We start from the raw sequence: 57671 nt of genomic DNA, 5'->3' as shown, positions 1-57671 counted from the left end.
CCCGCCGAATTTATTGTTAGCGATATCTCAAAAACTCCTGGGACCAGAAATCCAGCGGCACCATTTACCACGTCAACCCTGCAACAGGAAGCCAACGCTAAACTTGGCTTCAGCTCCAAAGCAACTATGGCCTCGGCGCAAAAATTATACCAAGACGGAAAAATCACCTATATGCGTACAGACTCTGTAAATTTGAGCGGTCAAGCCATCGCGGCGGCTACTGATTTTATCAAGCGTCTTTACGGTCCAGATTATTCAACGGTTCGCAAGTTTAAGACCAAATCCGCGTCCGCCCAAGAGGCTCACGAAGCCATTCGCCCGACGGACATCACTCTGGAAACCGCGTCTAATAATAGCTATGACCAGAAATTATACGACCTGATTCGACGTCGCACTTTAGCGTCGCAAATGTCGCCAGCGAAGCTAGAAAAGACAACTATCACAATTGACATCAAGGGTGAAAAATTACCAAAAAGCAAAAAGCCAGCTCAGTTTGAGGCGAAGGGCGAAGTTATTACGTTTGACGGATTTTTACGCGTTTACGGCGGCAATAAAGATGAGCTTCTACCGAAGTTACAGTCTGGCGATGAAGTCAATTCTCACGACATTACGGCTCGTCAAACATTTACACGACCGCCAGCTCGCTACACTGAAGGTTCGCTAGTCAAGAAACTGGAGGAGCTTGGAATCGGACGCCCATCCACATACGCCACAATTATCGACACCGTGCAGACTCGCGGCTACGTTGAAAAGGGCGACAGCGAAGGTCAACCGCGTGATGTGATTGTCCTGAACTATAACGGCGAGGAAGTTGGCCGAAGTATTGTCCAGGAAAAAACTGGCTCGACACGCGGCAAGCTTATTCCAACGCCAAGCGGCGAACTGATTGCCGATTTCCTGACGGATCATTTTACGCAAATTGTTGATTACGATTTTACCGCCAACGTTGAGACGGAATTTGACAAAATTGCCGGTGCTAATCTGGAAAAAAGCACAATGTTGCACGGATTTTACACACCTTTCCATAAATTAATCGAGCAATCTGGCGGGATCGACCGAAGTAAGGTCGGCGCTAATCGCGAAGTAGGAATTGACCCGAAGACGAATAAACCGATTATCGCAAGATTCGGTCGTTTCGGCCCAATGCTGCAACTTGGCGAAACTGACGGCGACGAAAAGCCACGTTTTGCACCGCTGCCAAAGGACGCGAAGATTGAAACGGTAACCTTAGAGCAAGCACTGGAAATGTTCAAGTTGCCACGCATCGTCGGACAAACAGAGGAAGGGCAAGATATTAAGGCGAATATTGGACGATTCGGTCCGTATATTCAAGTCGGCAAATTGTTCGTTTCCATTAAGCCAGAAGATCCTCACAGCATTACTTTAGAAAAGGCACGCGAACTTTACGCCGCCAAATTAGAAGCCGAAGCTGCTAAGAATATTGCCGAATTTCCAGATGGAATTAAGGTTCTTAATGGTCGATTCGGTCCGTATATCACCAACGGCGCTAAAAATGTCAAAATCCCTAAAGACACGGATCCGAAAACTATTACTCACGAAAAAGCTCTGGAGCTATTAAACGCCACAACAGCGAAGCCAACTCGCAAACGCGTAGTTAAAAAAGCCGCCAAAACATCCGCTAAAAAGAAATAGCGTTTTTATACTATCCAATAATTCCGAATAATAAAAACTCTTCATATAATCTATTGCAAAAAACGTAAAATAAATGCTATAATTTATATCAGCAATTATGGCATTTACCTATTGACTTTTGTCAAATGCAATTGTATAATTAAAAACATATTTTCAATCAATATAACCTGTGGTGAGGCAGAGAGGATGTTTCTAGCAACATGAGCGAGACAGCAAAAACCGAGCAAAGCGCCAAATTAAATTCTGTCGTCGATACTATTATTTCTAAGATTCCGCAAGAGCGCGAGAAGGAGATTATTTCTCGACGATTTGGTTTGTATGACCGAAAAGAAACGTTAGAGTTAATTGGCGATATGTTCGGCATTACTCGCGAGCGCGTTCGTCAGCTAGAAAAAGCAATCTTAACACGTCTACGTGCAGCTGTCGCCGAGGGAGAACTTCCTTCGGTTATTGCTATGGAAAAAGAAATTACTTCGAGTTTGTCTGAGATGGGACGAGTTGCGCGTATGCAGGATTTGGCGTCGCATTTCCTCGGTAAAGAAGCTACTGCAATTGACCGCGCTCGTGTGGCGTTTATTTCTGAGCTAGCAGAAAACATCACGATTGTTACAGAGAATGACGATTATTACCAAGCAGCAGCTATCGACACTCTCGGCAACGAAAAGCAAATTAGAGCAAGGGTCGAGGAAGTTGTAAAGACCATCAAAAAACACGGCGAACCTATTACCGCGGAAGAATTGCACAAAAAATTGAACTATGAACATCCTTCAAACATTGCAGCCTTGGCTACCGTTAGTAAAAAATTGGCCAGCTTAAACGATCAGTGGGGACTAGCCAAATGGCCAGCCGTTAACCCAAAGAACATTCGCGATAAAATCTACGTTGTTTTGGACACAAATGGCTCACCGATGCATTTTTCCGACATTGCTAAGGGAATTCGGGACAGCGAATTTAACCGCCGAAGCGTCACGACGCAGGCAATTCACAATGAACTTATTAAAGACAAGCGCTTTGTTCTAATCGGTCGCGGTATTTACGCGCTTGCCAGCTGGGGCTACAGCCGCGGAACTGTAGCAGATATCATTACCGATATTTTGAAAAATTCCGAAACTCCGCTTCACCGTGATGAAATCGTTCGTCAAGTCCTCGACAAACGACAAGTCAAGGAAACCACCATTCTATTAAACCTTCAATCAAAGCCGCAATTCAAACGCGTCGCTAAAGCCACATACGTTTTTGAAGAAGCCGCTTAAGCTAAGTTGCAAACTTCTTTCAGAGGTGAGATAATTTACACATAATGCAGATTATTTCTTGGATCATCAGCACATTATTACAATGGTATATTTGGATGCCAATCGTGGCAGTCCTGATGTTTTTGACGTGGCGGAATTATCGGAAGATCGAAGATTTCACCCCAGTTGAGAGCGTACTTTTAGTCCTGGAAATCCCACGCACAAATGACAAGCAAGAGCTTGCCGCCGAACAGTTATTCGCTTCACTGCACGGAATTCTTCGCGACAATAAAGAATTGCGATTATCTGGCGGGCACCAAGAGCACATCAGCTTTGAAATCGCCTCAGTCAATGGGCAAATTCGCTTTTACGTTTGGGTACCAAAAACCCTGCAGAGCTTTGTCGAAGGACAGATTTATTCTCAATACCCAACCGTTCAAATTCACCAAGCCGACGAAGATTATACCGAGCATGAGCGCGACCACGAAGTTGCTTACTCGACAGAATTAACATTAACCACAGACGAATTTCTCCCGATTCGCACCTTCCAAAACTTCGAGGTCGACCCGCTGGCGGGCATTACGGGTACGCTGGCAAAACTGGAAACCACCGGTGAAGAATTGTGGATTCAGGTGCTAGTCAGACCAATCCCAGATGACTGGCAAAACGCTGCAGATCGATATATAAATAGTATAAAAAACGGACGAATGTTCTCCTTGCCAGGATTCGGCGGCAGTATGCAGTGGCTAATCGGTGTACTTGGCGCATTATGGCAGCCACCAGAGCAGGGAGCAAATCAATCGACAGCCGTTGAGCTGTCAGACCGCGATAAAACTCGCATTTCTGAAGCAGAGAAAAAGGCAACCAAGCTCGGCTATGAAGTGAAGATTCGCTTAGTTTATATGGGCGAAAGTCAGACAAACGCCAAACTTCGCATGCAGGCGCTTGTCGGTACATTTAAGCAGTTCAATTCAACCAATCTCAACGGATTTCACGCCGTCAAGGGTGCGTTTGGCAAAGAATTTATTGATAAATATCGCAAGCGTTCGTTCATCGGCGACGGGTTCATCTTAAATATAGAAGAGCTGGCGTCAGTTTTTCATTTGCCACACACCAACGTTGAAACGCCAAATATAGTTTGGGCGAGCTCCAAAACCGCAGAACCGCCGTCCAAATTGCCAGTCTTAACCGGCGAAGATGTCAACGATGACCAAATTTCTGCCTTTGGCGTCACCAACTTCCGCGGCATCAGCCACCAATTTGGCATGTTGCGCTATGACCGCTCACGCCACGTTTACATAATAGGACAAACGGGCGCCGGAAAAAGCGGACTATTAGAACTCTTCGCCTTAAGCGACATTTTCCATAATCAAGGATATGCCATCATCGACCCGCACGGCGACTTCGCAATAAACAACATGAAATTTATCCCTGGCAGCCGATTGAACGACGTGATCTATTTTAATCCAGCCGACACCGCGTATCCTCTGGGATTCAACCCACTGGAAGTCACGAACCCGAACCAAAAAACCAACATCTCATCAGAAATCATTGGCGTTTTGAAGCGTATTTTCGGCGATTCGTGGGGCCCGCGACTTGAGTATATTTTGCGATATACAATTCTAGCTTTGCTGGACCGACCGGAAGCGACGATGCTTGACATTACTCGCATGCTAACAGATAAGGAATTCCGAAAAGAAACGCTGACTTATTGCCAAGACACCGTGGTTTTGCAATTCTGGAATGTTGAATTTGCCAGCTGGAATGACAAGTTTGTCGCCGAGGCAATTGCGCCAGTCTTAAATAAAGTCGGGGCTTTCACCGCCAATCCAATCATCCGCAACATCATCGGGCAGCCAAAATCCACGTTCAATATTCGCCAGATTATGGACGAAGGAAAGATTCTAATTGTCAATCTGTCCAAAGGTCTTATCGGTGAAGATAATGCCGCCATCCTCGGTTCGTTTTTGGTCACAAAAATCCAGCTTGCCGCCATGTCTCGAAGCGACATTCCTGACGTCCGCGACCGCCGCCCATTCTATCTTTATGTCGACGAGTTCCAGAACTTCGCCACCGATTCGTTTGCAACCATTTTATCCGAGGCTCGAAAATATGGCCTTAACTTGACCGTTGCCAATCAGTACATTTCCCAGATGAGCGACACGGTTCGCGATGCGGTTTTTGGAAACGTCGGCACTATGATTTCTTTCCGAGTTTCTGCTGACGATGCACCCATCCTTGCTAAGCAATTCGAGCCAAACTTCGAAGCGATCGACCTGCTTCAAATGCACAATCGTAATTTCGTTGTTAATATGGTTATTGGTGGTGAAAAAACTCCGGCGTTTTCTGCCCGCACATTGGAACTTCCGCCAAGCCAAGCAGACAACACGCCGCACATTATTGAACATTCGCGTCGCATGTATTCGCGAAATAGGGAAGATGTCGAGAAAGAAATTGATGCTGCAATAAAGCCTGTTCGCAACCAAAAAAAGCAACCAGCCAAACCTCAACCACAACCTGTAAACAACGCTCCAGCGGTCAATAGCCAACCGGAAAAGCAGCAACCCGCAGCAAACGATGGCGAAGTTGTTTTGCAAATTCGCGGCAATGATAATACACCTACAGAAACTGCAATCAACACAGTTACACCGCTAGCTTCAGCAACGCCAAAAAGACGACGTCGCCGACGAAAAAAGAGCACTGCCGCCGCCTAAAAACTATTCGTATCGCCACTGACGCATATCGGAATTGTAAACGTCGGTGATTCGCGGAGAAACCAACGTAGAAGTCGGTCCAGACGGCACCGATACGGCGTTTTGTTTAGTCAGGAAGGTGAGCAATTTCTGGTTTTGATATCGTAGGTTTTTCGGCAATGGCTGGCTAGCCACGACCTCGGCTTGCGGCGCAGACAACACAAAACCCCACTCGCCAAATGACGGCACATTGACAGAAAACGCCGTCACATATCGCTCTGGATGAGATGATTTGACGGTGTTTGCCACCATATAAAAAGCATGTGGAGAGAAAAATGAAGACGTCGCTTGCGTCACCATAACGCCACGCTCCGTTAAAATATTACCAATTTGACGATATAATTGCTCGGAATACAACTTGGCTAATTTTTCATTCGACGGATCCACCAAATCAATCAACACAACATCATATTTATCTGAGGTAGAGAAGGCGAATTGGAAAGCGTCTTGATTGACAATGGAAACGCGCGGATCATGCAACGAGCGCTGATTTATATCGGTGAGAAGATGATTAGTTTTCGCCAGATTGGTCATCACCTCATCGATATCAACCAACGTAATATGCTCAACGCTGGGATATTTCAAAACGTCCCGAGCCAGCAAACCATCGCCGCCGCCCATAATCAGCACGCGCTTCGGATTAGCAACCGAAGATAAGGCAGAAGCAGATAGCGTTTCGTGATAACGCGCCTCGTCAAGACTAGAGAACTGCAAATTACGATTCAAAAACAGCCTGGTGTCATTTTTATATCTCGTCAGCACAATTTTCTGATAAGGCGTCTGCTGCTGCCACATCACCGGATCCTTATATGTTCGCTTGTCAATTCCATGTTCAATTTCTGTCGCAAAAATGAAAAACCCCAAAAGCAACATTGTTGCAATAACGCTAATTGTCATAATAATTTTCGAAGCCTTCATTTGCTTAAGAATCAGAACCGCAACGCCAATATTCAGTGCCGCCACCAGATACGCGCTACGCATTAAACCAAGATACGGAAGCATAACGAGCGGGAATAATAGCGACGCAATTAATGCCCCAAAATAATCAAGCGCTAAAATCTTACTAAACAATTTCACCGAAGACTTGCGCCCGAACTCCTGAAACATCTTCATTAAAAGCGGAATTTCCAGCCCGATACAAATACCAATTGCCAGACTTATGATAGCAAAAATTAGCCAATGCGAACGCGTAAAAACGAATCCCAAATACATCAGCATCACCGAATTTCCACCAATTAGCCCCAGAATAATTTCGTTCGTTGCGAAGCTGGTCGCTGGATGAAGCTTGATGTAATTGACCAGCAATGAGCCAATTCCCATACCGAACAACGTCACGCCAGTTGCCAGACTAAAACTCAAAATCGAATCGCCCACCAGATATGACGCAGCTGCGCCTAAAATCAGCTCGTAAATAATTCCGCCAATTGCTACTAAAATTGCCGCCGCAAATAAAGCAACTTGCTCCCGTTTTTTCGTACTTGATCGTGACATTATAACTCCTTTTATTTGCCAAGCCCGCCGCTACTGCCGCCGTAAACACTGCGCGATCCGCCGTGACCTCCGCCTTTGCTACTGTCGGAATTGTTGTCAAAGATGAACGCAAACAAAATAATGGCGATAAATATGGTAATGACTATAATCGTCGTCCAGTCAATCGGCTTAATGGTCCTGCCGAACATTTCCTTCTGTTCTTTGTCGCTCAATTGAACCTTGCGATAGGCATCATATTCGCGATTGTTATACTTCTCAATCGTGATCAACTGACGGTTTTTTGGCGCGCCAGTATCCCTCAAAGTAGCGTACGCCATCAGTTCTTTCGGGAAAACTTGATACGTGTTTTTGCCCTTGATGTTCATAATTTCACCAATTCCAACCTCGTCAACCACCACAACGTGATCCTTGCCATCCTGCTCGGAAACGGTGAATGATTGACCCTTTTTCAATTGCGTTGGATCAATTGTCTGAGTGAAACGAATTGGCTCATACAGAGAAACGGTTTGATCGCTGTGATCATATTCCACCCAGCTATCATAATCAGCCAGCCCAGTAATCTCCCACTCTTCCCAGTAGTAAAATCGCTTATCTTTCTTATCCCATTCGCGAAAAAGCAAACAGCCAACAACTCGTAAATTAGTTTTCTTTCCAGTCAATATTTGGTTGATTTTAAGTCGCGCCTTGGTTCGTTTCATATTACAATGCCATTTCTTCCATACTTATGTTTTTCGCATCCAACATACGTGCGACCAACTCTTTTATTTGTTGCAATTTATCATCATCCAGCATTTTACAAGTTGTCATCGCTATATACGCCACGCCGCTTTCTGGCCACGTATGAATCGCGATGTGCGACTCCGACAAAAGCAGGGCGGCGCTGATTCCTTGCGGAGAAAATTGATGCATCACCGATTCCAGATGATGTAAGCCAGCCAATTCCGTAACATTTCTTAACATTTTCTGCAGCTCATCCGCGTCATTAAGCAAAGCAGAATCAACTTCGCTCACTTTTATGGTTATAGATTGGACCGCGGCATGCATATTATAGTAATTATATCACCTCTGGAGCGTCGGGAGTAAAGGTGAAACGTGGCTCTTAGGGAATATCGGTATTTAGATTGTTGGGGCATTATAACCAAATAATACAGAAAAAATCCCCGAATCCCATTACCGGGATTTAAGTGGGGATTCTTCTGGAAGCATCCCCTCAGAGGATGAACCTCTTAAAGGGAGGGGATATTAATAACTCCACTATAGCAAACAATCCTCAAGATATCAATGATTAATAGCCTGTAAATTTCTTAGAAGACAGACAACAGGGCGAGATACTCTTTATGAAGGTAATGTGCGAAGCCAAGAAAAAAAGCCGCCCAGGTGACCTTAATGGTGCGCCCCGTGGACAAGCCGAACGGGGACTGGACGACTTTTCTAATGGAAGTATAGTATAAGAAGCCCAGAATGTCAATGATAAGAAGGAGAAATAAAAAATCTCTCCCAACAACGAGAAGAGATTTCGAGAGCTTCGGATGGGGGCGCAAATGTTGTTCCATCATCCACCAATAGCGATAGCTATGTCGGCGGCGCGCCAGTTTCCGCCGGTCGAAGCCCTGATGGTGCCAATATAGCACAAGAAGTCCAGAATACCAATGATGAGAATGATCACACCACAACAAGAAAATCCCCCATGGAGCCAGCAGGGACGAGCCCATCAACTGAGTTACACCATCTAGGGGATTCTGCTCGTAATATAGCACAAGAATCCCAGAATGTCGACGGCGGTGGTAACCGTGCTAGTGCCGCTCAGTTGGCAGAATATGACCAAAATAATACTTGCGCGATAGCATTGATTGGAGTACACTGTAGTTACAGTCCCTTAAGTAAGGATTGTATCAATATCTAAGTTGTTTTAGGTTTCTATAATAATTTAGTAGAAATACTAAAGCAAAGCTCTAATCCGTTCACTCGTTGAGCGGATTATCTTTTTTATGAGTAAAGTATTTACGCTTTCAAATATTCTATTTTGGTTGTATAATTGCATTAAATTATCTCACAAAAAGGACCATCATGACTCAAAAATATTCATATTCACCAAAAAAATATTCACTAGGTCTAGACATTGGGACATCTTCAATCGGCTGGGCAGTATTAGACTTAGATAAAGAGCGCATCCATGATTTAGGGGTGCGCATTTTTGAAAAACCAGAAGATCCACAAAACGGAGATTCGCTTGCCAAACCTCGCCGCGACGCACGGTCAGCTCGCCGTCGCTTAAAACGGCGACGTCAACGTTTGAATAATTTGAAGCAATTCTTTATTGACCAAAATATTCTCACCAGAGATCGAATCGAAGAAGTCTTAAGTGACAAATCCGAATTTAACAAATTAGACGTATATGCTCTGCGTTCAAAAGCGCTCACCGAGGAATTATCCCCAGAAGAGCTGCTCAAGGTCATGTACCAAATCGCCAAACGACGTGGATTTAAGTCGAATCGTAAAGTTGAGGAAGAGTCGGAAAAAGAAGGCGGTCGCATATCAAAAGCCTTGAAAACTAATGAAAAGTTCCTCGCCGAGAATGAATATAAAACCGTCGGCGAAGCTCTGAGTCGCGATGAAAACTTTGCGTCACATAAACGCAATAAGCGTGACGATTACACTAATAGTTTTTCTCGTGGTGATTTTTTGCACGAATTAGAAAAGATCATTGAGGTCCAGAAAAGATATGCCTTAAAAAACGTTTCCGATACAGCGATCAATGAAATGCTTTACGGCTTGGACGATGACAAAAATGTCGTAAATATATCAGCAATTATGTACCAGCGCCCATTTATGACTGAAGAGCTGATTAAAAAAATGGTCGGGAACTGTACTTTTGAAGAAAATGAAAAACGAGCACCAAGAGCTAGCTACAGCTTCGAAATTTTTCGCTTGGCAAGCGACTTATCACATCTGGTATTCATACCTCGCGACGCCAGCAAGCGCCAGGCAAAGCGAGAAAATCTAGAGATAAGATTATCTTCAGAGCAGATAAATAAAGTTATCGAAGCCGCCAGAAACCAAAAAAGCCTAACGTATAAAAAAGTGCGTAGCATTGCGGGAATTAGTGAAGATTACGTTCCAAAATATACGCACGGAAAGAAAAAGGACGGCGATGAATTCGGAGAGGGAAATACATTCGGCGGTTTAAAAGCCTACTATGATATTAAAACAGCACTAAAAAATCTACCAGAAGATTGGGCGAAAATTGACAACGAATCAACGATCAATCAAATCGCTTATATTCTCACTACACAAAAATCTGACGAAGGAATTAAAGCCGAATTAAATGCATTGCCAATTTCTGATGACGCCAGAAACGCAATTATCAAAATTAAAGCTACTAATTTTGGGTCATTCTGCCATCTGTCGATAAAAGCTTTGCAAAAAATCACACCGCATATTCTTAATGGTATGACTTACGATAAAGCCTGTGAGGCCGCTGGTTATGACTTCAAGAAACAATCAGCTAGTCTAGAGCAAATCACCAATCCCGTCGTAAAACGTGCCATATCGCAAACACTGAAGGTCGTTCGCGCCATTGAACGCAAATACGGTAAACCTTACTTTATTAAAGTTGAAACTGCTCGTGACTTGGCAAAAAATTTCAAAGAACGCAACGCAATTAAAAAAGAAAATGAAGAGAATCAAGGATATAACGAAGACATTAAATCTATAATCGCTGATGGATATGAAGCATCGCCAAAAACCAAGGGCGGCAAGCAACTTCTCAGCCACCTAAAAGAACTTAGCGTACCACTGAATAAAAACGCCGATTTTAACGGTCAGCAAATTATTAAGGTTAAGCTCTATCGTGAGCAAAACGGTATTTGTCCATATTCTGGAAAACCAATCGATTTCGACACGATGTTACAAGACGACAATGCATATCAGATAGACCACATCGTACCATTTTCACGCTCTAATAATGACGGGATAACTAATAAAGTGCTAGTACTAACAGAAGAAAACCAGAAAAAGAGCAATAAAACTCCATTTGAATATTTTGGCGCAGATGAAAACCGCTGGAAGGAGTTTGTCGCCAGAGTAGAGTCGATATATAAGACACGCGATATTAAAACGGACGATAAGGCCACAAATGCCATCAATTACAAATATAACGGCTACGCAATGAAGAAGAAGCAAAATCTGCTTCTGCAGGATTATAAGAACGACAGCTGGAATGTGCGTGCCTTAAACGATACTAGATACATCACACGATTTATTCAGAATTATTTACGCCAAAATGTTGACTTTGCAGAAGGTGAAGAAAAACAGCGCGTAATTGCACCAAGCGGAACAACGACAGCATATCTACGCAAGCGTTGGGGTCTGGCTAAAGATCGTAGCGAGGACGTTCTACATCACGCCAAAGATGCAGCAGTTGTAGCGGCAATTGACCAAAAGATTATAATGCAAGCTAACTTGCACGCCAAGCGCCACGAAATCAAAGAACTGCTTGCAGCTGCCAAAACGATGGAAGAAAAAACTGATAAACTCACTGGAGAAATCATCGATGAAGATGAGTTTAATAAAGCTCAGCGTCGTAAAAATGCAATGCTTGTGCTATCTTCGAAACATTTTCCTCAGCCGTGGGATGACTTCGGCAAAGAAGTTATGAAGCGAACCCTTAATGTCGATATCAAGACTCTGCAAAATGAGTTGCGAGGTCTTGATAACTACGACGAAGAGTTTCGATTGAGCGTAAAACCAATTTTTGTCTCACGTATGCCACGCCGTAAAGCGACTGGTTCGGCACATAAAGAAACAATTCGCTCACCAAAAGTTAAAGACGGCGATCAACGAACCGTAAGAGTGCCGCTCAAAAAAGTTAAACGCAAGGATGTCGAAAATTCCACGCTTAAAGAATCAGATAAATGGCTATATAAAAAATTACTTGAAAGACTGGACGCTTGCGATGACAATCCCGAAAAAGCGTTCGCTGAACCCATATATAAAAACGACAAGAAGACTGATAAAAACGGCAATAAGCTGTCTCCAGTCTCAACTATCAAAGTATATTCGACACAACCAAGCGGATTTTATATCAACGACGATAAGGCATTTGTTAACAACGGATCTATGGTGCGACTTGATGTATATCAAAAGCCGAACAAGAAAGGCAAGATTGAACACTTCTTCGCGCCAGTTTACGCCCACCAAGTTGGAAAAAATAAGCCCGCACCAACAAAAATACTGCCAGTGCCAAAAGGATTTACTGATGTAGATGAGACATTCACTAAAGTTTGCTCGTTATATCCGAATGATTATGTAAGGTGTTATTTCGGTAATAATATCGAGGAGGGTTACTACACAGCCTATGACATTGATAGTGGGCGAATAACCGTCATAAACGCCAGTTCTCCAAGCAAAGAAGGAACAAACCGCCGTCGCATCTCACCACGCTCCGCAAATCTCATCGAGCGCTACGACATCTCTATACTAGGCGATAACTACAGGTGGCTATAAATGGCTTGGCGCGTCGTAGCTATCGAAAATCCTGCGCGGCTTAGCGTGCGTGATAATCAACTAGTAATTGCACAGGAAATGGAATCGACTCTTCCAATTGAAGATATTGACGCCTTAATTTTAGACAATTACGGATCAACTATCACGACAAATTTGCTGACAGCATTAGCTACAAAAGGAACAACCACTGTAATATGCGACGAAAAGCATTTACCTGCCAGCGTACTTCTACCATATTCACAACATTCGCGCCAAGCCAAAGTTTCGCGTCAACAATTGTCCATGAGCCAACCATTAAAAAAGCAACTATGGCAACAAATTATTATCAGTAAAATCACAAATCAAGCAGACGTCTTGCGATCTCGCGGGCTAGACGATTCCACTTTGCGGTCTTTAGCTAACGATGTTAAATCGGGCGACACCAGCAATCGCGAGTCAATTGCCGCCAGAATCTATTTCGACCAAATACTGGGCGACGCCACACGCCGCAAGCCAATCTGGCACAATGCCGCATTAAACTATGGCTACGCTATGGTGCGAAGTCACATTGCCAGACATATTGCTGCTCGCGGACTAGTTGCCTCACAGGGGCTATTTCACCACAATGAGCTTAACAGCTTTAACCTGGCTGACGATCTAATTGAGCCGTACCGTGCCGCTGTCGATTTATATATCTTAGAAAAAGTTGCGCCACTTCATGTCGGCGACCGCGATGCCAGCCTCACTAAGCATGATCGCCAACTTATTATTGACATATTAAATTATTATGTTATAATGAACGGTAAGAAGTTTACCGTGAGACATTCGGTTGAGCGAACAGTTGAGAGCTTTATTGAATGTATAGAGACAAAGGAGGCAGATAAGCTTCTTCTACCAAAAATCGTCCTCCAGTAAAAGGGATGTCATACAAACTTATGAGGGTCGCAGTATTCTTTGATTTGCCGACCAATACCAAAACAGAGCGCAAGGCCACCGCACAGTTCCGTAAATTCTTATTGGATGATGGCTTTGACATGCTTCAATACAGCATATATACACGGCTATGTCCAAATCGTGACGTTGCAGAAAAACATATGATGCGAATTAAGAGGCACGCCCCGGACAGCGGCTCGGTGCGATTGCTTTATTTAACAGAGCATCAATTTACACACATGCACGTTATTGTTGGCGAAAAAACCACCCAAGAAAAGTCCGTTCCAGCTGGGCAATTAGCATTTTTCTAACCAAAAATCCCCCTCGTAACAGAGGGGGATTTAAGGAAGTATTATATCAATATCTAAATTGTTAGGGAACTATAACCGAGTAAAGACGAACGCGTGTGTAAGTTTTATTATATCAATATCTAAATTGTTAGGGAACTATAACGTAGCAATGACTATTTTATATACGAAAAAAATTATATCAATATCTAAATTGTTAGGGAACTATAACCAGGCTGACGGCGTTTACCTCGCCTCACAGATTATATCAATATCTAAATTGTTAGGGAACTATAACTAAGGCGTTTGCTGTTGTAAAGGCGGCGTAATTATATCAATATCTAAATTGTTAGGGAACTATAACCCTTATCAATGATAGTGGCGTGATGGGTAAATTATATCAATATCTAAATTGTTAGGGAACTATAACGCTTTTCAAATATGCAATATCTTGATGACGATTATATCAATATCTAAATTGTTAGGGAACTATAACCGAACCTGGTGACGGGATCTTAATAGCACCATTATATCAATATCTAAATTGTTAGGGAACTATAACCTCTCGTGCCTTTTTGAGATACACATCCAAATTATATCAATATCTAAATTGTTAGGGAACTATAACTTCATAGTGCTATTTGTGTTAGCTATCATAATTATATCAATATCTAAATTGTTAGGGAACTATAACTTCATAGTGCTATTTGTGTTAGCTATCATAATTATATCAATATCTAAATTGTTAGGGAACTATAACCTTTCGTCGCACAGTATAGACTTTACGACTATTATATCAATATCTAAATTGTTAGGGAACTATAACTTACTCAGAAAGAATATGTATTCGATTCTGATTATATCAATATCTAAATTGTTAGGGAACTATAACCTAGTGGATCGATTATCTTGATTGACCAACATTATATCAATATCTAAATTGTTAGGGAACTATAACAAGGAGGCATATGATTATAGAGATTTCTGAATTATATCAATATCTAAATTGTTAGGGAACTATAACAAGGAGGCATATGATTATAGAGATTTCTGAATTATATCAATATCTAAATTGTTAGGGAACTATAACTATATTTTCCGCTACGAGCGGTAACGTACCATTATATCAATATCTAAATTGTTAGGGAACTATAACTAAACACGTAGCCTAACAGAGAGGGGCGTAATTATATCAATATCTAAATTGTTAGGGAACTATAACCCTTTATCGCAACAACGTAACGAACGCGACATTATATCAATATCTAAATTGTTAGGGAACTATAACAGAGCCTCCTTAGCAACTGATGACTCTATAATTATATCAATATCTAAATTGTTAGGGAACTATAACCGCACTGCTTATATAAAGGCTGATGGTGAAATTATATCAATATCTAAATTGTTAGGGAACTATAACATCCATTTTCACTGCATGATTAGCGGATTTATTATATCAATATCTAAATTGTTAGGGAACTATAACGCTGGTGTTCTTCCCCCGTCCGGCGTAATATTATATCAATATCTAAATTGTTAGGGAACTATAACCAAAGACACCCGGGTCTGGTCTCGGAAAGCGGTACGCCTTATTTTATTGTATATTTAAGCATATTGCGGAATCTAAAAAATAGTGATAAACTGCAAACGCATGGTTTAAACATCCATGTGGCCTTTCCGCCCTCTGAAAATGGGGGCGGGTTTTATTTATGTACGGCGACGCCATATGGTAAATTATCATTTTCAGGATAAATTTTACATAAAATGCATGCAAAATGATTACATTATGAGTGCAACTTTGCTATAATAGAAGCACTCAGGCGAGGCACATTAACAATTAGAGGATACGCCATATTATAATGAATCGCAAACCCAAAGAGATAATAAAAATATAAACTTAACGCCTCGCTTGGCGCTAAGGTATCCTCATAAAAAAGGAGGCGAATATGCCAATAGTAAATCAAATTGTAAAAAAGAATGGAAAGATTATCAAGTCTAAGGTTGAGATATCTACGCCAGTTTATAATGTACGAATTAAGCAGGAAGTGTATGAACGCTTAGTTGTGCTAGCCGCAGAGAACGGTCGCAGCATAACTGGTGAGATAAACTACCGCCTTGAGCAATCGCTTAAAAAGTAGTATTATGGCTGGGCGATTGTTGTAATTTGCAGTCGTTGTTGTATAGGCACCTCAAAAATGAGGTGCCTTTTTTGATAAGGCACATTTTACCAACAATCAAAATAAGGCAGGGGTATGCCCCTACTGCGATTTAAGGCGGGCGAATGGAACAGTGAAATAATTAAGCACAGAATCACCCAAGCTCTTTCACAAAATTAGCAATTAAAAAACAATAGAACAAAATACGAACTAATTATTAGTCATTTTTAAGCATATATAAAGACGAATCCGGCTGAGTATTTATATTGATAAATTTTGCGTGATACAAACATAAATTATAAATCCGAGCCAATGCAGATAAACCAACATACAACATAAAACACACTAAGCCAGCAAATAGGGCGATTTATAAAACGATAAACGACAAGTAGGTTGATTTGGTGAAAATGAGATAAATTTATCGCGAAGAAAGACGATGGAATAGTCGTGTTTTAGATATAGTTTTAATGTCGCACAATGTACCTTTTACGTAATAATAAATGTCATACAAAGGTGAATATACATATGTCTCTATATATCCGATAACACCTTATAAAACGAACTTTTTCCAGTAATTTGACTAGGGGATTCTCTATTGTATACAACTTCATAAAACATGCTGTCTTTTATAAAAATATACACCAACAAAATACGAACTTAAAAAAAATATTTTTAATTCCAGCACTACACATACTGGAGTGCTACATTGATATTTTTACATCAATATAAACTCTGAGTATGCGCGCCGTAAGCTCGTTAAGTTTTCCACAACGTATTTTATATTATTTGACATTTTTATATTTTTATTGCCCTACTCCCCTAGCTTATCATTTTGTAATTATTTGACTTTTGCATATTTTTATATTGTTGTATATATTCTCTACGTCATACAGAAATAGAACAAAAAGAGAACTTACTCTATCCAGAAGAGAAGTTGATCGCCCTACTTATAGAACGACCTCTGATCTACCCTGACGTCTATATACCCTGGCTTCGCGCCGTTATTATCCAAATAATTCAAAGTAGCTATCACCTGTTTAACCTGAGCTTGAGCAGACCTATCCACCGTCATACGGATCTGAGTTTCCCTGCCCTCGACCTTAAACCAAACTTGGCGTACAGTATTAGCTGGCAGAATAACCTCTGAAACATTCATTTTATGTTGCGAAAATTCAGACACAGCTTGACCAAGAAAGCTCAAGAATTGACGATTGATAACTTCTTGACCACCTCTAGTCGGCAGGCCACTCTCATCACGAACAGCAACCGTAGGCGCGGCAAAATAATTCTGCTCAAAAGTAACACCGCTATCATCAACAAAATAAATCTTATCCCCGGAAGACCACTGAGCCACAGGCTGCCTAAACGTCAACTTAACGGCTGATCGCGCTAGAAAATCTCCCTCCACGCGAATATTTTTTACCTCAGGAGCTTTCTGTAAAAAGAATTGCTTTAGGTCATTATTATTGAGGAAGAACCGAAACCTCTCCGCTGGATGAGCGCTGTAATATTCATTAAGAACGCCCACGTATTTATTAGCGCTACTGGAACTCTTTGCGTCGGGAGTTTGGATTGAAATATTGATTGTCAATTGAAACAAAAGAAATATCACAATAAGCAGACTTACCGCAGTCGCAAACATTTTCCGCATTACACGGCGACGTTTTTTCACCAATTCATGAGTCTCGAGTCTTTCAGAAGTCTCCAAAGGAGAGGATGTTTGGCGACTATTAAGCGTCCTGTTCCGACGATATGATTGGGCGGGCAAATTCTCGTAATTCTCAGTTCGACGACGCGCCGCGATTTCTCGACGACTTAGATTCTCGTCCGATTTTTTCTTAGAGAAGGGGAATTTCACTTTCGCCTACCCTGCCTTCGCACTGTAGTAAGAATAATCTTCGCCATATCTTTAGCCGCGTTTGGCTTGGCAAATTTACCGAAGTTATCACCCAGACCTTTAAGAATTTTCTGAGATTTTAATACGCCAATTATTTTTCGTGCCAAGATTTGGTTGTCCTTATCCAACTCGTCTTCGGAGACGATCAACGCCGCCAACGCATCTTGATAAACCTTAGCATTCTTCAATTGATGCCCGCCTGTCAAATGGCCGTTAGGGATGATGATTGTCGGTTTATGTAGCGCCGCCAATTCCAAAAGAGTGGTTGCCCCTGCCCTGGTCACGACTATATCCGCCGCCGCCAAAACTTCCGCCATTCCGTTGTGAACAAACGCCTGCAATCGCCAGCCCTCCCGCTCGTCGGTTTGCTTGAGAATTTCTTCATATTGCTGATTTCCTGATATCAAAAATACCGAAGCCTCAGAAAGCAGGTTTTCCCTAATTGCTACAATCGCGGAATTAATTCGCCCGGCTCCGAGTCCACCGCCAGTAATAACAACTAGCGGTTTATTGACGTTAAAGCCTAATTTTTCCTTCAGTTCTTTCCTCTCAGCCTCAGAATATGGATGGAATTCTGGCGCAACTGGAATGCCAACATATGAAGCTTTTTCCGGTGGATAATTGTAATATTCAAGCGGCGCGCCCGTGCCGATAGCTTTCGCGAAGGGACTCAACAAGCGATTCGTCAAACCTGGATGCGCGTCAGAATCATGCAAAACCAACGGAATTCTTAATAGCCGAGCCGCATAGCCAACTGGCAAACAAACATATCCGCCCTTGATGAAAATAACATCTGGACGCCACTTCATAAGCTTAAATAAACTCTGGAAAAATCCAACCACCACCTTAAAACCGTCGCGCAAATTTGGAAATAAAATCGACGGATGTAGATGAAATGAGATACTTTTTCCGTGATATCGGCGTAATTTTCCAGCAATAATCAAATCGACCGGAATATTCTCGTCGAACTTAGCAAAAATCCCGCGTGCGCTGGCGCCAAATTTTTTATCGCACCAAAAACGAAGCTCGTGATCACCAGTTTTCTGTAATTCTCTAAATACGGCTACCACTGGCGTAACGTGTCCGCCTGAGCCGCCGCCGACCGCTAAGATCTTGGCCACTTTCACCCTCCTCTAATGCTTTATGTGACGTATATTTGGAAATTTGGAAAACTAAACCCAGCGCTGCCGCGATAAACAACATGCTTGTGCCACCATAACTTAATAACGGCAATGGAATTCCAGTAAGCGGCGCCAGCCCTGTCATTGCGGCGATATTCAGTATCACGTGAGAAGCAATCCAGCCAAAAATTCCCGCCACAATTAACCGCAACGTCACGTTTGGAAGTCTCGCGGCTACGTGCAAAATTGACAATAATAATGCTGTAAATAGCGCCAATATAGCCATTAAGCCAACAAAACCAAACGTTTCTCCCATGACGGCAAAAATTGAGTCGTTAGTCGCTTCTGGAAGATATCCTGTCGCCTGAACGCTTTTACCAATTCCAAGCCCCAGAAGCCCGCCAGAACCAATCGCAATCCTGGCCTGCTGAATGTGATAATTCTTGTTCTCCTGACTGCTCGTCCCTTTGTGGTTATCGCCTTGCACGAAAGTCATCACGCGCTCAATTCGGTGCGGCGATGTAAAAATCATCACCAAACCACAAAGTGCAACGATTGCCAGAATCTTCTTGAAAATCTTCCAATCAATTCCAGCCACTAAAATCATTGATAAGATAATCGCTATCAACGAAATTCCTGTTCCCAAGTCTTTTTGCAAAAACACAATCATCAGCAGCGACAAGCCGGAAATAATGCCCAGCGGAATAATAGTTTCTTGGATGTCGTTTAATTTTCCCTGTTGCGACCGACGCCCTAAAAATCCCGCCAAAAACAATAGCACACCATATTTGAGCAATTCTGACGGCTGGAAACTTCCTAATACGCCCAATTGAAACCATCGATACGCACCGTTAGTTTCTTGCGCAAACGACAAATGAAGTACCGCGCCCGAGAGAAATAGTAAAATACATAGCGCAAATCCAGCGTAAAGAATGTATTTTGATCTCTCGCCAATAAACCATTTGTACGGCGTAAAATAAAACGCAGAAAAAGCCACGACAGCAATAAACACACTCGTCAGCTGCTTACCAAAGAAATACGTATCGCTATAATTCGTGCCGTAAGCATAATTCATCACATTAGCGCGTTGCGGCCCCAGCGCATACATAACAATCAGCCCAAGTAGCAGCAAAAGTCCCATATAAAGCACAATCTGATACATCGGTCGATGACTTCGAACCGGCTGAGCGATAGATTGACGATTTTTGGCGACCGAATTACGCAATATGACCTCCAGCGAGCGCCAGCATCACGCCAATAAATGCCATCACGCAGCCAATGACCCAGAAGCGCATCGTCACTTTAGTTTCTGGCCAACCAATCGCCTCCAAGTGATGATGAATCGGCGCGGATAAGAAAATCTTTCTCTTAAACAGCTTCTTACTGACGATTTGAGTCAAGCTTGATCCCGCCTCAATTACAAATAGTAAGCCAATCACAGGAAGTAGGAGCAAAGAGTCGGTCAGCATTGCCACAACGCCCAAACACGCGCCATAAGCGAAACTCCCAACATCGCCCATGAAGAATCGAGCTGGATAAATATTGAACCACAAATAGCTCAAAAGCACACCAACAACCGTAAAGCAGAATCCCGCCAATATAACATGTTGTTGCAATAAGGCAATCACACCAAATGCTCCAAAGCTAATACCAAGCAGCCCACCCGCCAGTCCATCCATCCCGTCAGAAATATTAACAGCGTTGCCGGTAGCCACCACCGCAAATGCGAACAAAGGAACTATCAACCAACCAATATTCACCTCGCCCACAAACGGCACGTGAAAACTCGTCACGCCCAGTTTGGCAAAGAAAAACCAACCAAGCACCACGCCAATCAACGTAATCAGCGCAAACTTCACTGGACTACGAAGCCCAGCCGCGCCGCCGCCCAAACCGCGTAGATTGATGATATCGTCAATTAGCCCAACAATTCCGCCACCAACCAACGCCGCCAAAGGAAGCCAGGTCTGCGCTCGGTCTAAATTAAAGAAAATCGTCACCACAAAGATTGAAATTACGCCAATCACTCCAGCCATCGTCGGGATGTTTCGACGCAATTTTGCCGCTTGGAATTTGGCAAAAATCTTTAGCTTTTTCCCGTCAGTGCTTTCCGACCTTTGGCGCTTCCAGAAGCGATATCGATAAGCGAAAAACGTATAAATTGGCGTTAAAAACATCGCTAGTAAAAACGCGCCGACGCTCAGTAAAAACACGTGCGTCAATTCATTGGTCATTGTTTGTAAAGCTATTCCCATATTTATTCCTTTGGTGCTATTTTCATATAATCAATCATCCAGTTGGATATATCTGTAAAAATTGGTCCGGCATGGAGATTTCCCTGTAAGTTAATCCCTCTTCCCGGAGCCGCTACACGTACCATTATGACATATTCGGCACCATTTTTTCCACCGCCATAACCAATATATGTAGCAATCGTTTCCTTTTGAGTGTAAGCACCATTGACCACTGTTTCAGAAGTACCAGTTTTTCCGCCGATTTCATAACCAGACTTGTCGCTCTTTGACAAGAATAAAGATCGGCGCGCTGTCGTTAACATTGTTCGCATCTGCGATGACGTGCCGCCACTTACGGTTTGGCGAATAACTTTATTTTCCGACGATTTCAGATTGCCAGATTCGTCAATTGTGCCAACGAGAATAGTTGGCTTGTAATATTGACCGCCGTTAACTAGCGACGAAAATCCAGCCGCGACTTGAACCATAGTCAAGTTCATACTCTGCCCGTAAGTCATAGCTGAATAGCGAACCTCATTTCCTTCAGCACTATCCGGCGGGTAAATATAACCCGAAGCCTCGCCCAGCTCAATTCCAGTTTTAGCCCCAAAGCCAAATTTATCGTGATAATATTCATACAAAGTCTGGCGAGCCGGCAAATTAATCTGCGAACCATTTCCTAATTTTCGAATTGCGGTAATCGTACCAACGTTGAGCGAATTGTTAAACGCACCTTGAATCGTCATTGTGCCACTCAAACCTCTCAGGACGTTACACATCGTGCGGTCAGCGACTTTAATACAATCGGTATTATTATACGTGCTGGACGGAGTAATAACACCCTTGTCAATTGCCGTAGCGAAGCTAAAAGACTTGATAATCGAACCCGGCTCAAACGGCACCATCGACGCGCTATCCACAAACACCGACCCATTTTTCTGCTTGGCAAAATCCGCCGGATTATAAGTCGGATAATTCGCCATTGCCAAAACTTGACCGTTTTTCGGATTCATAACAATCACGCTTCCCTCGGTGGCGCCAGCTGCTTCGACTCCCTTTTTCAACGCCAATTCAGTCTGGCTTTGAATGTTCCTGTCCACCGTCAGCGCTAAATTATCGCCAGGCTTCGCCTCGATTCGCATATTATTTTTTCCAACCGTCAAAGGTATATTCCTCACGTCAGTTACAGATTGCAATAGCCCGTCCCGACCTTTAAGCTGCTTATTCAGAGAGCCTTCGACGCCATATTGACCTTCGCCAGCCGCGTTCACAAATCCAAGCACGTGCGCGCCCAGTTCGCCCTCAGGATAATTTCGAATAGAACTTTGCTGATACAACACGCCCGCAAAGTTTTTCTTTTTCAATTTTTCCGCTTGAGTCCTGGTAATATTTTTCGCCAAAACTTCATAGCGCGACTTTTTATTATTGAGCCGTTCAGATACATTTTCTGTCATTTCGCCGCCAGCAATTTCCCTCAAACTATCAACAAGCTGGCTCCGCTCTTTATCGTCAATCGACTGCGGGTCCGCAATCACCGTATAGACCGCCTGATTAAGCACCACTGGAACTGGCGTTTTTCCGTCCATCATGTAAATTTTCCCGCGCTCCGCAGGAATGATAAATTGACGCTGCTGACTTGCCCGTGCTAATTCCGTATATTTGCCATATTGCAAAATCTGCAATTGAAATAATCGCAACACAAAAGCTGCCATCACTACTAGTAAAGCGATGGCCAACCAACCAGTTCTTGAACGAATAAGCCGCTGCATATTGCTTATCTTATTATATCACTATTGAGCGTAATGCGTTTCAGCTGTCGTCATAGCTGAAGCGACATTGCTATTCTTCACCTTCTCTAACGCCGTCAAGCGTGCATTCTGCACTTCCAATTCTGACTTTTTTGCGCTTAGTTCGGTGATTTTTGTATCCAGACTCTGAGCTTCATAGCCGTAAGCTGTAAGTCTGGTTGCCTGAGTAAGATAAATCAAGCCCAGTACTGTAATCATCAATGCAACTAGCACTGTATGAGCAACAGGACCAAGTTTGACCTGAGACTGAAAACGTGTAGAATTCTGATTTCGGCGTAATTGACCGTGTGAACGTCGTGAAGTAAATGTGGTGGTGTTTGTCATTTGTCTCTATCTTTTATGTTTATATTTGTATTTAACATAACAAACCAGCCCGCCCGTTAAAGACAGGCTGGTTTTTCTAAGGTATATTCCGGAATACGCTTTAGTTTAGCCGCGGCGTACTGAAACAGCCTCTGCCTTGTCTGTATTCTGGAATTCTACTTTGATGTGGATTGGCATAATAGCCCCCCTTCTTTTTGTTTTATTTTTTCACGGCGTATCGAAACTTCGCACTTCGACTACGCGGATTGTGAACATCTTCAGTTCCAGACACCGGTTTTTTCTCTGGAACAATCAGCTCAGCCTCATAGCCAGCCATTGCTTGCTCCGAAAAGTAACGCTTGATCAATCTGTCTTCCAAGCTATGAAAACTAATTATTCCCACTCGCCCGCCCTTATTAAGTAAGCGTGGCAAAAGCGGTAATAGTTCTTCAATCAGCTTAAGTTCGCGATTGACTTCAATGCGTAGCGCCTGAAAGGTACGAGTCGCAGGATGATGCTTCATGCTACCGCGACCAACGGTTTGCTTGATCAGATCAGCCAGCTCAGTCGTTCCCTGAATTGGTCGAGCTTTTACAATTGCCTGCGCAATTCGCCTGGCCCGCCCGGGATTTTCTTCGCCGTAATGAATAATCAGCTGCGTCAAATCGTCAACCGAATACGAATTGATAATATCCGCTGCTGTGATTTCCGTCCGATTGTCCATCCGCATATCTAGCGGACCATCAAATCTGAACGAAAAACCTCTCTCTGCTCTGTCAAGCTGCGGTGACGACACCCCCAAATCAGCCAAAATCACGTCAAACTTACGCCCCTGCTTGACCAAATCTTGCGCCGCGCTCACAAAATCTTTGTGAATTAAAGTTACGCCTTTTTCAGCCAAATCACCCAATGTTTTAATCGCGTTTTCGTCGCGATCTACTAACACTGAGTTCAAGTAATTATCCGTCCTATTTAAGAATGCCCTGGCATGACCGCCATAGCCAGCCGTCAAGTCGAGATACGACTCGCCTTCGACTGGCTGCAGCTTGCTAAGGGTTATCTCCAAAAGTACGGGAACATGAATCGGTTCGCTCGCTTGGAGTTCTTCCGACTGTGGTGGATGTTCTTTAATACTCATCATTATTCCATTATACAGAAATAATGCTCGAGATCACCTAACTGGATATTTAATTCTGGCTTTTTTGTATTTGTGTTTTGTTTGTTTTTGTTGTCTTAGAGTGGAAATTTGTTGATTGTCAGTAACAACCATGTTTTCCAAAGAGACTTATGTGTGAGGTGGAGTTTTTTTGGGAGGTGTTTGAGGAAGGTGCGTTGCCTTTTTTAATGTGGAGCAAATTGCCACATGCCATTTTCAAATACCCAGATAGTTGATCTCGAGAGGTTTCTAATTGTTAAAGTGCTTAGCTAATCTACTATTCCGCATTCTCAGCCGCTATTAGCCGAAAATATTCCCCCGCTCGCACAGCAACGACTTCTCTGTCAATTCCAGCGTAGTCGAGCAAATGCTGCTCAATCGTCACTCGTCCTTGTTTTTGGTCGAGCGCCGATGCGGTTTTACCTCGTCGGAATTTAACGTTCAGGTCGGCAACTCGCTCATCCAGAATACTTCCCGTTAGAGCGCTTTCCACTTCCCGATCCCAGATTTGCTGTGGATATAAGTGGAGATATTTACCAAACCCGCGAGTTAGCACGACGCCTGATGCAAATTCTGCCCTGAGCTCAGCCGGAATTGTCAAGCGTCGCTTGTCGTCCAACTTACGCTCAAAGTAATCTGTCTGCACGTCGTCCTTCCTTCGTGGTAGATTAGTTGTTTTTTGTAGTGGATGTTTGTTTTTTGTTGGTGATTTTCCATCAACTTTCGTTCCACTGACTCCACTATACTACCCACACCTACCCACTTGCAAGCCCTTTTTATGACTTTTTACCCATTTTTATGTCAAATAAAAACTTTTCCACATTTTTGTGGAAAAGTCTAGTGTTGGGTTGATGTAAGTCTACGCTATTTAATAGTTTTGAGCAATGGATTAGCACTTAAAGTTATTTTAGACCAGCCTACAGTTGAAAGGCAAACTAGTATACGCTTTTAACAATAAAAAGAACACCGGCGAACCGCTCAAGTAAGGCGATTTAGCTCCGGTGGTTCTTAGCGTCAGTATAGTAAATAATCCTCAATAAATCAATAGCGATAAACTCCAGCACTCTATTCAATAAACTACTAATGAGATCTAAAGACCACACCTCTATATCTCTCAACAGACTCCCTACTTGTCTGTCTCAAAACCTCGTCAATTGCCAGCGCGTCAGGAGAAACTTCCAGCGCCCTACGGTTAATTCCGTATAGATATAAATTGTCCAGATCTCGCACGCGACTCAAAGCTACATAACCCATACCTTCAACAAACGCCTTTCTCAGGTCAATCTTAGCCGCATCAAGCGTCATTCCCTGACTTTTGTGAACCGTTATCGCCCACGCCAAACGCAGCGGAACCTGAGAAATACTCGCTCGTTTACGCTCTCCGTCCCGCAATTCCCAAACATCCGGTACCATCGTCACTCGACGACCATCTCGAAACTCAACAACAGGATATTCCGTCAACGGCTCGAAATCCACGACCGTTCCAATACTACCATTGGCATATAATTTTTGCGGCGAATTTTTAACCGCCATCACCAACGCACCCAGCTTAATTACCAGATTTTCTGGAGCCAAAACTGACCTTTGCAGATTCTCTACATAAATTTTCGAGCCTGTCGTCGTCTGCTGATACGAACGCTCTTCTCCTGGCAATTCCGCCAATTTTTGAATATTGATATCATCAACGTCGACGTTTACGGTATGCAACTCCGTAATATCTTCATCTGGCGGCTCAATTTCCGTGCGTGCTAGCAACGCTTCGACGTGGCGTCGCCTAACATCGCCAGTCCTTAAGGCTGTTAAAATCTCCAAAAGCTGTTCATCATTCTGACGATATTGTCGCTCCAAATATAAAACCGCCGGCTGAAGTTCTTGCCAAGCATCAGAATAAACCACAAATCCGCCGCCCTGCTCGTTCGGACGATTCACTGGCGGCAATTGGAAAAAATCGCCACTCATCACCAACTGAATACCGCCAAACGGCTGATCATTTTCCCTGACGGTTCTTAAAACCTTATCAATCATATCCAGCCGAAAATCGTGAAGCATTGAAATCTCGTCAATGATCAACACGTCGGTTTTAGAAATCACATCACGCCGCGTTTTTGACAATCGTTCAAAAAAATTGTTCGGCAAACGATCATTCACACCAATGCCACTCCAGCTGTGAATCGTATTGCCACCAAGATGTGTCGCCGCCAGACCAGTTGTCGCTGTTACCGACACCTTTTTACCCCGTTTTCGCGCCTGCGCAATAAAAGTATTCAACAGGTAAGTTTTGCCCGTTCCAGCCGCACCAGTCAGCAACGCCGACCGACCGCTCAGCAGAATAGCCAACGCTAATTCTTGATCCATTTTAGCCTCGTGGCGGTTCGCCCTCTGGCTCACCGAGCAGCTTCTTCGACTTAATTTCGTAACGCTTGCCCGTGATTTTACTCTCGATATAATCCTCGTTAATGAGATTTACGAACATATCCAAATCATTGCCGTCCATGATAATAATCGCGCCATTATCATCGCTCATCAATTCCAATTGCATCTCATCAGCATAATCCAAAACATCTTCCTGCTTAACCGCGCCGATTTCCAATTTCTGCAATTTATTAATCGTCTTTTTGCGCTCCTTCACCAACGCGTTAAGATCCATTCCCTCCGGAAAACTTAGCTTATATTCCTTCTCAATTTCCGCTACTTTTTTATCAGCAATCACCTGCTTTTTATACTCATAGCCAAACATTCGCTCAAATTTTCCAGGATTAAACGCAAAAATATCTTTACCAACAATCAAAACTTGATTATCATCTGGAACCTTAAAACCAACTTCCGCATTAAATGAACCAAATTTGCCATCAGAAAATTCCCAAGCCAACGCACTCTTTAGCGTCTGACCTTGCTGAATCAACTTAACCGTGTAGAATGTCGTGTCAGGGTTGTTCGGATCGGTAAATCGCGCCACAATTCCCTTCATACGCTTGAATTCGTGCTCAGTCTCCGAAAACTCCACGATGTCATGACGCTCATGTTCAATCAAATGAATCAGCGTTTCAGCTCGCCCAACCTTTTCCAAGTCAGTCCGCAACAGAACATTATCTTCCGATTCGCTCAATTCATAATCGCGAACGCTCAATCCAGTACCCGCACCCAAATTGACCTGATTGATATAATCAAACAAGAACAGCGGTCTGAGTTGCTGCTCAACATCTCCTTTTATCGGCATAAAATACGGCGTGTAATTTTTGCTAAATAAGAACAGCTCTATCTGTAAATCATTCTTCTTTGCGTCGTTTTGATTTGCCCACAAAAAAATATCAGTCGTTTCCCTCACTTCTTCCATTTTTCTAGTATAGCAATTTTTATCAGATGTCGCTAGCTGTTATTTTGTCAATCTTTCACCTTCACGCGCTCGATTAGCCCATTCGTCCGCCAGCTCATTCCCTTCATCGCCTTCATGACCACGCACCCAACGCAAATCCGCCTGAGAATTCGAATATAGTTCGTACAGTTCACGCACGATGTCCAGATTTTTAATCTCGCCACCCTTCTTCGTCCAACCGCGCTTTTCCCAGCCCGGCGCCCACTTGGTAACCACATTAATCCAAAATTCACTATCAGAATAAATCACGCACGGCGCACCATTAGCATCTTTCAATGCTGCAATTAGAGCTTTGCCCTCCATGCGAATATTAGTAGTATCGCCATCTTCCGACCCCAAAATATAAGGTTGAAGATCACGAATAACTGCAAACCCACCTGGACCGGGATTCGGCGAAGCAGAGCCGTCAGTATAGTAAGTTGTCATTAATATGATTATACACTAATCATAGCTCGCCTGGCTATCTTGCGATACGTGCTGTTCATTCTCTTAAATTTACGAACGCGCTCACGACTTTGTTTTGTTAAATGAGATTCCTTCTCTCCATCAGCACAGTTTGTAAAGAAGTCTTGCTTACGCTGCCAAATATCAGTTATCTTCTCTGCTGTTTCATCACTCATATTGACCAAATCACCGTAAATTTTCTGCAGCTTAAAGAAAAAGTGTGCCGCCTTTTTACCAGTACGAGCCACCAGACGAGCATCTGGCGTAGAAAATTGCATCTCAAACGGAGCATACGGAATTCTTCCATCGTCAGTTGCATAGAATCCCGTAATCTTCGCATCTGTAAATCCGCTACTACTATCCTTAAAACTGAACATTTTCATGTCAACGCCTGGTATCTTATCGATAATTTTCTGGCGGATCTTCTCCTGAAAATCCGAAGAACCCTTAACAACAAAACATTCGCTTTTCCGTCCTGGAGCTGGATATGGAGTAATCTTACCGCCGTTAATAGCCTTAATCACGGCACCAGCATAGGCATCGGCTAGCTGCTCGTTGTCTTGACAAATTACCGTCATACCATATAAGTCGATCGGATGGAATTCTCCCGAATCTTTCAGAGGCTGAGAACGTTTATCATAATAACCTATAGTCTGTAGTAATTTTTTACAATACGAGCCGCGGCCCTTACCTCGAGCCCTTACTTCCAATTCTGCCCCATTCGGGGTTTTTACAGTACCAGATCCAAAAAATGTACTATGCGAGGAATTGGTATTTACGGCAGGTTTCAGATCTGACTCCCCTAGCAGCTCAGAGAACACACCATTAAAGTTACCCATAGCAAAATCAAATCGTGTAGGATCAGTCGAATACCTGCTACCAAAATGCAACGACACAACCCTGTCCACCTCATTCATGATCGAATCGATATCACTGCTCAAGGCATCTTTGCGATATAAAGCATCGCCAATATTACGCCCCGTCATAACACCAATTTCATCTTTTAGCTCAGATTCCAAGTTGTCTAGCCCAATAATACTACATACTGGAATTAAGAAATTTTCAGCAAACACTGCACATTTATACGCGAACGCGCTATGATAAGGGGCGATTTTTAAGTTAGATAAGGTTATAGCTCCAGCAATCATCGCAGTCTCTAGACCTACACCTTCAGCTCCTTCGCCTTTTGTTGAGAATACCTTTATCAAGTTATCAAGATGCGGTGCTGGAATTGACGGATTTTCAGCCCACGGGCTCTTACCATAATCATCACCATCCATGTCTAAATCGTCAGGAATTGTTTGATTGTCCTTAAGCTTTAGCGCTTTTCCTGCTAGCGAGCCCTCATCAATATCTTCCATGTACGACGAAAAAGCCTCTTGTAAGACCTTATAGTCCTCAACTATACCTATAACAGTATCCTTGTTAATCTCTTCAGATACGCCATCTAGCGACCTTGTAATATAATCAATGCGTCGTCTATCACTTAAACCTTCCGGCATCCCGATAATAATCTCTGCAGCCAGTTTACGCGACGGAGTTAAGTGATCTCCGCTAAATGTCTCCACCAATCCCATGGCCAATTCTCTCCTTTCAAGAGAAAAATCAACTTCGCCTTGATTTTGAAGATTGGTGTTATTGTCTAATAATTCTTTACTTTCCATAATATAGCTTGTAAATTATATCACAAACTATAAATTTTTGCAATAGCTAGACGATAGCGGTTATCTACGCAAAATAAATCCGCATCAATTCGCGCGCTACTCTGTCGGCATCGTGACGAATCAAGCTGCGCTGAGCCGCTAACGGATCGCTGTTGGAGTTCGTATTGACCCACACGTCATCAGCAATCAAACGCTTGCCCGACGCATAATAATGCTTTTTCTTCAGCAATTCCTTATCCCACTCGACCAAATATTCGCCGTCGTGAGCATATTTCTTTATCAATTCCTCTGGCGGGCGATGATTATTGTAAAGCACATAATCCATATTCACCCCTGAAAATCGCTCAATTTCATCCGCAAAATCCGCCACGGTAAATCCATCAGTCTGCGTCGGCTTGGTAACCAAATTGCAAACATAGACTTTCTTCGCCTTCGTTTCAGCAAGCGCCCGAGTAACGCCTCGAACCAACAACGCTGGCGCCAAACTACCATATAAAAGCCCCGGCGCAATCACCACCAAATCGGCATCCAAAATCGCTTGACGGGCTCGCGGGTTAATCGTAGCTGGCGGTTTAAGCTCTAGCCACGGACGCTCGCCGCGCGGAATCTTTAGCGACTCAGCCGCGTGTTGACCATCAACAACCGTGCCGTCTTTCAGCTTAATCGACATCGTTGTATCGTCCAGAGTAATCGGATAAACTCGGCCATTGACACCCAAAACTTCGCTAGCCAATTCCACCGCATCAGCAAAACTTCCTGTCATCTTTTCCAGTGCTGCCATAAACAAATTGCCAAACGCGTGACCTTTCATACTGCCCTCGCCGAACCGGTAATTGAACAAATCGCGAACTTTCGGCGAAGTACTTAGCGCCACCAGACATTGCCTGACGTCGCCCGCCGGCAACACGCCCAATTCATCGCGCAACACGCCAGTTGAGCCGCCATCGTCGACCATATTGACCAACGCTGTAATGCTGTGTGTATATTTTTTCAATCCAGAAAGCAGCGTGAAACTTCCCGTTCCGCCACCAATAACTACAACTTTTACCCCAAAATGATCATTATTCGAACTATCTGTCATGCTTGAATTATAGCACCTTGGAAAGCCTAAACCAACGTACCTTTTGGCAACGCCCATTCCAAAAAGGGCTGCTGCTGACAATCAATCGCATTGATAATATGAGTAGCAATTTTTGCTGGATCATTAAAAAACATATAGTCAGCTGGAAGATCGCGCCCATTCCAAAACGGAGTTTTCATAGCGCCGGGCAGAAATAGTGCAACTCTAACTGGAAGTTTTTGCTCATCTGCCTGCATCCCCAAACTTCGCGCCAAACCCGCTTGAGCGTGCTTCGTGGCAACGTACACAGCTTCATCCGAGCGCGCTTTAACGCTACTTGTCGACCCAATAATCGTCAGTACAGACTTACGATTCTGCGTTGACATCTTACGCCAAGCCCATTGGACCAGCGGCAACGCGCCTGAAAAATTAACTTCCGCCATACTGCGAACACTCGGCTGATCTTCAAAATTGCCGCGCCAGCCATATCCAGCCGCCCACACAAATTGATCAATATCATCGCCGTTTAAAATCTGCTCAATTCGCGCCGACGCCGCCTCCACTTGATCTGAATAATACACATCCAGTGGAAAACCTTCTCCGTGTTTCTGCGGATTATGAGTCTTGCCCAGAACCAGCACACGCTCGCCACGTTCTCGCAGTTGCTTCGCCATTTCTAATCCAAGCCCACTCGTCCCACCAAGAATAATATGCATATGGTTATTATAGCAATGGCGATATTAAATGTAAATTCCGTATCTAAGCCTCGGCCACGCTTCTGCCAGCTCCTCGGCTGAAAATTCCTTGACAGAATCCATCTCTTGTAAAGGCGTTTCCAAGCAAAGCCCAACAGCCACGGCAGCCACTCGCTTTATGAGATATTCCGCATTATCTGAAGAAAAATAAGCATTCTTCCTGAATCCTCCTCTTATCCCTCCAACAGAATGTACACCCCGCCCATCCCGCCAGCTTCGCAGCTCAGTTTTACCATACGGAAACTGAAATGGCGATTGTATGAACGTAGACCGACCAGGAAGGCGCTTCTCTGCTAACATGATATGTCCCGAATACTCACGACAGCGACTAGCCAACATTACATCCATATCGAGAACCTCGTCCTTAACAACTAATCTAGTCAATAAAGCAAATAACAAATCCTCGTCGACTTCACCCTCCATAATATTCTCGATTTTAACTCTGGCGCCGTAATTATCAGCCTTCTTCATACGTTAAATCCTTAGCCATTTTCTTATACTCTCTCCACTTGCTACCAAAATCCACATTGCCATGGAAACGAGAAACAAGCTCATCCACTTTATCCGGATAGAAACTCTCAGTAGGCGATTCCTTAAGCTCTTCTAATGACAATCCTGCACAATGCAAAGCCACAGCTCCAACACGCAAGGCAAGTCTGACGATCTCTAGCTTCTGATCGTCGTCAGGGTTATTTTCAATGGAATCAGGAACAACAAGCTCGGTTGGTATTACTTTGCGCAAGAAAGAAATTCCACTATGCGACATAGGATCAGCTAATAGCCAACCACTTACCTTCACCTCATCTTCAACCGCCAGACACTCTGAAATAGACACTCGCGCCATATTCTCACCGATTCCGCGGACCTTCTCTATTAAATTATCATGACTACGAATATCACCCACTCTTCTGGCAAACACCATGGACGCATTCACCGTCCCATCTTCTTCCAAAGACCAATCGCCATCATAGATTCCAATCAAGCGCCGACTTTCGACAGAGGAATACTTCTCCGAGCCATCACCAGAGTCAATAAATCTAATACCAAAAGATACGCCGCCTGTACTTTTTTCCATGCCTGATATTCTATACTATTTTATGGAAAAAGTCAATACTATTCTGTCGGCAAACTATTTGCGCCACACAATTTCTGCCACTTCAAATGCACTTTATATCGAAGCGGTGCACCCGACTCGCTCTCTTGGAGTCGCAACTCTTCAGGATCCATAAACATCACTTCGTCCGCATCAACACCCGCTGAAAAATCAAAGTTTTCCGTCCACACACGACAAGAAAAACAAATTTGGTTAGCATCAATTCGCTCAACATAAATCTCGTCCGACGCATCAAAAAGCTGATAGCGAAGATTACCCTTATAGCCAACCTCCTCATACAATTCCCGCTTCAAAGCCGACTCAAAAGTTTCACCATAATCCATTCCGCCACCAGGAAGATCCCAAAGCTGCCGCCCATCCTCTTTAACAACCAAAATTTGCCCAGCATCATTATAAATCAGAGCCTTTATGGAAATGCGATACAGACAATCCAGATGGTCCGTTCCATCTAAATTCTGTGTAATGATACGTCCGTTGGTGATTTTTGTCATGAAAGTCATTATACTACACCCGAGCGCTAGATAGCTAATACCATTTCACCTACAGTATACCCTGTCTTTCCAATATCTCTTTCCAATATCCATTTACTAACTACTCATTGGGTGTTAATAAGTTAGGAATTACCTAAATTACCTAATTGTGATACTCTTTTATTTTTCCTGCATATTCAGTCAAAAGATTCTTTGAATAAATTTTTTCATTTCTTGAATCTCTAACTTCTTTCCAAAGAATAGCAGCTACTTTTAACTTATTCGAATAGTTGCGACTATTTTCGTCTGCACAGAAATCCTTTAAAAATTGATTCCATTGACAAACCGAATTATCATATTTAGCATAATCCGATTTTCCATAATAAACTTTCAGCATATCTTGAATCGTAAAACTCAAATCATTTTCACTTTTTACTTTTCTCCAAGCAGTAGCCATATCAGCAGTAAATTTAAAAGGTGCAATACCTGTTACGGCAGAGAAATATTCTCTAAATTTTGTATTAAAGGAAAACCCACATTCAAGTAATGGCATATATAGAGTAATATTTTCAACTTGCTTTGTTTCGTTTTTTATTGATGATTTTTTAATTAAATTACCCTTAAAGTACTGCTCAATAATATAATTAAGTTCTTGTTTTGTACCTCTATGTTCTAATGCTAGCGACCTGCATATCTGTGAAAGTTCTTCACGATACCAATAGTATTGATTAAACTCATCAAACGATGTGATTTTATCAAACTCAGGTCTACTTTTTGTCAATCTTTTATCTCCTCAAAACCAATTTGCTTTTTTCACGTCCAATATCTACAACTCCTCAACCTTCACTCGCCTCTGCTCCGTCGTATCCCGCTCACGAACAGTAACGGTGTCATCTTCCAGCGTCTGAAAATCGACAACTACGCAGTGTGGCGTACCAATTTCATCCTGACGGCGATAACGCTTACCGATGTTTCCATTGTCATCCCACATAACGCGTCCAGGATTTTTCTTAGATAGGTTAGTGTAGATTTCACGCGCCTTCTTCACCAATTCTGGCTTATTCTTAAGTAGCGGTGAAACGGCAAATTTAACCGGCGCCAAATGCTCTGGAAGTGCCAAATAAACACGCTTACTGCCGTTCTGCTCGTCCTCGCGATACGCACTCGACAAGACCGCCATCAGCGCCCGCTCGACGCCAAAACTCGGCTCAATCACGTGCGGCACAAACTTTTCATTCGTCCCCTTGATTGTATATTCCATACTTTTCCCGCTGACGCGCTGAATATTCATCAAGTCAAAATCAGTCCGATACGCAATTCCCATCAGCTCTTCCTTGCCAATTGGAAAATCGTATTCAATGTCGATCGTCTTCTTACTGTAATGCGCCCTGTCTTCAGCCGGAACATCCAGCTCGTGAATATTCTTAGGGTCTAATCCCAACGCCTCCAAAAACTCGTGCGTCGACTTCAACAATTCATCAAACGCTTCCTGCCAATTTTCTGGATTGACAAAATACTCAATCTCCATTTGCTCAAACTCACGGCTACGGAAAACAAAATCTCGCGGCGCAATTTCATTGCGAAACGCCTTGCCCTGCTGAGCAATTCCAAACGGCAAGTCTGGATAAAAACTATCAACAACGTTCTTAAAATTGGTAAAAATTCCCTGAGCAGTTTCTGGACGAAGATATGCAACGCTGTCTTCACTTTCAGTGGCGCCAACGCTCGTCTTAAACATCATATTAAACGTGCGAGATTTGCTTAGCGGATTTCCGTCTGGACTTTTAATTCCCCGTTCCGCAATCACTTCATCCATTTGCTCTATCGTCAAGCCGTCAGCGTCAATGCCATTATCCTTAAGAATGTGGTCGGTACGATAACGCCGATGATTAACCATATCTTCGCACAATGGGTCAACGAATGTATCAACATGCCCACTCGCCTTCCAGACTTTCGGATTCATCAAAATTGCCGCATCGACGCCATATATATCGTCGCGCTCGTCAACAAACATTCGCCACCATAAATTCATAATGTTGCGCTTCAATTGAACGCCCAGCGGACCGTAATCCCACGTTCCAGACAAACCGCCATAAACATCCGAACCCTGATAAATAAAACCGCGACGCTTACATAGGCTAATAATATCTTCCATTTTTGCTTGACTCATCAAAAACCTTTCTCCATGTTGGCAACATGGCGATTCACATTATTACCCAAATTATACCATTTTACTGACAATTTTACACTGCCGCGTGTTGTCTGGCGGTCAACCAACAATCGTTTATAACCTCAGTTATTCCGCCGATTTGCGCCACGTTTGCCAGAGGCTTGGCCTGGATTAACCTTAACAATTTGATGGCGTCCGCACCCAAATCGCCCTGCTCCGCCAATCTCAAGCCTTTCTCTGCATTGTCATACATATATTTTTTATCAGGGAGCAACGGTGCTGTCGTCACATCTGTGCGAAGATTCAATTCATCACCCAGCAAACTCGCGTATTGCAAATAAAACCACGTTTCAATCAATTTTTGGTTTATTGCAGGATTATTCAATTGCTCCAAAACTTGACTCAGCACATAATACCATTCTGGTTCGTCAATATTTTCACTCGCCGCAGAAACCAATTTCATTACCGAATAAGCAAACTGCATCCGATCGTAATCTTCCAAAATATGCCGATAAAAAGCCGATAATCGAGCGGAAGTTAATAGCCCCAAATCGCCCCGACCAGAACGAATAACCACGTCGCAAATCGCGAATAATTCGATTCCGCCCGCCAATTTACTGCGCTCGCGTCGCACACCTTTTGCGATTACGCTGCGTCGACCTTTCGGCGTTAATAATTGCAAAACTCGGTCAGCTTCGGCGTAATTCGTTCGCCTCAAAACAATTGCTTTTACTCGCTCACTCTGCCCCGTCATTTAGAACCTCGCGAAAAATCGCCCGCGCCTCATTCGGACGCATCGATGTTTTATTCAAAATCGCCTTCACACCAAGCGGACGCAAATCGTCCATTTTAACGTCGATATTCGTACAAACCACAATCGGCAAACTCGCCAAATCCGCGTACGATCGCAGTTCGTTAAGTAGCGCAATCGCCGTTTCGCCAGCTAACAACATATCCAAAATTAAAGCGTCAGGTTGCCAATTATCAATAATTTCAATCGCCTGACCGCCAGAAACCGCCACTCGATGTTCCGCCCCAATATCCGCGGCAAACTTGCCCAGAATATCCGCCCAATTCTTATCATCCTCAACGATTAACAGTTTTTTCATATCAAGCTCAACTGCCGACTAATTGGCATTTCTACATAAAAAGTTAATCCATCACGGTGACGAATCAGACCAATCCGCCCGTTCATCGCCCGCGCAAATTGATTCGCCACGTAAATCCCCAATCCACTACTTTTCGGCCTTGTTCGCACGGTTTTTCGTGTTTCCATCTCATCCAATAAGCGTCGATATTCCTTCAAACTCATCATCGGCCCAAAATCTCGCACGCTCATCCTTACGGCATCTTTTGTCGCCTTAACCGAAACCTTAATCTCCGATCCGTCCTCCGTATACGCCAACGCGTTATTTAGAAAGTTCGCTAAAATTCGCCCCAAAAGTGTTCGGTTCGCTAATATCAATTGACCATTTCGACTACTCTTAGGCCAGCTAACTTTTCGCCCATAAAGTATTGCGTTGAACTTTGTTTCCATCGCTACTTGCTGACATAAAGCCAACGGATTGACCGGTTCAAGCGGAAATAACGACGACGTTAAATTAGCTGAATTTGCCAAATCAATCGTAAGCTGTAACGCCTGCTCAGAAGTCCGAATAATTCGTTGCTGGATCTGAGTTTTATCGGCAGAACTGGTTAAGTCATCGTCCAACAGTAGCGCCAATTGCCTAATCAAAGCCAGCGGCGTTTTCAGCTCGTGTGCCGCCACCAAAACGCTCGGCAATCCCTCAAAATCAGCATCACTCCACTCTTTACCTGCCATACAATTATAGTATAGCAAATATGTACTGGGTTTTTCTATTCAGAGATTTTTACAGTGCTTAATATAGTCTGGAAATCTGGCTTAAACGTATCCGCGTCGGTTGAAAAACGAATAGTTTTATCGCGAACTTTCATCAAAACCACAGAGCCGCGCAATTCTTTCTCAAACGTACCGTCAATCCGAGTTGCTGAAATTCCATTAAACTCAGTACTACTTGAGGTCAATTCACCCTTCTTTAGTCGTGATTGATACTCATTCAGCACCGTATCCATATTCTTGTTGATAATCTCCAGCCTTAATGCAAATCGACTATTTTTATTAGTTGTCGAAGGAACTGAAACAGGGTGAAGATAAGCTTTATAATCACCCCTGTCGCTGCCGTCATTCGCTACATATACACTCCAATCTTTTGGATACATAAACGACACTCGACCGTATTCAGCAGGACCAACAAATTCAATACGTGGATTCTTAGCTGCGTCTGAATACTTCCTCCAATCAGACTCAGCCTGCTCGCGCTTACCCTCAGCAACTTTAATCGCAACTTTACTATCAACACTGCTCTTTTCTCGGGAATATTGCATGTACGCCCAAATCGCCAAAGATCCAGCAATCAAAAACAATATCAGACAGCCGATTGTGCCGACCATCCAGCCATTAACTGAGCCACGTTCACTTCTATTTCTCGTAATCATAATTAGAGTATAGCTTATGCTTTAATTGGTGTAAAGATCCTACTCAGCGTTAAAATCCTCGCTAAGAACCTCGATATCATGTCGCATATCTTCCAGCGTGGCAGTAATTTTTTTTGATAACTCTCTCGCCTCAATAAACCTCTGTTTTGCCTCGTCCAGATTAAAATCATCGCCTTGAAACCACGCGATTCGCTCGTTCAATTCAGCTATCATTTGCTCAATTGTCATATCGTTGTTCACTATTCTCAATCCTCGCTTTCATAATTATATCTTTTGTTGTAATCTCTACAATATTACCAATCTGTAAATCACCCTTGATCATTGCATAGCCACGACGCAGCGCCATTTCCGGATCATACTCAGCGATAACTTTTTGTTGCGACAATGTCGCATTTACAGCCGCGTCCACGCGACTTGACCACTGTTTTAGCGCTTCTTTTTGCAACATTGTTGCATTAAGCGACCGTTCTTCGATAGCCCTACAAATTGAATCTTTCGCGTCAATTAGCCTGTAATGCAAATGCCTAACCACTTCTCGCTTATCAGGAAACAGCAATTGCGCGGCGTTGCTCGGCGTGGCTGCGCGAACGTCCGCCGCCAAATCGCATAAACTCTCATCAATTTCATGACCAATTCCAGTCATTGTTGGAATGCGACTACTCGCCACCGTCCGTACTAGTTTTTCATCGTTAAAACTCGCCAAATCTTCCGCACTGCCACCGCCACGAATCAAAACAATCACATCTGGAGATTCTGACATTTGATTAAAATATGATATCGCTCGAACAGCTTGATCTGCAGCATTCACGCCTTGTACATTAACATCGGCGACTACGAATTTCACACCACCCCAACGCTCACCGGAAATCTTCATAAAGTCAGCATATCCCGCCGCTTTTGTACTGGAAATAACAGCCACTCGCTGGGGATATTGCGGTAATGGACGCTTTCTTTCAGAATTAAACAGACCCTCAACTGTCAATTTTTGTTTCAAAAGCTCAAAACTTCGCTTCAAACTTCCCTTGCCTAATGGGCGAATCTCTTGAACGTTCAGACTAAAGGCGCCATTATCTCTAAGCGCCGGCATTGTCCGAACGACAACTTTCATCCCGTCTTCAATTGGCGTGCGTAAATTGCTAAAACCAACAAAACATCGAACCAGCCCGTCGTCATCTTTTAGGTCGAAAAAAGCGTATTTCGGAGGATAAGACTTGAAACTAGAAACCTCGCCCTCAACTTCAACCATTCCAGCAAAAGCCACGTCAAAAGTTTGATTGACAACTGCTATGAAATTGCTAACGCTAAATCTGGGAATCATCTGGCTTGCCGTATTTAATCAATGCGTGTTGATAGAAAATATAGCCAAAGATAATCGTGCCAGTAAGTAAAATTGCTCGCGTCAGAATTATTCCAGCAATCGCCAAATCTGGCGGAGTGCCTGCCATACTTAAGAAAATAATCATAATGGTTTCATAAACTCCCGTCCCTCCAGGCGTAAACACGACAATCGCTGCCAATCCCGCCACACCGTATCCAACCATCAAAATCGCCGGATTAACAAAAACACCCAGCGACAGAAACGCCACAGCAAACATCGCCACGTCAAAAACAGTATAAACAGCTCCCCAAATCATCGGTTTTATCAGAAGTTTCGGATGATTGGACAAATCTTGAAAATCGTCCTGCATATCAACAAAAAACTCTTCGACTTTCTTCGACTTCATCACTCGTCGCTTCTTGCCCAAGGTTGCAATTTTTACCAATGTATTGATGAACTTAGACAATTTAGCCGCAGTCATCTGCATACGTCGCTTTGACGAAAACACGAAAATCAGACCAAACGTCAGCGCCAAAACCACGATAATTAGTAAGAAACTAGCGGCAACGATATAACGATTAACCTTGCCGTCAATAGCCAGCGCCAACACAGCAATCACCAACAAAACCAAAAGCGACAAAAATCCCGTAACGTAACGAATCACCTGTGCAAATGTCGAACGCGCCGAACTCACGCCGAGCTTGTGCATTCGCCACGTCGTATACGAAATTCCACTAACTCCGCCCGACGGAAAAATGTGATTGACCAAATTAAGCTCCAGCGCAATCCTCGTCTGCTCCAGCCTGGAAATATGATAAATCAGATTCTTCTCTCTCAGATACGAAAAAATCATCTCGCCACCAGCGAAGTACACAATAATCTGAAACGGCAATAGCAAGAATAATAGCCATAAATCCGCGTGCAAAAACAGATTCCACGCCTTCACGAGCTCATGCCGAGATAGAAAAATTATTATCGCCAAAACCGCCAACGTCAAAACACTCATAATGGCTCGTGGCGATTTCAACAATTGCAACACCTTCGGTAACATAACCTTCATTATACCACGATAAATGTTATAATTACGACATGTTTATAGCTATTCTTGGCCGTCAACCGGAAATCTCTATCGCTGAATTAGAGGCAGTTTACGGTGCTAAAAATGTCCAAAAAATCTCCAGCCAAGCCGCCACGGTTAATTGCGACAATTTTTCAATTGACAATCTCGGCGGAACGATTAAGTGCGGACAAGTCATAACGAAGATAAAGTCGCAAAAATCGGACCACAATACCCTACTCCAGGCGTCAAAAATTATTGTTGAAAAATACACGAAAAGCCTTTCAAATAGTCAGAAAAAAATAACGCTTGGAATAAGTTTTTATGGCAATAAAACAGATCCGAGAAACGTCCAAAAAATCGGAATTATCTTAAAAAACAACCTGAAAAAATCTGGCGTTAGTTTGCGTCTAATTCCTAATAAAACCGCCGCGCTGTCCACTGCGACCTCTCACAATAATAAACTTGGCAGGTCTGAGGCGAAAATTGAAATTATCATAGCTAAGAACGTGTACGGAGATCTGATAATCGCTGAAAGTCGTGGCACTCAAAATATCAATTCGTATACTCAGCGCGACCGCGGGCGACCAAAACGCGATGCCTTCGTGGGAATGCTTCCACCCAAGCTTGCACAAATTATGATTAACCTTTCTGGCGCAAAACCTAACGATTACCTCTGGGATCCGTTTTGTGGCACAGGAACGGTATTACAAGAAGCTGCGCTTATCGGCGTGAATGCTTACGGCAGTGATTTGAGTGATAAGATGATATCTTACACGACCGAAAATATGAACTGGGTAGAAAAAACTTTTTCGACAAACACTTTCTGGCAAGCACATCAGGCCGATGCCACCTCTGTAAAATTAACAGATGAACAGAAGAAACGGATTTCTCGAATTGTTTGCGAAACATATTTAGGTCAGCCGTTTTCCGCACCACCTAGCCCAGAAAAACTTCACGAAGTAGTCGGAAATTGTAATCACATAATTAGCGATTTTCTGCAAAATATCCATTCGCAAATCCGCCCATACACGACGCTTTGCATAGCCGTTCCAGCGTGGCAAAATCACGAAGGTAAATTTACTCACTCGCCTCTGATAAAAAATCTTAAAAAACTTGGATATCAACAAATTATCGATAAAAACCTCTTATATTACCGTGAAGATCAAGTTGTTGCCAGAGAAATATTGGTATTAAAACCGGCAGATATAGCCAAAACCGCTTGACAACTGGCTTCATTTTCGATAAACTAGAACAGATTGTTTTATAGAAACTATAAGGAGTAAAGAATGTCAAAGGTTAAAGCTGGTGGTTCTAGTAAGAACATCCACAACAATGCTGGTCAACGTCTTGGCGTTAAGCGATTTGGCGGTCAAAAAGTTTCCGCTGGAGAAGTTCTAGTTCGCCAAACTGGTGCCACAAAGATCGCTGGTGACGGCACATACGTTAGCCGCAATTTCACCATCCACGCTGCAAAAGATGGCGTAGTTGGCTTTAAGTCAGTTAAGAAAACTAAGTTTACCGGCAAATCAGAACGCCGAACACAAGTTGTTGTTCTTTAATCGGTAAAAACTTTTTATTAAAATAGCTCCGGTAAATACGGAGTTATTTTAATATTAATAATTATTTCTTACATATTCGAGAAGTGCCCTTGCAGAATCCCTATGCATACCACTTCTCTCCTTGTCACCCCTGTAATGAGTAACCGTTTTGTCTTGTCTGTCTACATTAAATGAGCCATCCATCATAGCAATTGCCAGCACTACAGTATATTCACGACTGCGCATTTTACCCGCATAATAATCACCCCCGAGATAATTAGGAGCTTTTAGATTATCCTCTGAGTTACGAAGAACTCTGTCTGCCAAAGCGCCTGGATTAACGGCTGCCAGCCTGTCAAGACTGGAGGTTAAATATTCAAACAAGCGGCAACGCGTCAGGTGACTAGCTCTAATACCATTTATGATCACTTCAGAATCAAGCGCTCTCTCGGGATTAATTATTTGCATTAACGACGAATTCGTAGCTAGATTATCAATAGCCTCTTTCGCAGCATTAAAGCTATTCTCAGATACAGGAACTCCTTTTGGGTTTCTAACGGCAGCGTCCTCTACATTATTTGACGGCACATAATTCGGATCAAGCAGATGCTCAAATTTCAACTTCACAGATGTGTAATCGTCCCTAAAAGACATTCCGTCCACGTCAGTCTCTAGAGGCTTCATCAGTTCTAGTACTCTCTTATCAAAACGATTTAGCTCTGGGCTATCACTTTCATCTAGCCCCGTTTCCGCAGTCGACAGACTATTCCAATCACTAGCCGTATGTTTCTGCCGCCAAACTTGCTCAGCAGCCTCCGATCCTTCTTTAAGCATTTCCTCAGTAGTTTTTCCATAAAGATCCTGAATATAAGATTCGTCAAAACCTTTATTTGCTTCTCGACTTTGGAGTTTCTTCAATGACACAATCTTAGTTGCAATAACATGCTCTTCATAAACATGCCCTCCATAAACTTTAATCGGTTTATGTACTTTCACAAACAACTCAAGCGAACCAATACCCTCCTCAGAATCAGTATCACACACACTTAGCATATCGCCAGCAATCCAGCCCCCATCATGCCTGACACCTTTTCCGTCTTGACCACTGCGAATAACAGTTAGCGGAGATGTTGTAATATCTGGGTCAGCATCGGCATGAAAAGTTGCAACTACATAGTCTTCCAGTGTTTTTGGTCGTTCTTGTTCGTGGCTCTGTGTTGGTTTTGGTTTTTCCATATATAACTACTTTATACCAAAAAACAAGCAAAAAGTCAACCCCTAAAAAGCTGACCTTCCGCTCGATTTACTCTTCTATTGAATACCCAAATGATGCTTTACGCGCGCCACAACGTCGCCAATTACAACCTGAGATTTCACCAAATAATCATCAACACCCAAGCTCTCAGCACGTTCCTTGTCCTTTGGCTGGCTAAGCGCTGTTAGCATAATAATCCTCACGTTAGCAGTTTCTGGCGTATTGCGAAGAATATCCAAAACATCAAAACCGCTGATTTTCGGCATCATCACATCCAAAAGAATCAAATCTGGACGATATTCAACAGTGGCAGACAAGGCGTCTTCACCATTATTTGCCTCTCTAACGTCAAACCCTTCAATCTCCAGCCGCGATCTATAAACCGCAGACAGAGCCATGTCATCCTCAACTAGTAAAATCTTCTTTTTTTGTCCGTTCATACTATCTCCATTTTATGTTGTCCAGCCCAAAAACACAAGCTTTATAACGACTTCGCCTTATCCATCTGCGGATCTACGTTATTATTGACATCGTCCGACGAAAGATCAACTTTTACATCAGGTTCTATACCAGTTTTATCTATATTTTTGCCCTTTGGCGTGTACCATCTGGCTTCCGTAACCTTCATTTGCGACCCGCCAGGCAGTCCAAGCACGATCTGCACGCTTCCCTTACCGTAACTCTTCTGCCCAACCAGCGTGGCTTTTCCGTATTCACGAAGCGCCCCAGCCGTAATTTCGCTAGCACTGGCGCTATTGCCGTTAATAAGCACCACCGTCTTCATGTTGCCCAGAATTGGCGTTCCAGTTGTACGTAGCGTTTTAACAATTTCAGAACCTCTACGCTCGGTCATAGCTATTTGATTGTCTAGCCAAATACCCAATAGCCCTTGAGCAGCTCCAACCGTTCCGCCAGGATTATTCCGTAAGTCCAAAATCACCTTTTTAACACCTTTCTCAACAAACTCCGAAGCGTATTTTCTGGACAAGCTTATTGTATCATCGCCAAATCGGTTAACTTTCAAAATACCAATTTCTCCATCAATTTCCGACTCTACTGCCGGAGAAACTATATTCTGACGCACAACCGACACCTCACGCGTTTGGCTACCGCTTAATAACGTCAATTTAACGGACGTACCAACTTCTCCACGAATTTTACTCACAACTTTTTCCACTGACCAGTCAGAAGAAGCCTCGTCATTCACCTTAACAATCGCCTCACCAGCCTTAATTCCCGCTTTCTGAGCTGGACTGTTTTCCAGAGGTTTTATGATAGTTGGTTTATTACTCCTAAGACCAATCTCCGCACCGATCCCACCACCAATTTGCCCACTCAGCGACTTGTCAAACTCCTTCGTCTCGTCAGGATCCATATACGCCGTATGCGGATCGCCAGCCGCTTCAACTAGTCCGCGATTAGCGCCATAAATTAACTTTTGAGTATCCAATTTTCCGTCATAATTAGCAATCAGTTCTTGATATGTTTTTTGAACGCTAGATAAGTCGATTGTCTTATTTGAAGTTCTAACGCCAAATACCGACGCTACGTTAGCAAACAGTGCATCAGATCGAGCTCCCGCCACAAAACTAACAATAGCCACAATAACAAGCGTCAAAAACCAACTTAATTGCTGTCTTTTTTCTCCCGTAACCATACGCTTATTATACTACAAAACGCCCGTTTAACACGAGCGTTTTTGCGTATCACTTTTTATGCCGATTAGAAGTAAACGTAGGTCAATCCTGAAGCTGAGCGTGTGTAATACCTATATAAACCATCCCAGGCAAAGTTATAATCGCTAACGGTAATAGTTCCGTCGCCATTGACGGACTCAACATACATAACGTGTCCATAATATCCAATATTCATCACAGCAGCCGCACCAGCTTTTGGCGTTGAGCCGCTAGAAATACCATAGCGCGCTGCAGTTGACGGCCATTGATTCGCGTTGCCTGCGCCACCAAAATGCGGAACATATCGTCCAGTGCTATGAATTTTCCAAGCCACGTAGCTCACACATTCACGCGTGTACAATCCCCATGGATCAACATAAGCATCAAGGGGCGCACTTGCCCAAGCACCAGGATAACCGCCGCCGCCAGGTACACCGCCCGGAATCGAAACATTACTACCGCCAAGAGCTCGTCGGTTGGCTGCAGCCTGCTCTTCTCGCAACTTCGCTACCTCGGAATTGCGCTTTTGCGCCAATGCAGCATAATTATTCTGGTCATTCTTCGTGTCAGTAATCAGTTTTGCCTTCTCAGACTGTTTGGCTGCCATTGCATTACGTTGCAATTCTTGGTCGCGAAGTGTATTCTCGACAGACTTCTTATTCTCTTCCAGCTTTTTCTGCAAAGACTTAATTTCTTTGATCTTATCATTCAATGAAGTTTTCAAAGAATTACGCTGTTCTTGCTTATCGATGTAATCGCTAATATTTTTTGAACTAGCAAGCATCTCCAGCGGCGAAATCTGATCATCAACATACAAATCCGCCAAAATTCGCCCCATCGCTTTACGATTGTGCTTAATTAGCTCTTCGTTCTTTTTTATCTGATCATTAAGGCTATTAATCTTCTTTTGGCTATCAGAAATCTGCGCTTGAATAGCTGATATCTGTCCGTTTATCTTATCAAGTTCCGCCTGTAAACTATCAGCCATCTCACCCAAGCGCGAAGCCTCAGAATTATAGTTGTCTGCTTCTTGTTGTTTTGCCTGAATTTCGGCGTTATAGTCGCGAGCTAATACGTGTGATGCCAAGCCAAAAATGCCCGATCCAGCGAGCAATGCAGACATCGCCACCAGAGACGCTCTGCTGACTAATGATGCCGAAACTGGTGTGGTGGACCGTAGTTTCATACGTCTATGTTAGCATAAGCGTAATCAGCATGTCAAGGACTTTTACAGCTTAAGATATTTGCGAGTTGCCACCCAAGATGACGCCACACCAATTGCCGCTCCAACCAGAATCATACTAAAGAAAACCAGCACACCGTACATTTTTAGATGATTCAAAAGATTATCGATAGGAATTCCGTATTTTACCATCGGATCATGTGCAAGAATTAGCAGCCCATACCCAACCACTGTTGCGATAATTGCCGCAATAAATCCATACATTATAGCCTCAACAATAAACGGACCTCTGATGAAACTGCGTTCTGCGCCGATCAACTTCATCATCTCAATCTCGTCCTTGCGGTTGAAAATTGCCATACGAATAGTGTTAAAGACCACAAGCGATGAAATCACCACGAAAACGACCGTAGCAATCGAGCCGCCAATACTCGCCAATCTCACCCAACTACCAACTGTTTTAATAGCTTGCTGGCGCTCACCTGAGAATGACGGCTCCCTGTTAGGATCTTTGTACTTTTTATACAGATCATCTGTTTTAACGAAATTATTTAATGATTGCTGGCTGTTCAATTCTTTCACGGAAACACGAAGCGTTGCCGACATTTCATTGCTAGACTCACGAATCGCCTCAAGCGTGTCTGGATTGTCCTTATATTGTTCAGCTTGCTTTTCGCGCGCTTCTTCTGCGGAAATATACTTAACGCTATCGATATTATCTAATTTTTCAATTCGAGATTTAATCGTTTTAATCGTTTTTTCTGGCGTGTCGCCCTTTAAGTAAATTGACATATCGGCACGCTTGGAGACATTTGAAACGGTATCAACCAAAACCTGACGCGCTGATAATGTTATAAACACGATAATCAATGTGACGCTCATCACTGCAGTTGCAGCAATTGTCAGCCAGGCATTACGACTGAAGTTATTGATACCATATCGGCACATTCTGACAAACGTCAACCAACCTCGTCGACGCTGACGTATACGGATAGTTTCTTTGTTCTTGTTGGATTTATTAACTGATTTCATTACTGTTTATAACTCCCTCTCGCCTGATCAGAGGTGATTTTACCATGATCAATTGTAATAACGCGCCGCTTCAATTTATTAACAATCTCCACGTTGTGAGTCGTCAAAATAACCGTCGTGCCATACTTGTTAATCTTTTCCAGCAAGCGAACAATATCCCAGCTATGCTTCGGGTCCAAGTTTCCAGTCGGCTCATCTGCAATCAGAATCTTCGGTTGACGCACCACTGCTCTAGCAATCGCTACACGCTGACGCTCACCACCAGAAAGCTGATGAGGAAAATGCTTTTCCTTCCCCTTAAGACCAACCAATTCGATCACCTTCGGCACAGTTGCCTTAATTTCTCGATTTGTCATTCCAGCAATTTCCAGCGCAAATGCCACATTTTCAAACACCGTTCGATTCGGAAGCAACTTAAAATCCTGAAAAACCACGCCAATTTTCCGACGCAACAGCGGAATATGCTTGTCCTTCAAATTGTCATAATCAATTCCGCCAACCACAATTTTTCCAGAGCTTGGCTTTTCTTCGCGAGTCAAAAGCTTCAAAAGTGTCGATTTGCCAGCACCCGACGTGCCGACAATAATCACAAACTCACCAGCGCCAACATGAATGCTTGCTCGATTCAGCGCCGGCTTGTTACTTTTTCCGTAGTTCTTCGTTACCCTATCTAACAGAATCATTGATAGTATTATACCATAAGCTAAATATTTTTAGAATTAGTGTTTTGTTCTAAATACGCCGTAATAAATTCGTCAATATCGCCGTCCAAAACGCCTTGAGCATTGCGGTTTTCGTGCTTTGTGCGCGTATCTTTAACTAGCGTATATGGATGCAAAACGTAATTTCTAATTTGGCTACCCCAGTTTGCCGATTCGCCAGCCCTAAGATCAGACAGAGTTTCGGCGTGTTGCTCTAATTTCATCGCTAGCAATTTTGACCGCAGAATCTTCAACGCCGTTTCTTTGTTCTGAATCTGCGAGCGCTCATTCTGAATAGCCACCGTAATCCCTGTCGGCTCATGCGTCACTCGAACCGCCGAATCTGTCGTATTCACACCTTGACCACCTTTGCCGCCCGAACGATAGACATCAATTCTTAAATCATTCGGGTCAATTGATATTTCATCGGGCGCGTCAATTTTCGGCAAAACCTCGACAAGCGCAAAACTAGTCTGGCGCAAATTGTCCGCATTAAACGGACTTAATCGCACCAAACGATGCACGCCATTTTCCGACCGCAATTTCCCATAAGCAAAAGATCCAGAAATCTCCAAAACGACCGTTTTAATTCCAGCGTCGTCATTTGTCGAGCATTCCAGCGTATCAACTTTCATTCCAGATTTTTCCGCCCAGCGCAAATACATTCGCTCCAACATCGCCGCAAAATCCTGCGCATCCAGCCCACCCACGCCAGCGGAAATGCGCATAATTGCCGAACGATTGTCATATTCGCCAGAGAATAGCAAATCGGTTTTATGCCTATCAAAACTCTTTTCAATCGCCGCAACCTGCGCTTGGAATTCCGGCAACAAATCGTCATCACCAAGCTCCATCAGCTCCACCATATCACCAACCTGCACCGTCAGAGTCTGCCAAGGCTCAACTGTCTGACGAAGGCTCGACGCTTGTTTCGTTAATTCTTGGGCGTAATCAGGATTATTCCAAATTTCTGGCTGGTTTAATTGATCGTCCAGCTCCGCCAATTTCTGCTCTAAATCAGAAAACTTCAGCGCTTTTTTAGCCTGTTCAATTTCTTTTTCTAATTCACCAATTTTCTTTTTTAGCGGTTGCATATATTTTATTGTACCATTTTTCAACGCTCAATTCTCTGTTAAAATAAAAAGATGGATAAAGACATTGAGAAAATTCTATTTACGAACGAAGAAATAAAAACGGCAGTTCAAAAACTTGGGAAAAAATTGACCGAGGATTATCACGATGAAAATCCTGTTGTCGTGGGTATTTTACGCGGCGCGGCGCCGTTTATGATCGACTTGATACAGGCGATGGATTGCTATATGGAAATTGATTTCATGGCGGTTTCCAGTTACGGCGACGACACAAAATCTTCTGGATCTGTAAAAATTATCAAAGATTTGGATACCGACGTAACGGATAGGCATGTGTTGATAGTTGAGGACATAATTGACAGCGGTCGAACCGCCCAGGCGCTAAGAGAGTTATTTGCCGCAAAAAATGCTGCGTCGGTAAAAATATGCTCGCTATTAGACAAACCAGCACGGCGCGAAGTTGACGCAAAAGCCGATTACGTCGGCATCGATACACCGAATGAATTTGTCGTTGGCTACGGTCTGGATTTTCGCCAACAATATCGCAACTTGCCATACATCGGCGTCTTAAAACCAGAAGTCTATCAAGATTAAAGCTCTTCTACGGCGGCGACAAATTGCTCACCACGATCAGAATAGCTCTTAAACATATCAAAGCTGGCGGCCGCCGGACTAAGAATCACCACGTCGCCAGATTGCGCTTTATTTTTGGCTGATTTGGCAACTTCTTTCATTGTCGCCATATCTAATTGGACAATTTCGCAATCAATTTTTTCTTCCCTTAAAACTTCCCTAATTTCATCAGCGTTAGCGCCATTGATAATTATCGATCGCACGTTTTGTCTGGCAATTTCTTTCGCTAATTCAGAATAATCCGCGCCTTTATCCGAGCCGCCCAAAATCAAAATTTTCGGCTCCGCAAAAGCTTTTAATGCCGCAATCGCACTGCCCGGAGTTGTCGAAATGCTGTCATCGTAATATTTCACGCCGTATTTTTCAGCAACAAACTTCAATCGATGCGGTAGCCCCGTAAACTCACTAAGCCCCTTCTTTATCTCATCATCCGACACGTTTGGCAAAATCGATTTCACCGCCGCTATCGCCGCGCACGCATTGTCGACATTATGCCTCCCCGGCAGGCGAATCGCAGAAGTTATATCGTCCGAGAGAACAAATGGATATTCCTTTTTCTGCGCCGAACTCGCATCTGCAATCGACGAACTAAACTCATTTTGAGAATTATAGACAACATAATCGTCAGCGGTTTGAAACTTGGCAATATTTGCTTTTGCCGCCAAATAATCATTAAAATCAGCGTGAACATTCAAGTGATCAGGTTCAATCATCAGCACCACGGCAACGTGCGGAGATTTCTGCAAATCCCACAATTGAAAACTGGACAATTCGTAAACGACAATGTCATTTTTCTCAATTTTTGGCAAAATATCCAAAGCTGGCACGCCAATATTCCCCACCAAATGCACGGTTTTACCTGTCGCGCGCAAAATCGACGAGATAAAGCTACACGTCGTCCCCTTGCCTTTTGTGCCAGTCACGCCAATTATAGTCGCTGGGCAATTGGCAAAAAACTCATTTGTCGCCGACCAAATTCGACCGCTAGTCTTTATCTTTTTTGGCGGAAGACTTGGCGACCTAACGATTAAATCCGCGTTCTCCAGCCCCGAAAATCCCGTCTGATAAGCTACATTTTCCGACAAATTATCTACTTTTTCACGCTCGTCCGCCACCAAAAAATCAGCTTCCGGAAATTTCTCTCGAAAATACCGCAAATTAGATTGACCTTCAACACCAAAACCAGCAATGACAATTTTCATAACCTGATTATATCACGGGCAATTTACGATTACACCCTAAAACAGCTTGTCGAGCTTATCGTACAGCTTTGTTAATAGCTCTTTTTCTTCCGAAGTAACTGCCGCCAACGTCCACGTGTTGGATGCAAAAAATTGACGAGCCGTTTCAATCAACTGATCAGGAGTTACCGCCAAAATAGAGTCTGGAACGGCGGCATAATCTCTCACAAAATCATCAGCAAAATATCGTCCTACGTAAAAATTGCTGACTTGTCCGACAGTTTGAGCGCCCATTTGATAACGACCCAACGAATACGACTTCACGCTTTCCAAATCTTCTTCAGAAATAGATCCAGCCAAAACTTTCTTCAACTCTCTCACGATAATATCAAAGAGTTTTTCTGCAGTTTCGACATTTACTTGTCCGCCAAAATCCCAAGCCGAATCATAAAAACCAATCGATGTATCGCTAAAAATACTATACGCCAAGCCTTTTTTACGAGCCGAACCAAAAATCCTTGAGCTCATCGTGCCAGTTAAAATATGATTCAATGCATTCATGGCAGTAACTTCTTCATCGCTTAGTTCACGTGGAATCATCATCGACCAGCCAAACGTCAAATTCGTCGCCTCTTTTCGTCTGACTAAAACAGGGTTAGCTCTGCGCGGTTCATCACGCGGAATCACAAATCGCTCACCCGTTTCTAATTGCCAGCCTTCAAGGTGTTCTTTAATTGCCGCTTTTCGTCCAGCCATTTTTCCAGCCACCACAAACCGCATATTCTTCAAAGTATGCGTTCGCTTGTGATGATTTTTAATATCCTTCAATTCAATATTAGCAATTGTTTTTAGGCGCTGATTATACGTCAAAATATCTTCACCCAGCGCTTGCTGAATGCGCGGCCACATCACGCGGTTGTGATTGTTGAGATAACCAGTTAGTTCAGAGCGAACATTGCCCTTTTCCGCCTCAAGCTCATCGGCGTTGAATCGCGGCGTTGTAATAGCCAGCCTCTGAAGCTCCAAAATCCTGTCCCACTCAAAATCCGCACAAATCGCTTCATAAACCATTGAATAGTCAGAAGTGTAGGCGTTGTGATAAGCGCCATTCTTGGTAAATTCCTGCTCATAATTATGCTCCGAACGGAACTTTTCGTTCGCGCCGAACGCCATATGCTCCATAATGTGAGCCGTTTCGTAAATGTCTTTATTCAGAACGTAGCGATTTCCTGCCCTGAATTGCACCTGAAAACTCATTACCGTAGCGTCTGGAACGTCAATCAACAAGCCGCGCGCACCATTCTTCAGTCTAATTTCCTCAACTGTATGTTTCATTGCCTAATTCTCTGATTATTTACGATTTTTCTTACGATTCTGTCGCTGAGCCTTCTTCTTCTTTCGAGCTTGATTTTTCACACGATTTGATTCCGCGCTGGTCTTGCCCTTTTTCACAGAGAAGTCATCGTCACGATTTTCTTCACCTGAACCAATTTCATTAACGCCACGCTCAACAGCATTTTCCGCCAGACGAGTTAGTTCAGTGTCATATTCGTCGTCTTGAGATTGACGAAATGTAGCGTCGGCTTTATGAATATTAAATATCGTCGTCAAAACTTCATCGCGAAGATTAGCCTGCAAACTCTCAAACAACTTCTGGGATTCTGATCGATATTCCACCAAAGGATCACGCTGTCCAACACTTCGCCAGTGAATTCCCTCGCGCAAATGTTGCATATTTTCCAAATGTTGCATCCACAATGTATCCAACACCGCCATGTAAACTTCGCGCTCAACTCCACGCAAATCATCAGCGCCAATCTCACGCTCTTTCTCTGCGTAAGCTTCTTCAGCCAGCTCCAGCGCCTTCTCATAGCGCAGACGATCTTTCTTTTCCTTGCCAACCTTTTCAATTTTTTCCTTATCAACCGGGAAAATAACCGAGAAATCCTCGACAAACTTTGGATTATTCTTTGATGGAAGAGTTGTCAATTCGTGAACTTTAGCTCGCAATAATCGCTCAATTTCCGGCTTAATATTATCGCCTTCCAAAATCCTACGTCGCATAACATAAACGACGCGACGATGACGGTTGATCACATTGTCGTATTGAACAACATTTTTGCGCGTATCAAAGTTATAGCCTTCAACTCGCTTCTGTGCCGCTTCCAATGTTTTCGATACGGCGCGAGTTCTGATTGGCGTGTCATCATCAACGCCCAGCCTATCCATCAACGACGCAATTCGCTCGCCCTGGAAAATTCGCATCAAATCATCTTCGGTTGAAACATAAAACTGAGTCTCACCTGGATCGCCCTGGCGTCCGCCACGACCACGCAACTGATTGTCAATTCGGCGTGATTCATGTCGCTCTGAACCGACAACAACCAAGCCACCAAGTTCCTTAACACCCTCGCCAAGCTTAATGTCGGTACCACGACCAGCAATATTCGTAGCCAAAGTAATCGCACCTTTTTCGCCGGCTTTCGCCACAATCGCAGCCTCACGCTCATTGTTCTTGGCGTTCAGAATCTCAAACTTAATGCCTTCTTTTTCCAAATATTTGGCAATTTGCTCATTCTTTTCAATAGACCCAGAGCCAACCAAAACAGGACGACCTTGCTTGTGGTAATCCTTAATCGCCTCAGCGACGGCTTTCAGTTTGGCCTTTTCAGTCTTGAAAATTAAGTCCTCTTTATCTTCGCGAATAACTGGTTTGTTCGGTGGAATTTGAATAACATCAAGTGAATAAATTTGCTGAAACTCTTCAGCTTCGGTAAATGCCGTACCTGTCATACCGCTCAATTTATTATACAAACGGAAGTAATTCTGGAAGGAAATTGTCGCTAGAGTCATGCTCTCTTCCAGCACAGGAACGCCTTCTTTAGCCTCAATTGCCTGATGTAAGCCTTCGTTGTAACGGCGACCCTGCATCAAACGACCAGTATGTTCGTCAACAATAATCACTTCGCCATCATTGGTTACGACGTAATCCTTGTCGCGCTTGAACAATGTCTGCGCTCGCAAAGCCTGGTCCATGTGATAAACACTGCGCACGTGATCTGGTGTGTACAAGTTTTTTATTCCCAACAATTTCTGAACCTTTTCAACACCTTCATCAGTCAAGGCAACACTTCGGCGCTTCTCATCCAAAACGTAATCTTCCGGAACCAACTTGGCGGCGATTTTAGCAAATGTGTAATAATTGTCAGGATTTTCAGCCGCTGGAGCAGAGATAATAAGTGGCGTACGAGCTTCGTCAATCAAAATTGAGTCAACCTCGTCAACGATTGCGAAGTTCAATTCACGCTGCCTGAGCAAATCAACATCATTAACCATGTTGTCGCGCAAATAGTCAAAACCAAACTCATTATTCGTGCCGTACGTGATGTCTGCAGCATAAGCTTCTTTACGTGAAACTGGGCGAAGCTTGCGCATTCGAGGATCGTCGTGATGATCATTGTCGTAATCTTTATCATAAACAAATGACGCTTCATTGATAATCACACCAGTAGTCAGGCCTAGGAAATCATATACTTGGCCCATCCAACCAGCGTCGCGCTGCGCCAAATAGTCGTTAACTGTCACCACGTGAACGCCCTTGCCCTCCAAAGCATTCAAGTAAGTCGGCAGCGTCGCCACAAGAGTCTTACCTTCACCAGTTTTCATCTCGGCAACGTTGCCCTCATGAAGAACCATACCACCAATCAACTGCACATCATATGGACGCTCGCCAATCACACGCTTAGCAGCTTCCCTTGCCACAGCAAACGCATCTGGCAAAATCGTATCAAGCGTTACATTCTTCTTCGACAAGCGCTTTTTCAGCTCATCAGTCTGCGCACGAAGCTCCTTATCGGACATTTTTTCATATTTGTCATTCAGACCGTTAATAACGTCAACTTGCTTACGCAATCGTTTCAAAATCTTCTTCTGTGGATCGCCAAAAATCTTACTCAGCGCTTTTTGTTGTGTAATTGCCATAAACCTTAAAACTCCCTCACTTTCAGGCATTTTCAAAAACTTCTTTTATTATAACTTTTTTCGGGCAATTTGAAAAGAAAAAGCGCCCAGAATCTGAACGCTTTTCTGTTAATTTCATCTATCAATTATTTTCGACCGAAAGTTTGCTTCAGCTTTGCCAAAATTCCGCGACTTCCGCCAACGTGAGCCAACACATCGTCTTTATACTTACGAACTTGACCGTTCAACCTAGCTTCAACAATATCCACCGCAGCCAAAACGTTCATGGTTGAATCCTTAGCTACAATTTTCTTATCTGGCACATTGATGATAACTTCAACCTCGTACTTGTTGCCGCCAGGATTGTCAATCTGCCTAATCTTAACGTCTGCAGATGCACTTTTTCGTGCGTGGCGCGGCAAGTATTTTCCCAACGAACCAATTTTCCTTTCAACGTATTTTTTTGTTGTGGCGTTCAGCTCATATTTAACGCCAGTAATTGTAATATCCTTAATCATTTTTCCTCCTACTAACTAATACGCTCTTATTATATCACGTCACGGCCATTCATATATGGACGAAGTACCTCAGGAACAGTCAAAGTTCCATCTGGATTCTGGAAATTCTCCAAAATCACTACCAGAGAACGAGCCAGCGACACCGCAGTTCCGTTCAATGTATGAACAGATTCAATTGTACCGTTTTCTCGGCGGACTCGAATATTTAAACCACGAGCTTGATAATCAGTACAGTTCGAACAACTCGTCAGTTCACGATAAGTTTGATCAACTGGCGACCAATATTCAATGTCGTACTTCTTCGCAGCCGGCGCACCCAAATCGCCCGCCGCAATATTAACCACGTGATAAGAAGTCCCAATTTGCTGCCAAAGCGCCTCTTCAACGCTAAGAATTTTCTCATGAATTTCTTTAGACTGCTCAGGCAAACAAAACGCATACATTTCCAGTTTATTAAATTGGTGAACTCGGAACAGACCACGCGTGTGCTTGCCGTATGTTCCCGCCTCTTTTCGATAGCAAGGACTATACCCAGCGTATAACAATGGCAAATCTTTTTCGTCCAAAATCTCATCCGCGTGATAGCCGGTTAATGGCATTTCCGCCGTACCAATTAGCGTCAAATCTTCGCCGTCAACTACATATTCGTTACTGCCCTCACCCTTTGGAGTAAAACCTGCGCCCTCAGCTGTTCGTAAATTAACCATATGTGGCACGGTCATAAATGTGAAGCCCTGCTTTGTTACGTAATCCAAGGCAAATTGAGTTACGGCATTTTCCAATAAAGCCAAATCGCCCTTCAAATAATAAAACTTCGCACCAGCCACCTTAGCGCCGCGCTCAAAGTCCACCCAACCGCGGCTTACGGCATAATCCAAATGGTCTTTTGCACCAGTTTTACAATCGCCATAAACTTTTACCTCAACGGAATCTTCTTCGCCACCCAGAGGTACGTCGTCAAAAGTGATATTCGGGACGTTTTTAAGAATTGCCGCAACTTTTTCCTCGGTCGACTTCAAATAACTCTCACGCTCTGCCAGCTCAACTTTCAATTGCTTGCCCTGATCAATCAGTTCTTGATCTGGTCGGCCGCCTTTCATTTTCGCTGAAATAACATTGCGCTGTTCGCGTAGCGCTTCAACCTGCTTCTGCAAATCGCGACGCTCATCGTCTAATTGCAACAATGCCGCAATATCAACTTTATAGCCTTTATCGTTTGCCGACTTTTGCACCAAATCGACATTTTCTCGGATGAATTTGATATCTAACATACTTTCATTATATAACAATTCTGAATAAAAATAGCCTCAAGAGCAGTTGAAATACTGCTAAATTTATCTCTTTTAAACGTGAGAAATCATTCCCACACCAAGCATAGCCAATAACACCAAACCTAATGCGAATCGATAAATTATAAACGGTCGGAAATTATTACTCTGAATAAACTTCAATAACCACGACACAGCCAAATAGCCAACACCGAATGAAATTACCGTGGCAACTATAGTTGGAGTCCAGCCAACGCCGCCAGAAATGTGTTTATATTTGGTAGCAACTTCCAATAGTCCTGCTGCGACTAGTGCTGGAATACCCAAGAAGAAACTTAATTTCGTAACCGACACGCGATCAAATCCACGAAACAGACCGACTGAAATCGTTGCGCCAGAGCGACTAACTCCAGGAATGAGCGACAAGCATTGCCCCGCGCCAATCGCCAAAGTGTCTTTCCAGCTCGTCTCAGTTTCGCCACGCTTGTTATTTGCCGCACGATTGTCAGCCAGCCACATAACAACACTCCAGCCAATCAACCCAAACGCCACAAACCACAAACTACGAAGAACCGTTTCAACTTCGTGCTTAAATAATAATCCGACAATCGCAATAGGAATTGAGCCGATAATAATTGCCCAGCCGTATTTATAATCAAACTTTCGACGCGCCCGCTTCCACCATAAACCACGCCACCAAGCCTGCAGAATTCGCCAGATGTCGCTCCAGAAATAAATCACCGCCGCCAAAATTGCTCCGATCTGAATTATCGCCGTAAAAGCCACGACACTCGGATCGTCAATTCGCATTCCCAACAACTTCTCAGCAATCGTCAAATGCCCAGTCGAAGAAATTGGTAAGAATTCCGTAATTCCCTCAATTACGCCGAGAATAATCGCTTGCCACCAAGCCACGTCTAAAAATTACCTTTCATCTTTTAAGTGTAGCATTAGCGGTAAAATCATTCAAATGCGTGAGCCTAAGATTCGGGATCTCCCATTTCAATTGAGTTGTGATAGAACAAACCGCTAACATTCACGCCCGCAGGAGTATAAATTTTCAAGCCAGTTATCGGCTTATAAAAATTCAAGCAACCGTCAAAGAATATTGCGTTACACTTTTTAGAAACGGACAGCACAATTTTATCGCCATCGCGGCGCACGTTAATTTCTGGCTTATTA

At 43.4% G+C, this 57671-nt stretch carries 54 protein-coding genes and 1 CRISPR repeat array (1 of these 55 running past the window's edge); of the genes, 10 read left to right on the top strand and 44 right to left on the bottom strand.

The annotated features are described in order from the left end of the window. The 3 genes from topA to AACH20_RS00260 all read left to right on the top strand — a co-directional run. Positions 1-1653: the 3' portion of a type I DNA topoisomerase gene (topA, locus tag AACH20_RS00270; RefSeq protein ID WP_338503074.1), read on the top strand. 693 nt of this gene lie to the left of the window's left edge; only the last 1653 of its 2346 coding nucleotides appear in the window; its start codon lies off the left edge, out of view; the stop codon is at positions 1651-1653. A gap of 200 nt (positions 1654-1853) precedes the next feature. Beyond that, the gene (locus tag AACH20_RS00265) at positions 1854-2906 is read left to right on the top strand and encodes a sigma factor-like helix-turn-helix DNA-binding protein (protein WP_338503072.1); all 1053 of its coding nucleotides are present in this window, start codon (positions 1854-1856) and stop codon (positions 2904-2906) included. A gap of 44 nt (positions 2907-2950) precedes the next feature. Then, complete coding sequence (locus AACH20_RS00260) at positions 2951-5599, top strand: type IV secretion system DNA-binding domain-containing protein (protein ID WP_338503070.1); 2649 nt, start codon at positions 2951-2953, stop codon at positions 5597-5599. Between the two features lie 3 nt (positions 5600-5602). On the opposite strand, the gene AACH20_RS00255 is transcribed toward AACH20_RS00260, so the two are convergent. From AACH20_RS00255 to AACH20_RS00240, 4 genes are all read right to left on the bottom strand, one after another. Next, the gene (locus AACH20_RS00255; protein WP_338503068.1) at positions 5603-7129 is read right to left on the bottom strand and encodes a polyamine aminopropyltransferase; all 1527 of its coding nucleotides are present in this window, start codon (positions 7127-7129) and stop codon (positions 5603-5605) included. An 11-nt stretch (positions 7130-7140) separates the two neighbouring features. Further along, positions 7141-7827 (bottom strand): hypothetical protein, encoded by a 687-nt coding sequence (locus AACH20_RS00250; RefSeq protein ID WP_338503066.1) that lies wholly within the window; start codon positions 7825-7827, stop codon positions 7141-7143. A 1-nt stretch (position 7828) separates the two neighbouring features. Continuing rightward, the gene (gene speD, locus AACH20_RS00245) at positions 7829-8173 is read right to left on the bottom strand and encodes an adenosylmethionine decarboxylase (RefSeq protein ID WP_338503064.1); all 345 of its coding nucleotides are present in this window, start codon (positions 8171-8173) and stop codon (positions 7829-7831) included. Between the two features lie 260 nt (positions 8174-8433). Continuing rightward, complete coding sequence (locus tag AACH20_RS00240; protein ID WP_338503062.1) at positions 8434-8841, bottom strand: hypothetical protein; 408 nt, start codon at positions 8839-8841, stop codon at positions 8434-8436. A gap of 355 nt (positions 8842-9196) precedes the next feature. Between AACH20_RS00240 and cas9 the strand changes: the two genes are divergently transcribed. From cas9 to AACH20_RS00220, 4 genes are all read left to right on the top strand, one after another. Next, positions 9197-12634 carry a type II CRISPR RNA-guided endonuclease Cas9 gene (gene cas9, locus AACH20_RS00235; RefSeq protein ID WP_338503060.1) on the top strand — a complete coding sequence of 1146 codons (3438 nt, stop codon included), beginning with the start codon at positions 9197-9199 and terminating at the stop codon, positions 12632-12634. Further along, the gene (gene cas1, locus AACH20_RS00230) at positions 12635-13528 is read left to right on the top strand and encodes a type II CRISPR-associated endonuclease Cas1 (RefSeq protein ID WP_338503058.1); all 894 of its coding nucleotides are present in this window, start codon (positions 12635-12637) and stop codon (positions 13526-13528) included. It abuts the gene before it with no gap. Positions 13529-13548: 20 nt separating this feature from the next. Beyond that, positions 13549-13857 carry a CRISPR-associated endonuclease Cas2 gene (gene cas2 / locus AACH20_RS00225; RefSeq protein WP_376787503.1) on the top strand — a complete coding sequence of 103 codons (309 nt, stop codon included), beginning with the start codon at positions 13549-13551 and terminating at the stop codon, positions 13855-13857. 40 nt (positions 13858-13897) lie between these two features. Next, a CRISPR array of direct repeats spans positions 13898-15384; the repeat unit is 36 nt; unit sequence ATTATATCAATATCTAAATTGTTAGGGAACTATAAC. A 395-nt stretch (positions 15385-15779) separates the two neighbouring features. Then, entirely contained in the window at positions 15780-15971 is a 192-nt protein-coding gene (locus tag AACH20_RS00220) for an Arc family DNA-binding protein (RefSeq protein ID WP_338503052.1), read from the top strand. 961 nt (positions 15972-16932) lie between these two features. Here AACH20_RS00220 and AACH20_RS00215 read toward each other — a convergent pair. The 26 genes from AACH20_RS00215 to AACH20_RS00090 form a co-directional block, all read right to left on the bottom strand. Then, positions 16933-17847, bottom strand: a complete 915-nt coding sequence (locus tag AACH20_RS00215; RefSeq protein WP_338503049.1) for a cell division protein FtsQ/DivIB — start codon at positions 17845-17847, stop codon at positions 16933-16935. Then, complete coding sequence (locus tag AACH20_RS00210; RefSeq protein ID WP_338503047.1) at positions 17844-19007, bottom strand: UDP-N-acetylglucosamine--N-acetylmuramyl-(pentapeptide) pyrophosphoryl-undecaprenol N-acetylglucosamine transferase; 1164 nt, start codon at positions 19005-19007, stop codon at positions 17844-17846. Before AACH20_RS00210 ends, AACH20_RS00215 begins: the two co-directional genes overlap by 4 nt. Beyond that, positions 18940-20232 (bottom strand): FtsW/RodA/SpoVE family cell cycle protein, encoded by a 1293-nt coding sequence (locus AACH20_RS00205; protein ID WP_338503044.1) that lies wholly within the window; start codon positions 20230-20232, stop codon positions 18940-18942. The genes AACH20_RS00210 and AACH20_RS00205 overlap by 68 nt, the downstream gene beginning before the upstream one ends. Next, complete coding sequence (gene mraY / locus AACH20_RS00200; protein WP_338503042.1) at positions 20225-21262, bottom strand: phospho-N-acetylmuramoyl-pentapeptide-transferase; 1038 nt, start codon at positions 21260-21262, stop codon at positions 20225-20227. The genes AACH20_RS00205 and mraY overlap by 8 nt, the downstream gene beginning before the upstream one ends. Positions 21263-21264: 2 nt before the next feature. Beyond that, positions 21265-23010 carry a peptidoglycan D,D-transpeptidase FtsI family protein gene (locus AACH20_RS00195; protein ID WP_338503040.1) on the bottom strand — a complete coding sequence of 582 codons (1746 nt, stop codon included), beginning with the start codon at positions 23008-23010 and terminating at the stop codon, positions 21265-21267. A 21-nt stretch (positions 23011-23031) separates the two neighbouring features. Continuing rightward, complete coding sequence (locus AACH20_RS00190; protein WP_338503038.1) at positions 23032-23373, bottom strand: hypothetical protein; 342 nt, start codon at positions 23371-23373, stop codon at positions 23032-23034. 199 nt (positions 23374-23572) lie between these two features. After that, on the bottom strand, positions 23573-24493 hold the full coding sequence (gene rsmH / locus AACH20_RS00185; RefSeq protein WP_338503036.1) for a 16S rRNA (cytosine(1402)-N(4))-methyltransferase RsmH: 921 nt from the start codon (positions 24491-24493) through the stop codon (positions 23573-23575). A gap of 292 nt (positions 24494-24785) precedes the next feature. Further along, positions 24786-25154: a division/cell wall cluster transcriptional repressor MraZ gene (locus tag AACH20_RS00180; protein ID WP_052198792.1), complete on the bottom strand. Its 369-nt coding sequence runs from the start codon at positions 25152-25154 to the stop codon at positions 24786-24788. A gap of 434 nt (positions 25155-25588) precedes the next feature. Next, entirely contained in the window at positions 25589-26863 is a 1275-nt protein-coding gene (locus tag AACH20_RS00175) for an ATP-dependent DNA helicase (RefSeq protein ID WP_338503031.1), read from the bottom strand. A gap of 1 nt (position 26864) precedes the next feature. After that, on the bottom strand, positions 26865-27842 hold the full coding sequence (locus AACH20_RS00170; protein WP_338503029.1) for a Kiwa anti-phage protein KwaB-like domain-containing protein: 978 nt from the start codon (positions 27840-27842) through the stop codon (positions 26865-26867). A 39-nt stretch (positions 27843-27881) separates the two neighbouring features. Further along, complete coding sequence (locus AACH20_RS00165) at positions 27882-28307, bottom strand: ribonuclease H family protein (RefSeq protein WP_232273114.1); 426 nt, start codon at positions 28305-28307, stop codon at positions 27882-27884. A gap of 8 nt (positions 28308-28315) precedes the next feature. Then, positions 28316-29989 carry a hypothetical protein gene (locus AACH20_RS00160; RefSeq protein ID WP_338503026.1) on the bottom strand — a complete coding sequence of 558 codons (1674 nt, stop codon included), beginning with the start codon at positions 29987-29989 and terminating at the stop codon, positions 28316-28318. A gap of 64 nt (positions 29990-30053) precedes the next feature. Next, positions 30054-31070 carry a gluconeogenesis factor YvcK family protein gene (locus tag AACH20_RS00155; protein WP_338503024.1) on the bottom strand — a complete coding sequence of 339 codons (1017 nt, stop codon included), beginning with the start codon at positions 31068-31070 and terminating at the stop codon, positions 30054-30056. Positions 31071-31096: 26 nt separating this feature from the next. Beyond that, a complete protein-coding gene (locus tag AACH20_RS00150) occupies positions 31097-31765 on the bottom strand; it encodes an SDR family NAD(P)-dependent oxidoreductase (RefSeq protein ID WP_243809562.1) in 669 nt (222 codons plus the stop codon). Positions 31766-31789: 24 nt separating this feature from the next. Next, positions 31790-32275, bottom strand: a complete 486-nt coding sequence (locus AACH20_RS00145) for a hypothetical protein (RefSeq protein ID WP_338503020.1) — start codon at positions 32273-32275, stop codon at positions 31790-31792. Further along, entirely contained in the window at positions 32262-32879 is a 618-nt protein-coding gene (locus tag AACH20_RS00140; protein WP_338503019.1) for a hypothetical protein, read from the bottom strand. Before AACH20_RS00140 ends, AACH20_RS00145 begins: the two co-directional genes overlap by 14 nt. 38 nt (positions 32880-32917) lie before the next feature. Further along, on the bottom strand, positions 32918-33409 hold the full coding sequence (locus AACH20_RS00135; protein WP_338503017.1) for an NUDIX hydrolase: 492 nt from the start codon (positions 33407-33409) through the stop codon (positions 32918-32920). 142 nt (positions 33410-33551) lie between these two features. Further along, positions 33552-34169, bottom strand: coding sequence for an SAP domain-containing protein (locus AACH20_RS00130; RefSeq protein WP_146555028.1), 618 nt, complete (start codon positions 34167-34169; stop codon positions 33552-33554). A 45-nt stretch (positions 34170-34214) separates the two neighbouring features. Then, a complete protein-coding gene (locus AACH20_RS00125; protein ID WP_338503013.1) occupies positions 34215-35558 on the bottom strand; it encodes a glycine--tRNA ligase in 1344 nt (447 codons plus the stop codon). A gap of 73 nt (positions 35559-35631) precedes the next feature. Further along, on the bottom strand, positions 35632-36312 hold the full coding sequence (gene recO / locus AACH20_RS00120) for a DNA repair protein RecO (RefSeq protein ID WP_338503011.1): 681 nt from the start codon (positions 36310-36312) through the stop codon (positions 35632-35634). After that, positions 36296-36667: a response regulator gene (locus AACH20_RS00115; RefSeq protein WP_338503009.1), complete on the bottom strand. Its 372-nt coding sequence runs from the start codon at positions 36665-36667 to the stop codon at positions 36296-36298. The genes recO and AACH20_RS00115 overlap by 17 nt, the downstream gene beginning before the upstream one ends. Further along, positions 36664-37380: a sensor histidine kinase gene (locus tag AACH20_RS00110; protein WP_338503007.1), complete on the bottom strand. Its 717-nt coding sequence runs from the start codon at positions 37378-37380 to the stop codon at positions 36664-36666. The genes AACH20_RS00115 and AACH20_RS00110 overlap by 4 nt, the downstream gene beginning before the upstream one ends. A 35-nt stretch (positions 37381-37415) precedes the next feature. Continuing rightward, positions 37416-38075 carry a hypothetical protein gene (locus AACH20_RS00105; RefSeq protein WP_338503006.1) on the bottom strand — a complete coding sequence of 220 codons (660 nt, stop codon included), beginning with the start codon at positions 38073-38075 and terminating at the stop codon, positions 37416-37418. Between the two features lie 39 nt (positions 38076-38114). Then, entirely contained in the window at positions 38115-38303 is a 189-nt protein-coding gene (locus AACH20_RS00100; protein ID WP_338503005.1) for a hypothetical protein, read from the bottom strand. Next, positions 38293-39393 carry an exodeoxyribonuclease VII large subunit gene (gene xseA / locus AACH20_RS00095; RefSeq protein WP_338503003.1) on the bottom strand — a complete coding sequence of 367 codons (1101 nt, stop codon included), beginning with the start codon at positions 39391-39393 and terminating at the stop codon, positions 38293-38295. Before xseA ends, AACH20_RS00100 begins: the two co-directional genes overlap by 11 nt. Beyond that, positions 39377-40444, bottom strand: coding sequence for a lysylphosphatidylglycerol synthase transmembrane domain-containing protein (locus AACH20_RS00090; protein ID WP_338503001.1), 1068 nt, complete (start codon positions 40442-40444; stop codon positions 39377-39379). Before AACH20_RS00090 ends, xseA begins: the two co-directional genes overlap by 17 nt. Before the next feature lie 38 nt (positions 40445-40482). Between AACH20_RS00090 and AACH20_RS00085 the strand changes: the two genes are divergently transcribed. Continuing rightward, positions 40483-41676, top strand: a complete 1194-nt coding sequence (locus AACH20_RS00085) for a TRM11 family SAM-dependent methyltransferase (protein WP_338502998.1) — start codon at positions 40483-40485, stop codon at positions 41674-41676. Between the two features lie 63 nt (positions 41677-41739). Continuing rightward, entirely contained in the window at positions 41740-42012 is a 273-nt protein-coding gene (locus AACH20_RS00080) for a 50S ribosomal protein L27 (RefSeq protein WP_129632482.1), read from the top strand. Between the two features lie 54 nt (positions 42013-42066). Here AACH20_RS00080 and AACH20_RS00075 read toward each other — a convergent pair whose 3' ends face one another. From AACH20_RS00075 to prfB, 7 genes are all read right to left on the bottom strand, one after another. Further along, a complete protein-coding gene (locus AACH20_RS00075; protein WP_338502996.1) occupies positions 42067-43227 on the bottom strand; it encodes a hypothetical protein in 1161 nt (386 codons plus the stop codon). 75 nt (positions 43228-43302) lie between these two features. Continuing rightward, on the bottom strand, positions 43303-43686 hold the full coding sequence (locus tag AACH20_RS00070; protein ID WP_129632476.1) for a response regulator: 384 nt from the start codon (positions 43684-43686) through the stop codon (positions 43303-43305). A 41-nt stretch (positions 43687-43727) separates the two neighbouring features. Beyond that, complete coding sequence (locus AACH20_RS00065; protein ID WP_338502995.1) at positions 43728-44903, bottom strand: S41 family peptidase; 1176 nt, start codon at positions 44901-44903, stop codon at positions 43728-43730. Positions 44904-44968: 65 nt separating this feature from the next. Further along, entirely contained in the window at positions 44969-46108 is a 1140-nt protein-coding gene (locus AACH20_RS00060; RefSeq protein ID WP_338502993.1) for a CHAP domain-containing protein, read from the bottom strand. 42 nt (positions 46109-46150) lie between these two features. After that, the gene (locus AACH20_RS00055; RefSeq protein ID WP_338502990.1) at positions 46151-47137 is read right to left on the bottom strand and encodes a cell division protein FtsX; all 987 of its coding nucleotides are present in this window, start codon (positions 47135-47137) and stop codon (positions 46151-46153) included. Then, complete coding sequence (gene ftsE, locus AACH20_RS00050; protein WP_129632464.1) at positions 47137-47820, bottom strand: cell division ATP-binding protein FtsE; 684 nt, start codon at positions 47818-47820, stop codon at positions 47137-47139. The genes AACH20_RS00055 and ftsE overlap by 1 nt, the downstream gene beginning before the upstream one ends. A 20-nt stretch (positions 47821-47840) precedes the next feature. Then, a complete protein-coding gene (prfB, locus tag AACH20_RS00045; RefSeq protein ID WP_338502987.1) occupies positions 47841-48932 on the bottom strand; it encodes a peptide chain release factor 2 in 1092 nt (363 codons plus the stop codon). 51 nt (positions 48933-48983) lie between these two features. Between prfB and hpt the strand changes: the two genes are divergently transcribed. After that, the gene (gene hpt, locus AACH20_RS00040) at positions 48984-49523 is read left to right on the top strand and encodes a hypoxanthine phosphoribosyltransferase (RefSeq protein WP_338502986.1); all 540 of its coding nucleotides are present in this window, start codon (positions 48984-48986) and stop codon (positions 49521-49523) included. On the opposite strand, the gene murD is transcribed toward hpt, so the two are convergent. The 7 genes from murD to AACH20_RS00005 all read right to left on the bottom strand — a co-directional run. After that, positions 49520-50764, bottom strand: a complete 1245-nt coding sequence (gene murD, locus AACH20_RS00035) for a UDP-N-acetylmuramoyl-L-alanine--D-glutamate ligase (RefSeq protein ID WP_338502984.1) — start codon at positions 50762-50764, stop codon at positions 49520-49522. The two genes, hpt and murD, sit on opposite strands and share 4 nt — an antisense overlap. A gap of 36 nt (positions 50765-50800) precedes the next feature. Further along, on the bottom strand, positions 50801-52078 hold the full coding sequence (locus AACH20_RS00030) for a M16 family metallopeptidase (protein ID WP_338502983.1): 1278 nt from the start codon (positions 52076-52078) through the stop codon (positions 50801-50803). Positions 52079-52093: 15 nt separating this feature from the next. After that, positions 52094-54724 (bottom strand): preprotein translocase subunit SecA, encoded by a 2631-nt coding sequence (locus AACH20_RS00025; protein ID WP_338502982.1) that lies wholly within the window; start codon positions 54722-54724, stop codon positions 52094-52096. 125 nt (positions 54725-54849) lie between these two features. Further along, the gene (hpf, locus tag AACH20_RS00020; RefSeq protein ID WP_129636610.1) at positions 54850-55221 is read right to left on the bottom strand and encodes a ribosome hibernation-promoting factor, HPF/YfiA family; all 372 of its coding nucleotides are present in this window, start codon (positions 55219-55221) and stop codon (positions 54850-54852) included. A 29-nt stretch (positions 55222-55250) separates the two neighbouring features. After that, the gene (serS, locus tag AACH20_RS00015; protein WP_338502980.1) at positions 55251-56492 is read right to left on the bottom strand and encodes a serine--tRNA ligase; all 1242 of its coding nucleotides are present in this window, start codon (positions 56490-56492) and stop codon (positions 55251-55253) included. A gap of 72 nt (positions 56493-56564) precedes the next feature. Further along, positions 56565-57404 carry an undecaprenyl-diphosphate phosphatase gene (locus AACH20_RS00010; RefSeq protein ID WP_338502978.1) on the bottom strand — a complete coding sequence of 280 codons (840 nt, stop codon included), beginning with the start codon at positions 57402-57404 and terminating at the stop codon, positions 56565-56567. Between the two features lie 65 nt (positions 57405-57469). After that, positions 57470-57671: hypothetical protein (locus tag AACH20_RS00005; RefSeq protein WP_338502976.1), on the bottom strand; the 202-nt coding region annotated here is incomplete at its 5' end.

Source organism: Candidatus Minimicrobia sp. QA0096 (assembly GCF_963967315.1).
Lineage (GTDB): Bacteria > Patescibacteriota > Saccharimonadia > Saccharimonadales > Saccharimonadaceae > Nanosynbacter.
This window is presented reverse-complemented; position numbering and strand designations above follow the sequence as displayed.

Bases quoted from the DNA above. Each gene is read 5' to 3' on its own strand.
- AACH20_RS00265 (WP_338503072.1), top strand. From the start codon at position 1,854: ATGAGCGAGACAGCAAAAACCGAGCAAAGCGCCAAATTAAATTCTGTC.
- AACH20_RS00260 (WP_338503070.1), top strand. From the start codon at position 2,951: ATGCAGATTATTTCTTGGATCATCAGCACATTATTACAATGGTATATT.
- AACH20_RS00255 (WP_338503068.1), bottom strand. From the start codon at position 7,129: ATGTCACGATCAAGTACGAAAAAACGGGAGCAAGTTGCTTTATTTGCG.
- AACH20_RS00250 (WP_338503066.1), bottom strand. From the start codon at position 7,827: ATGAAACGAACCAAGGCGCGACTTAAAATCAACCAAATATTGACTGGA.
- speD (WP_338503064.1), bottom strand. From the start codon at position 8,173: ATGCATGCCGCGGTCCAATCTATAACCATAAAAGTGAGCGAAGTTGAT.
- AACH20_RS00240 (WP_338503062.1), bottom strand. From the start codon at position 8,841: ATGGGCTCGTCCCTGCTGGCTCCATGGGGGATTTTCTTGTTGTGGTGT.
- cas9 (WP_338503060.1), top strand. From the start codon at position 9,197: ATGACTCAAAAATATTCATATTCACCAAAAAAATATTCACTAGGTCTA.
- cas1 (WP_338503058.1), top strand. From the start codon at position 12,635: ATGGCTTGGCGCGTCGTAGCTATCGAAAATCCTGCGCGGCTTAGCGTG.
- cas2 (WP_376787503.1), top strand. From the start codon at position 13,549: ATGAGGGTCGCAGTATTCTTTGATTTGCCGACCAATACCAAAACAGAG.
- AACH20_RS00220 (WP_338503052.1), top strand. From the start codon at position 15,780: ATGCCAATAGTAAATCAAATTGTAAAAAAGAATGGAAAGATTATCAAG.
- mraY (WP_338503042.1), bottom strand. From the start codon at position 21,262: ATGGGAATAGCTTTACAAACAATGACCAATGAATTGACGCACGTGTTT.
- AACH20_RS00195 (WP_338503040.1), bottom strand. From the start codon at position 23,010: ATGCAGCGGCTTATTCGTTCAAGAACTGGTTGGTTGGCCATCGCTTTA.
- AACH20_RS00190 (WP_338503038.1), bottom strand. From the start codon at position 23,373: ATGACAAACACCACCACATTTACTTCACGACGTTCACACGGTCAATTA.
- rsmH (WP_338503036.1), bottom strand. From the start codon at position 24,493: ATGATGAGTATTAAAGAACATCCACCACAGTCGGAAGAACTCCAAGCG.
- AACH20_RS00175 (WP_338503031.1), bottom strand. From the start codon at position 26,863: ATGGATCAAGAATTAGCGTTGGCTATTCTGCTGAGCGGTCGGTCGGCG.
- AACH20_RS00170 (WP_338503029.1), bottom strand. From the start codon at position 27,842: ATGGAAGAAGTGAGGGAAACGACTGATATTTTTTTGTGGGCAAATCAA.
- AACH20_RS00165 (WP_232273114.1), bottom strand. From the start codon at position 28,307: ATGACAACTTACTATACTGACGGCTCTGCTTCGCCGAATCCCGGTCCA.
- AACH20_RS00160 (WP_338503026.1), bottom strand. From the start codon at position 29,989: ATGGAAAGTAAAGAATTATTAGACAATAACACCAATCTTCAAAATCAA.
- AACH20_RS00155 (WP_338503024.1), bottom strand. From the start codon at position 31,070: ATGACAGATAGTTCGAATAATGATCATTTTGGGGTAAAAGTTGTAGTT.
- AACH20_RS00150 (WP_243809562.1), bottom strand. From the start codon at position 31,765: ATGCATATTATTCTTGGTGGGACGAGTGGGCTTGGATTAGAAATGGCG.
- AACH20_RS00145 (WP_338503020.1), bottom strand. From the start codon at position 32,275: ATGAAGAAGGCTGATAATTACGGCGCCAGAGTTAAAATCGAGAATATT.
- AACH20_RS00140 (WP_338503019.1), bottom strand. From the start codon at position 32,879: ATGGAAAAAAGTACAGGCGGCGTATCTTTTGGTATTAGATTTATTGAC.
- AACH20_RS00135 (WP_338503017.1), bottom strand. From the start codon at position 33,409: ATGACAAAAATCACCAACGGACGTATCATTACACAGAATTTAGATGGA.
- AACH20_RS00125 (WP_338503013.1), bottom strand. From the start codon at position 35,558: ATGAGTCAAGCAAAAATGGAAGATATTATTAGCCTATGTAAGCGTCGC.
- recO (WP_338503011.1), bottom strand. From the start codon at position 36,312: ATGACGGGGCAGAGTGAGCGAGTAAAAGCAATTGTTTTGAGGCGAACG.
- AACH20_RS00115 (WP_338503009.1), bottom strand. From the start codon at position 36,667: ATGAAAAAACTGTTAATCGTTGAGGATGATAAGAATTGGGCGGATATT.
- AACH20_RS00110 (WP_338503007.1), bottom strand. From the start codon at position 37,380: ATGGCAGGTAAAGAGTGGAGTGATGCTGATTTTGAGGGATTGCCGAGC.
- AACH20_RS00105 (WP_338503006.1), bottom strand. From the start codon at position 38,075: ATGATTACGAGAAATAGAAGTGAACGTGGCTCAGTTAATGGCTGGATG.
- AACH20_RS00100 (WP_338503005.1), bottom strand. From the start codon at position 38,303: ATGACAATTGAGCAAATGATAGCTGAATTGAACGAGCGAATCGCGTGG.
- xseA (WP_338503003.1), bottom strand. From the start codon at position 39,393: ATGATTCCCAGATTTAGCGTTAGCAATTTCATAGCAGTTGTCAATCAA.
- AACH20_RS00090 (WP_338503001.1), bottom strand. From the start codon at position 40,444: ATGTTACCGAAGGTGTTGCAATTGTTGAAATCGCCACGAGCCATTATG.
- AACH20_RS00085 (WP_338502998.1), top strand. From the start codon at position 40,483: ATGTTTATAGCTATTCTTGGCCGTCAACCGGAAATCTCTATCGCTGAA.
- AACH20_RS00080 (WP_129632482.1), top strand. From the start codon at position 41,740: ATGTCAAAGGTTAAAGCTGGTGGTTCTAGTAAGAACATCCACAACAAT.
- AACH20_RS00075 (WP_338502996.1), bottom strand. From the start codon at position 43,227: ATGGAAAAACCAAAACCAACACAGAGCCACGAACAAGAACGACCAAAA.
- AACH20_RS00070 (WP_129632476.1), bottom strand. From the start codon at position 43,686: ATGAACGGACAAAAAAAGAAGATTTTACTAGTTGAGGATGACATGGCT.
- AACH20_RS00065 (WP_338502995.1), bottom strand. From the start codon at position 44,903: ATGGTTACGGGAGAAAAAAGACAGCAATTAAGTTGGTTTTTGACGCTT.
- AACH20_RS00060 (WP_338502993.1), bottom strand. From the start codon at position 46,108: ATGAAACTACGGTCCACCACACCAGTTTCGGCATCATTAGTCAGCAGA.
- AACH20_RS00055 (WP_338502990.1), bottom strand. From the start codon at position 47,137: ATGAAATCAGTTAATAAATCCAACAAGAACAAAGAAACTATCCGTATA.
- ftsE (WP_129632464.1), bottom strand. From the start codon at position 47,820: ATGATTCTGTTAGATAGGGTAACGAAGAACTACGGAAAAAGTAACAAG.
- prfB (WP_338502987.1), bottom strand. From the start codon at position 48,932: ATGCAACCGCTAAAAAAGAAAATTGGTGAATTAGAAAAAGAAATTGAA.
- hpt (WP_338502986.1), top strand. From the start codon at position 48,984: ATGGATAAAGACATTGAGAAAATTCTATTTACGAACGAAGAAATAAAA.
- murD (WP_338502984.1), bottom strand. From the start codon at position 50,764: ATGAAAATTGTCATTGCTGGTTTTGGTGTTGAAGGTCAATCTAATTTG.
- AACH20_RS00030 (WP_338502983.1), bottom strand. From the start codon at position 52,078: ATGAAACATACAGTTGAGGAAATTAGACTGAAGAATGGTGCGCGCGGC.
- AACH20_RS00025 (WP_338502982.1), bottom strand. From the start codon at position 54,724: ATGGCAATTACACAACAAAAAGCGCTGAGTAAGATTTTTGGCGATCCA.
- hpf (WP_129636610.1), bottom strand. From the start codon at position 55,221: ATGATTAAGGATATTACAATTACTGGCGTTAAATATGAGCTGAACGCC.
- serS (WP_338502980.1), bottom strand. From the start codon at position 56,492: ATGTTAGATATCAAATTCATCCGAGAAAATGTCGATTTGGTGCAAAAG.